Annotated in this window: 56 protein-coding genes and 1 pseudogene (2 of these 57 only partly in view); 24 read left to right on the forward strand and 33 right to left on the reverse strand. The window is 61.7% G+C overall.

What is annotated here, in order from left to right; all coding sequences use genetic code 11:
• The 8 genes from PCS43_RS22695 to PCS43_RS22730 all read right to left on the reverse strand — a co-directional run.
• Nucleotides 1-990 carry the 5' portion of an SEC-C domain-containing protein gene (locus PCS43_RS22695; RefSeq protein WP_125052050.1) on the reverse strand. Its footprint begins 903 nt before the window's first position, so 990 of the gene's 1,893 nt are visible here — the first part of the coding sequence; it begins with the start codon at nucleotides 988-990; its stop codon lies beyond the left edge, outside the window.
• 18 nt (nucleotides 991-1,008) lie between these two features.
• The gene (locus PCS43_RS22700) at nucleotides 1,009-1,686 is read right to left on the reverse strand and encodes a GAP family protein (RefSeq protein WP_054826843.1); all 678 of its coding nucleotides are present in this window, start codon (nucleotides 1,684-1,686) and stop codon (nucleotides 1,009-1,011) included.
• Nucleotides 1,687-1,735: 49 nt separating this feature from the next.
• Nucleotides 1,736-3,289, reverse strand: coding sequence for an acetolactate synthase large subunit (locus PCS43_RS22705; RefSeq protein ID WP_042448668.1), 1,554 nt, complete (start codon nucleotides 3,287-3,289; stop codon nucleotides 1,736-1,738).
• Nucleotides 3,290-3,439: 150 nt separating this feature from the next.
• Complete coding sequence (locus PCS43_RS22710; RefSeq protein WP_047272094.1) at nucleotides 3,440-5,014, reverse strand: polyamine aminopropyltransferase; 1,575 nt, start codon at nucleotides 5,012-5,014, stop codon at nucleotides 3,440-3,442.
• The gene (locus tag PCS43_RS22715) at nucleotides 5,014-5,517 is read right to left on the reverse strand and encodes a DUF350 domain-containing protein (protein ID WP_042448576.1); all 504 of its coding nucleotides are present in this window, start codon (nucleotides 5,515-5,517) and stop codon (nucleotides 5,014-5,016) included. Before PCS43_RS22715 ends, PCS43_RS22710 begins: the two co-directional genes overlap by 1 nt.
• Nucleotides 5,514-5,891 (reverse strand): DUF4247 domain-containing protein, encoded by a 378-nt coding sequence (locus PCS43_RS22720; protein WP_042448578.1) that lies wholly within the window; start codon nucleotides 5,889-5,891, stop codon nucleotides 5,514-5,516. The genes PCS43_RS22715 and PCS43_RS22720 overlap by 4 nt, the downstream gene beginning before the upstream one ends.
• A gap of 26 nt (nucleotides 5,892-5,917) precedes the next feature.
• A complete protein-coding gene (locus PCS43_RS22725) occupies nucleotides 5,918-6,418 on the reverse strand; it encodes a DUF2617 family protein (protein WP_042448582.1) in 501 nt (166 codons plus the stop codon).
• Nucleotides 6,415-7,047, reverse strand: a complete 633-nt coding sequence (locus PCS43_RS22730; protein WP_042448586.1) for a DUF4178 domain-containing protein — start codon at nucleotides 7,045-7,047, stop codon at nucleotides 6,415-6,417. Before PCS43_RS22730 ends, PCS43_RS22725 begins: the two co-directional genes overlap by 4 nt.
• 171 nt (nucleotides 7,048-7,218) lie before the next feature.
• Here PCS43_RS22730 and PCS43_RS22735 point away from each other — a divergent pair.
• Nucleotides 7,219-8,531 (forward strand): annotated as a pseudogene (locus PCS43_RS22735) (YhgE/Pip domain-containing protein).
• 99 nt (nucleotides 8,532-8,630) lie between these two features.
• Entirely contained in the window at nucleotides 8,631-10,007 is a 1,377-nt protein-coding gene (locus tag PCS43_RS22740) for an NAD-dependent succinate-semialdehyde dehydrogenase (protein WP_030537211.1), read from the forward strand.
• A 118-nt stretch (nucleotides 10,008-10,125) separates the two neighbouring features.
• Here PCS43_RS22740 and PCS43_RS22745 read toward each other — a convergent pair whose 3' ends face one another.
• Nucleotides 10,126-10,404: a hypothetical protein gene (locus PCS43_RS22745; RefSeq protein WP_003939940.1), complete on the reverse strand. Its 279-nt coding sequence runs from the start codon at nucleotides 10,402-10,404 to the stop codon at nucleotides 10,126-10,128.
• Between the two features lie 49 nt (nucleotides 10,405-10,453).
• Between PCS43_RS22745 and PCS43_RS22750 the strand changes: the two genes are divergently transcribed.
• Nucleotides 10,454-10,897: a hypothetical protein gene (locus PCS43_RS22750; protein ID WP_054825973.1), complete on the forward strand. Its 444-nt coding sequence runs from the start codon at nucleotides 10,454-10,456 to the stop codon at nucleotides 10,895-10,897.
• Here PCS43_RS22750 and PCS43_RS22755 read toward each other — a convergent pair.
• Entirely contained in the window at nucleotides 10,851-11,735 is an 885-nt protein-coding gene (locus PCS43_RS22755; protein WP_073513360.1) for an alpha/beta fold hydrolase, read from the reverse strand. The two genes, PCS43_RS22750 and PCS43_RS22755, sit on opposite strands and share 47 nt — an antisense overlap.
• A 74-nt stretch (nucleotides 11,736-11,809) precedes the next feature.
• Here PCS43_RS22755 and PCS43_RS22760 point away from each other — a divergent pair, with 74 nt between their 5' ends.
• The 5 genes from PCS43_RS22760 to PCS43_RS22780 all read left to right on the forward strand — a co-directional run bounded on the left by PCS43_RS22760 (nucleotide 11,810) and on the right by PCS43_RS22780 (nucleotide 17,703).
• The gene (locus PCS43_RS22760) at nucleotides 11,810-12,289 is read left to right on the forward strand and encodes a MarR family winged helix-turn-helix transcriptional regulator (RefSeq protein ID WP_064687758.1); all 480 of its coding nucleotides are present in this window, start codon (nucleotides 11,810-11,812) and stop codon (nucleotides 12,287-12,289) included.
• The gene (locus PCS43_RS22765; protein WP_209447985.1) at nucleotides 12,286-12,918 is read left to right on the forward strand and encodes a 5-oxoprolinase subunit B family protein; all 633 of its coding nucleotides are present in this window, start codon (nucleotides 12,286-12,288) and stop codon (nucleotides 12,916-12,918) included. The genes PCS43_RS22760 and PCS43_RS22765 overlap by 4 nt, the downstream gene beginning before the upstream one ends.
• Nucleotides 12,915-13,778, forward strand: coding sequence for a biotin-dependent carboxyltransferase family protein (locus PCS43_RS22770; protein ID WP_007729591.1), 864 nt, complete (start codon nucleotides 12,915-12,917; stop codon nucleotides 13,776-13,778). The genes PCS43_RS22765 and PCS43_RS22770 overlap by 4 nt, the downstream gene beginning before the upstream one ends.
• Before the next feature lie 46 nt (nucleotides 13,779-13,824).
• Complete coding sequence (locus PCS43_RS22775; RefSeq protein WP_209909944.1) at nucleotides 13,825-15,375, forward strand: bifunctional 3'-5' exonuclease/DNA polymerase; 1,551 nt, start codon at nucleotides 13,825-13,827, stop codon at nucleotides 15,373-15,375.
• A 102-nt stretch (nucleotides 15,376-15,477) separates the two neighbouring features.
• A complete protein-coding gene (locus PCS43_RS22780; protein ID WP_209909947.1) occupies nucleotides 15,478-17,703 on the forward strand; it encodes an MMPL family transporter in 2,226 nt (741 codons plus the stop codon).
• Nucleotides 17,704-17,707: 4 nt separating this feature from the next.
• Here the strand turns inward: PCS43_RS22780 and PCS43_RS22785 are convergent, their stop codons facing one another.
• Genes PCS43_RS22785 through PCS43_RS22800 form a run of 4 tightly spaced genes read right to left on the reverse strand, consistent with a single transcriptional unit; the run spans nucleotide 17,708 to nucleotide 20,187 of the window.
• Nucleotides 17,708-18,553: a DNA-3-methyladenine glycosylase family protein gene (locus PCS43_RS22785; protein ID WP_073513363.1), complete on the reverse strand. Its 846-nt coding sequence runs from the start codon at nucleotides 18,551-18,553 to the stop codon at nucleotides 17,708-17,710.
• Entirely contained in the window at nucleotides 18,550-19,149 is a 600-nt protein-coding gene (locus PCS43_RS22790; protein WP_007729599.1) for a methylated-DNA--[protein]-cysteine S-methyltransferase, read from the reverse strand. Before PCS43_RS22790 ends, PCS43_RS22785 begins: the two co-directional genes overlap by 4 nt.
• Nucleotides 19,146-19,700, reverse strand: coding sequence for an RNA polymerase sigma factor (locus PCS43_RS22795; protein ID WP_080961251.1), 555 nt, complete (start codon nucleotides 19,698-19,700; stop codon nucleotides 19,146-19,148). Before PCS43_RS22795 ends, PCS43_RS22790 begins: the two co-directional genes overlap by 4 nt.
• Nucleotides 19,687-20,187, reverse strand: a complete 501-nt coding sequence (locus tag PCS43_RS22800) for a methylated-DNA--[protein]-cysteine S-methyltransferase (protein ID WP_030537222.1) — start codon at nucleotides 20,185-20,187, stop codon at nucleotides 19,687-19,689. Before PCS43_RS22800 ends, PCS43_RS22795 begins: the two co-directional genes overlap by 14 nt.
• A gap of 144 nt (nucleotides 20,188-20,331) precedes the next feature.
• On the opposite strand from PCS43_RS22800, the gene PCS43_RS22805 reads away from it, so the two are divergent.
• Nucleotides 20,332-20,877: a hypothetical protein gene (locus PCS43_RS22805; RefSeq protein ID WP_007729604.1), complete on the forward strand. Its 546-nt coding sequence runs from the start codon at nucleotides 20,332-20,334 to the stop codon at nucleotides 20,875-20,877.
• 4 nt (nucleotides 20,878-20,881) lie between these two features.
• Here the strand turns inward: PCS43_RS22805 and PCS43_RS22810 are convergent, their stop codons facing one another.
• The 4 genes from PCS43_RS22810 to PCS43_RS22825 form a co-directional block, all read right to left on the reverse strand.
• On the reverse strand, nucleotides 20,882-21,619 hold the full coding sequence (locus tag PCS43_RS22810) for an SDR family NAD(P)-dependent oxidoreductase (RefSeq protein WP_209909950.1): 738 nt from the start codon (nucleotides 21,617-21,619) through the stop codon (nucleotides 20,882-20,884).
• The gene (locus PCS43_RS22815) at nucleotides 21,616-22,641 is read right to left on the reverse strand and encodes a phosphotransferase family protein (RefSeq protein ID WP_007729609.1); all 1,026 of its coding nucleotides are present in this window, start codon (nucleotides 22,639-22,641) and stop codon (nucleotides 21,616-21,618) included. The genes PCS43_RS22810 and PCS43_RS22815 overlap by 4 nt, the downstream gene beginning before the upstream one ends.
• Nucleotides 22,638-23,849, reverse strand: coding sequence for an acyl-CoA dehydrogenase family protein (locus PCS43_RS22820; RefSeq protein WP_058226677.1), 1,212 nt, complete (start codon nucleotides 23,847-23,849; stop codon nucleotides 22,638-22,640). The genes PCS43_RS22815 and PCS43_RS22820 overlap by 4 nt, the downstream gene beginning before the upstream one ends.
• Nucleotides 23,850-23,924: 75 nt before the next feature.
• Nucleotides 23,925-25,703, reverse strand: a complete 1,779-nt coding sequence (locus PCS43_RS22825) for an ABC transporter ATP-binding protein (RefSeq protein ID WP_058226602.1) — start codon at nucleotides 25,701-25,703, stop codon at nucleotides 23,925-23,927.
• A gap of 95 nt (nucleotides 25,704-25,798) precedes the next feature.
• On the opposite strand from PCS43_RS22825, the gene PCS43_RS22830 reads away from it, so the two are divergent.
• Nucleotides 25,799-26,386 (forward strand): TetR/AcrR family transcriptional regulator, encoded by a 588-nt coding sequence (locus PCS43_RS22830; protein ID WP_030537226.1) that lies wholly within the window; start codon nucleotides 25,799-25,801, stop codon nucleotides 26,384-26,386.
• Here PCS43_RS22830 and PCS43_RS22835 read toward each other — a convergent pair.
• On the reverse strand, nucleotides 26,321-27,856 hold the full coding sequence (locus PCS43_RS22835; RefSeq protein WP_058226603.1) for a helix-turn-helix transcriptional regulator: 1,536 nt from the start codon (nucleotides 27,854-27,856) through the stop codon (nucleotides 26,321-26,323). The two genes, PCS43_RS22830 and PCS43_RS22835, sit on opposite strands and share 66 nt — an antisense overlap.
• Nucleotides 27,857-28,027: 171 nt before the next feature.
• On the opposite strand from PCS43_RS22835, the gene PCS43_RS22840 reads away from it, so the two are divergent.
• The 6 genes from PCS43_RS22840 (at nucleotide 28,028) to PCS43_RS22865 (ending at nucleotide 31,490) form a co-directional block, all read left to right on the forward strand.
• On the forward strand, nucleotides 28,028-28,402 hold the full coding sequence (locus PCS43_RS22840) for a PLDc N-terminal domain-containing protein (RefSeq protein ID WP_030537228.1): 375 nt from the start codon (nucleotides 28,028-28,030) through the stop codon (nucleotides 28,400-28,402).
• Nucleotides 28,399-28,836: a DUF6325 family protein gene (locus PCS43_RS22845; protein ID WP_007729624.1), complete on the forward strand. Its 438-nt coding sequence runs from the start codon at nucleotides 28,399-28,401 to the stop codon at nucleotides 28,834-28,836. The genes PCS43_RS22840 and PCS43_RS22845 overlap by 4 nt, the downstream gene beginning before the upstream one ends.
• Before the next feature lies 1 nt (nucleotide 28,837).
• Nucleotides 28,838-29,146 carry an SHOCT domain-containing protein gene (locus PCS43_RS22850; protein WP_007729626.1) on the forward strand — a complete coding sequence of 103 codons (309 nt, stop codon included), beginning with the start codon at nucleotides 28,838-28,840 and terminating at the stop codon, nucleotides 29,144-29,146.
• Nucleotides 29,147-29,211: 65 nt separating this feature from the next.
• Nucleotides 29,212-30,189, forward strand: a complete 978-nt coding sequence (locus PCS43_RS22855) for a DUF1214 domain-containing protein (protein WP_003940299.1) — start codon at nucleotides 29,212-29,214, stop codon at nucleotides 30,187-30,189.
• Between the two features lie 27 nt (nucleotides 30,190-30,216).
• Nucleotides 30,217-30,630: a phage holin family protein gene (locus PCS43_RS22860; protein ID WP_020970904.1), complete on the forward strand. Its 414-nt coding sequence runs from the start codon at nucleotides 30,217-30,219 to the stop codon at nucleotides 30,628-30,630.
• Between the two features lie 38 nt (nucleotides 30,631-30,668).
• Complete coding sequence (locus PCS43_RS22865; protein ID WP_042448676.1) at nucleotides 30,669-31,490, forward strand: tyrosine-protein phosphatase; 822 nt, start codon at nucleotides 30,669-30,671, stop codon at nucleotides 31,488-31,490.
• Here PCS43_RS22865 and PCS43_RS22870 read toward each other — a convergent pair.
• A complete protein-coding gene (locus PCS43_RS22870; protein ID WP_058226604.1) occupies nucleotides 31,477-32,406 on the reverse strand; it encodes a DMT family transporter in 930 nt (309 codons plus the stop codon). The genes PCS43_RS22865 and PCS43_RS22870 overlap by 14 nt on opposite strands.
• Nucleotides 32,407-32,488: 82 nt before the next feature.
• Here PCS43_RS22870 and PCS43_RS22875 point away from each other — a divergent pair, with 82 nt between their 5' ends.
• Nucleotides 32,489-33,067, forward strand: coding sequence for a TetR/AcrR family transcriptional regulator (locus PCS43_RS22875; protein WP_042923936.1), 579 nt, complete (start codon nucleotides 32,489-32,491; stop codon nucleotides 33,065-33,067).
• Nucleotides 33,068-33,194: 127 nt separating this feature from the next.
• Here the strand turns inward: PCS43_RS22875 and PCS43_RS22880 are convergent, their stop codons facing one another.
• The gene (locus PCS43_RS22880) at nucleotides 33,195-34,088 is read right to left on the reverse strand and encodes a LysR family transcriptional regulator (RefSeq protein WP_042924016.1); all 894 of its coding nucleotides are present in this window, start codon (nucleotides 34,086-34,088) and stop codon (nucleotides 33,195-33,197) included.
• A gap of 114 nt (nucleotides 34,089-34,202) precedes the next feature.
• Between PCS43_RS22880 and PCS43_RS22885 the strand changes: the two genes are divergently transcribed.
• Nucleotides 34,203-35,693 (forward strand): CoA-acylating methylmalonate-semialdehyde dehydrogenase, encoded by a 1,491-nt coding sequence (locus PCS43_RS22885; RefSeq protein ID WP_054188408.1) that lies wholly within the window; start codon nucleotides 34,203-34,205, stop codon nucleotides 35,691-35,693.
• A gap of 63 nt (nucleotides 35,694-35,756) precedes the next feature.
• On the forward strand, nucleotides 35,757-36,920 hold the full coding sequence (locus PCS43_RS22890) for an iron-containing alcohol dehydrogenase (RefSeq protein ID WP_042923934.1): 1,164 nt from the start codon (nucleotides 35,757-35,759) through the stop codon (nucleotides 36,918-36,920).
• A 29-nt stretch (nucleotides 36,921-36,949) separates the two neighbouring features.
• Here the strand turns inward: PCS43_RS22890 and PCS43_RS22895 are convergent, their stop codons facing one another.
• Together PCS43_RS22895 and PCS43_RS22900 are read right to left on the reverse strand one after the other, a co-directional pair.
• Complete coding sequence (locus PCS43_RS22895; protein WP_081377525.1) at nucleotides 36,950-37,996, reverse strand: LacI family DNA-binding transcriptional regulator; 1,047 nt, start codon at nucleotides 37,994-37,996, stop codon at nucleotides 36,950-36,952.
• Between the two features lie 924 nt (nucleotides 37,997-38,920).
• Nucleotides 38,921-40,462 carry a PucR family transcriptional regulator gene (locus tag PCS43_RS22900; protein ID WP_042923930.1) on the reverse strand — a complete coding sequence of 514 codons (1,542 nt, stop codon included), beginning with the start codon at nucleotides 40,460-40,462 and terminating at the stop codon, nucleotides 38,921-38,923.
• A 346-nt stretch (nucleotides 40,463-40,808) separates the two neighbouring features.
• Here PCS43_RS22900 and PCS43_RS22905 point away from each other — a divergent pair, with 346 nt between their 5' ends.
• The 3 genes from PCS43_RS22905 to PCS43_RS22915 are packed head-to-tail and all read left to right on the forward strand — an operon-like array spanning nucleotide 40,809 to nucleotide 43,718.
• Complete coding sequence (locus PCS43_RS22905) at nucleotides 40,809-41,888, forward strand: ABC transporter permease (protein ID WP_021331893.1); 1,080 nt, start codon at nucleotides 40,809-40,811, stop codon at nucleotides 41,886-41,888.
• A 48-nt stretch (nucleotides 41,889-41,936) separates the two neighbouring features.
• Nucleotides 41,937-42,905: a sugar ABC transporter substrate-binding protein gene (locus PCS43_RS22910; protein ID WP_054188412.1), complete on the forward strand. Its 969-nt coding sequence runs from the start codon at nucleotides 41,937-41,939 to the stop codon at nucleotides 42,903-42,905.
• A gap of 33 nt (nucleotides 42,906-42,938) precedes the next feature.
• Complete coding sequence (locus PCS43_RS22915) at nucleotides 42,939-43,718, forward strand: ATP-binding cassette domain-containing protein (protein ID WP_019745466.1); 780 nt, start codon at nucleotides 42,939-42,941, stop codon at nucleotides 43,716-43,718.
• On the opposite strand, the gene PCS43_RS22920 is transcribed toward PCS43_RS22915, so the two are convergent.
• The 7 genes from PCS43_RS22920 to hisD form a co-directional block, all read right to left on the reverse strand.
• The gene (locus tag PCS43_RS22920) at nucleotides 43,711-43,863 is read right to left on the reverse strand and encodes a hypothetical protein (RefSeq protein ID WP_209909953.1); all 153 of its coding nucleotides are present in this window, start codon (nucleotides 43,861-43,863) and stop codon (nucleotides 43,711-43,713) included. The two genes, PCS43_RS22915 and PCS43_RS22920, sit on opposite strands and share 8 nt — an antisense overlap.
• A gap of 125 nt (nucleotides 43,864-43,988) precedes the next feature.
• Nucleotides 43,989-44,129: a hypothetical protein gene (locus PCS43_RS22925; protein WP_158170434.1), complete on the reverse strand. Its 141-nt coding sequence runs from the start codon at nucleotides 44,127-44,129 to the stop codon at nucleotides 43,989-43,991.
• 50 nt (nucleotides 44,130-44,179) lie between these two features.
• The gene (locus PCS43_RS22930) at nucleotides 44,180-45,016 is read right to left on the reverse strand and encodes a sugar phosphate isomerase/epimerase family protein (protein ID WP_054188413.1); all 837 of its coding nucleotides are present in this window, start codon (nucleotides 45,014-45,016) and stop codon (nucleotides 44,180-44,182) included.
• A gap of 31 nt (nucleotides 45,017-45,047) precedes the next feature.
• Nucleotides 45,048-46,847 carry a thiamine pyrophosphate-binding protein gene (locus tag PCS43_RS22935; protein ID WP_031330783.1) on the reverse strand — a complete coding sequence of 600 codons (1,800 nt, stop codon included), beginning with the start codon at nucleotides 46,845-46,847 and terminating at the stop codon, nucleotides 45,048-45,050.
• 41 nt (nucleotides 46,848-46,888) lie between these two features.
• A complete protein-coding gene (locus PCS43_RS22940; protein WP_230359115.1) occupies nucleotides 46,889-48,475 on the reverse strand; it encodes a GMC family oxidoreductase in 1,587 nt (528 codons plus the stop codon).
• Between the two features lie 153 nt (nucleotides 48,476-48,628).
• On the reverse strand, nucleotides 48,629-50,062 hold the full coding sequence (locus PCS43_RS22945; RefSeq protein WP_042923920.1) for an aspartate ammonia-lyase: 1,434 nt from the start codon (nucleotides 50,060-50,062) through the stop codon (nucleotides 48,629-48,631).
• Complete coding sequence (gene hisD, locus PCS43_RS22950; RefSeq protein WP_042923916.1) at nucleotides 50,059-51,381, reverse strand: histidinol dehydrogenase; 1,323 nt, start codon at nucleotides 51,379-51,381, stop codon at nucleotides 50,059-50,061. Before hisD ends, PCS43_RS22945 begins: the two co-directional genes overlap by 4 nt.
• Before the next feature lie 361 nt (nucleotides 51,382-51,742).
• On the opposite strand from hisD, the gene PCS43_RS22955 reads away from it, so the two are divergent.
• Together PCS43_RS22955 and PCS43_RS22960 are read left to right on the forward strand one after the other, a co-directional pair.
• Nucleotides 51,743-52,762: a Gfo/Idh/MocA family protein gene (locus PCS43_RS22955; RefSeq protein WP_042923914.1), complete on the forward strand. Its 1,020-nt coding sequence runs from the start codon at nucleotides 51,743-51,745 to the stop codon at nucleotides 52,760-52,762.
• Nucleotides 52,763-52,999: 237 nt separating this feature from the next.
• On the forward strand, nucleotides 53,000-53,419 hold the full coding sequence (locus PCS43_RS22960; protein ID WP_125052065.1) for a hypothetical protein: 420 nt from the start codon (nucleotides 53,000-53,002) through the stop codon (nucleotides 53,417-53,419).
• A 175-nt stretch (nucleotides 53,420-53,594) separates the two neighbouring features.
• Here PCS43_RS22960 and PCS43_RS22965 read toward each other — a convergent pair whose 3' ends face one another.
• The 3 genes from PCS43_RS22965 to PCS43_RS22975 form a co-directional block, all read right to left on the reverse strand.
• Nucleotides 53,595-54,098, reverse strand: a complete 504-nt coding sequence (locus PCS43_RS22965; RefSeq protein ID WP_054825966.1) for an NUDIX domain-containing protein — start codon at nucleotides 54,096-54,098, stop codon at nucleotides 53,595-53,597.
• Between the two features lie 104 nt (nucleotides 54,099-54,202).
• Complete coding sequence (locus PCS43_RS22970) at nucleotides 54,203-55,495, reverse strand: MFS transporter (RefSeq protein WP_021331879.1); 1,293 nt, start codon at nucleotides 55,493-55,495, stop codon at nucleotides 54,203-54,205.
• Between the two features lie 754 nt (nucleotides 55,496-56,249).
• A protein-coding gene (locus PCS43_RS22975) for a TetR/AcrR family transcriptional regulator (protein WP_030536574.1) crosses the window boundary here: on the reverse strand, nucleotides 56,250-56,704 show its 3' portion. 172 nt of this gene lie beyond the right edge of the window; the window shows 455 of its 627 coding nt (coding positions 173-627); its start codon lies beyond the right edge, outside the window; it ends in the stop codon at nucleotides 56,250-56,252.

Genomic DNA, 56,704 nt, shown 5'->3' on the forward strand with positions numbered 1-56,704 from the left:
CTCGGCCAGTTCGGAGGCAAGCGCTTCGAGGATTGCGTCGGTCACCGGGTCCTGATTCCGAAATCCGAGATCGAACACGGCCACTGCAGCACCCGGATCTGCCAGTGAGACAAAAGAGTCCGGAGCAGCGCTCACATGACGGTGGGCCCAGTCCGCGATATCGAAGTCGGCGATGACCGCGTCGGTGTATCCGCGGTCCGCCAGATCGACAAACGCAACGGCAGAGACTGCCTCGTCGTGGGTCAGGTCGTAGGTACTGGCCACCAAGGCTGTCCGAATCTGCAGGTCGTAGGCGTCGAAGTCGAATCCCCGCCGAGCCAGTAGCTCACGCTCGTGCTCGTAACCTGCCACCTCGAAGATCTCACCCAGCGGCGCAACAGGAACCGTGAAGAGTGACGGATCCTCGATCAGGAGTTGCCAGCACACAGAATCCAGGGCCTCGACTCCGTCCTCCTCGAAGAGTTCGCCGAGCGCCGGAGCAAGATCGGGTTCGTCCTCGATCTCGACCAGACGAAACGCAAGTGTTCCGTCTTCGACAGCCAAGCCGACGAGATCACCGTCGGCGCACTCGCCGAGGGTTCCGGCCGGAAGTACCACAACTCGTCGACTCCGGAAGGGAGCAGCTCCGCGTTCGGAGGCTGCTTCTTCCGCCAGGGCCACCCGGATCGCCCCGTCGTCGTCGCCGAATGCCAAGATCGGTTCCAGGTCGGGGCTCGCGTCAAGGATGTCCGACGCAATTTCGACTTCGCTGAGCCGGTGAGTGAACACGAGCCCTTCGAGGACCGTGTCGAGAGCGACGTACTTTCCGTTGGGCAGGTACCCGAGCATCGGTTCGGACAGGTACTCGAGTACATCGGCCAACTCGGTCGCAGTTCCGTACTCCTCGAGATGGGTCGCCCACTCTTCGAGACTCAGCGGGCCTTGCTCGCGCAGAACAGCCAAAGCAGCGGAGGCAATGGAACCGGCAGCGTCGTCGTCGAAATCAGTCACCCGCCAATGGTAGGCGACCTATTGCAGCCCACTGAGCCCCTCGCCCAGCACGGTCGCACCGAGGATCGTCAGGATGACCGTCATCATCACCGCGTTGTTGGCGGTCATCCATGCCTTCGCGGACGCGAGGATCTCGTCGGCACGCTTGCCGGAGAACACCTTCACCAGGATCGGCGACGCGATGCCGACGCTCGCGATGACCGTGAAGATCACCGCGGCAACAATCTGTTGGGCAACGACATTCGTGGCGACCGCGATAGTGGCCGCACCGGATACCGCCAGCGCTGCATTCTTGGGATTGACCGCCGCGGACAAGAACGCCAACCCGAACGCCTTCCGCGGAGTCAACCCGTCGACGCTCTTCATCCACTTCGGAACTGTCGGCTCACTCCCGTTTCGCGGACGCGCGCGCCACTGCTTGTATGCCAAGCCGAACAGGACAAGACCCAACACGATTCGTACGACACTCGACCACACCGAAGTCTGCGACGACTGCGACTCCGCGAACGAGTAGTCCGCGATCACGATGGTCGCTGCAACGACTGCCGAGATTCCGAGGACCCACCCGAGTAGAAAAGATGCCGCCCCTCGATGTGCTCCAGCGGTGATCATGACGAGCACGATCACCGCCATGGGCATCGAGACGAAAAGCAGGCCGAGGGCAATCGGAAGAGACAAACCGATCGCAGCTAGCACCGAAAACCTCCAGTTGAATGCACGATCGACGATCGATTCGAGGTCGAAATCACGACGTCGGAGGCAGCATGACCTCGATGAGATGCGGGCCGGGTTCCGCCAGCGCTGCGGCAAACTGTTCGGCCAACTCCTCCGCTGTGTTCGCCCGCGACGCGGGCACTCCCAACCCCTCGGAGATCTTGACGTAGTCCATGTTCGGAGATGACAGATCCAGCATCGACTGTGCGACGACGCCGCCACCTTCTGCGCCGACTCGTTGCAGTTCGCCACGCAGGATGGCGTATGCGCGATTGTTGAGCAGAATCGTCGTGACGTTCAACATCTCTCGCGCCTGCGTCCACAACGCCGTGATGGTGTACATCGCGCTTCCGTCGGCTTCGAGATTGATCACCGGTCGCTCCGGCGCTGCCACAGCGGCGCCCGTCGCCACCGGGATGCCCTGGCCGATGGCACCTCCGGTGAGCGTGAGCACGTCGTGGCGCGGCGCTCCGGCAAGGGCAATCGGGATCGCCCAACCGGAAGTCGCCGCCTCGTCGGAGATGATGGCGTCGCCTGGCAGCAGGGCGCCGATCACGTCGGCCCAATTTCGAACGTCCAGAGGCCCGCTCGGCAGCGCCGGCCGATTCGCTTCCTGCAAAACAGGTTCGACTCCCGGTGCCACGAGTTCGGCCACTGCCTCCAGTGCACCGGCAACATCGTCGCCGACGCTTGCCAGCGTTGTCACCGCAGCACCCTCCGGTGCCAGATCGCTCGGTTTTCCGGGATACGCAAAGAACGAGACCGGCGAAACCGCTCCGGCCAGAACCAGCTGAGTTGTTCCGCGAAGTTGTTCGGTGGCGTGCTCGGCGAAGTATCCCAAGCGCTCGAATGACGGTAGCCCCGCACCTCGTTGAAGCCTGGCTGGAAAAGTCTCGATCAGAATCTGTGCACCGGTCGCGACCGCAATTCGGGAAGCGGCGCGCAGCCCAGCTTCGGAACAGGCTGCGCCGCCCAGCAGTAGCGTGGCGCGACCCTCGGCATTGAGCGCGCCCACCACCGAGTCGATCTGTGTTGCAGAAACTTCCGCCCGCCCCGGTATGTCCCGAGGACCCGCAAGAACTCCACCTTCGCCCCACGAGACGTCGGCAGGGAGGACAAGTGTGGCAATGCGTCCGGGCGGATTCATCGAGGCGGCAACGGCGTCGGCCGCGTCGCTACCGACGGTCGCGGTGGATTCGGAACGTCGACTCCACCCCTCCAACCATTCGGTCAGCGCATCGATGTTCGATTCGAGAGGAGCGTCGAAACCGTGGTGGTAGGTCGCGTGGTCCCCGACGATGTTCACGATCGGTGTGTGGGCGCGGCGCGCGTTGTGAAGGTTCGCCAGTCCGTTCGCCATACCGGGGCCCAGATGGAGCAGCGTCGCGGCAGGCTTTCCGGCGATCCGTGCGTAGCCGTCCGCGGCACCGGTCACGGCGCCCTCGAACAAGCCGAGTACCGCCCGCATCTGCGGAACGGAATCGAGTGCGGCGACAAAATGCATCTCGGACGTTCCTGGATTGCCGAAGCACACCTCGACGCCCGAGTCGACCAGGCTTTGGATGAGCGACTGTGCACCGTTCATTTCGATCACCTCTTCTTCATGAAAAGCTGCGAATGCTTCCTGCGCTTCATCGTGAGCAACCGAACTCCCGGTGCGTGCTCCTCGATCCGAACAGTCATCCGTACCTCCGTCGTGGCCGAGAGTCTCGATTCAAGCTACTCGGTCGGGAGTTCAGCGTTCGTAGCCCTTGCGCATATCGTCGACGATGCGTGGCCGGTCGAGCGTCGAGGGTTCCAACTCCCGCCTCGGGCGATCGCGAGGAAACACCGAGGCCGACGCCAGCGTCGGCTCGTCGAGGAACCGCAGGTTCGGCACATCAGCGGGCAGACGAAGCTCGGGTGGAGTGGAACCTCTTTGCGCGAGCACATATCCCCAGTCACCGAAGCTCGGCACGAAAACGTGATAGGGCGAGACACTCAGTCCGACAGCCGATACCGTCGACACCGTTCGCCAGTACGCATCCGGCGTCGAGTACGGGCTGCCGGACTGGACGACCATCAGCCCGCCCGGATTCATCGCGGCAGCGGCAAGTCCGTAGAACTCCATCGAATACAAGCGGCCAAGTGCGGGGGTGTCGGGATCTGGGAGGTCGACGATCACCGCATCGAAACCCGGTTCCGGACGCTCTCGCAGCCACCGAAACGCATCGTCGAGTACGACGTCCACCCGTGGATCCTCGAGCGCTCCCTCGTTCAGATCACGAAGACGCGTGTTGGCCAACTCGATGACTGCCGGATCGAGTTCCACTTGAACGATCTGCTCGACGCTGTTCATTCGCAGCACTTCCCGTGCAGCGAGGCCGTCACCGCCGCCCAGAATCAGCACGCGCCGGGGGTCGTTCACCAGGGCCGGATACACCAGCGACTCCGTGTACCGATGCTCGTCGACACTGGAGAACTGCAGGTCTCCGTCGAGGAACAGGCGCACGTCGTTCCCCCGCTCGGTGACGACGATTTCCTGGTACACCGATCGCTCGGCGGCCACCACGGGATCGGTGTAGAGCCGCTGCCTCGACGTGGTCTCGATGTCCGACGCTGCGATCAGCAACCATCCGATCAAACTTGCTGCCAACAGCATTGCGACGACGGCGATCGATCGTGCGCGCAGGCTGAGCTGCCACCGAAGGAGTATCAGCGCGACCACTGCCGCAGCCACGAGATTGATCATGCCGGTGAGTGCGGCACCGCGAATCATTCCCGCCCACGGCAACAGTACGAACGGCCACAGCAGACCACCGATCAATGCGCCGAGGTAGTCGGCGGCATTGAGGTTGGCCAGTACCTTTCCGGTGCTCTGTGCGTCGTTGTCGCTGCGACCGGACTGCAAGAGCGTCATCAGCAGAGGCACTTCGGCACCGACGAGGATGCCGATCAGCGCGGTCGCCGCCACCAGAACTGCTGCGCTGGAACCGAAGAACGTGAAGGTCACGTACAGCGTGACGGCACTGAATCCGCCGATCAGCCCGAGCAGTATCTCGACCGTCACGAACGAAACGGCAGCGTGTCCCAGCAGAGGTTTGGCGGCCAGCGCTCCGATACCCAGAGCCGCAACAAATCCCGCGACGATCAACGACGTCTGGGTGATGCCGCCGCCGGTCAGACTCACGCTGAGTGTCAACAGGGCCAGCTCGTAGATCAGGCCACACGCAGCGCACGCCGCAACAGCCGCAAGGAGAAGGACGCGTGCGCGCGGGCCGAGCATCGTCGAACGCTCGTCAACTGTCACATCGGGATCAGCGGCAACCATCAGGTGAGCGCTGCGGCGTTCACCAAACCGATGGACAGCAAGCTCACACCCACAGCCCACGCGGCGCCACACATCTTCGGATCCTGCACCAGCGCAACCAACTTGCCGGGAAGGAATGCGTTCATCAATCGCAGCGCGATCGCTTGCAACACGATCGCGAACAGTCCGTACACCGCGGAGTCGGCGAGTCCCTGAGCAAAGCCGTCCGAACTGGTCAGGATTGCCGTCACCACGATGATCGCCAGCGCAAGATGATTGGAGGCCAACAGAATCGCAGCGTTCGGGTTCTTGTCGACGTAAACCTGGTGGCGGAGATTTCCGGGTGTCATGAGGTCGAGGACCAGGAATCCCGTCGCCAGAACCGCTGCACCGACGACGAAGTAGGCGAGGGTGCCGAGAACGCCCCCGACGAGCAATGCCGGATCCACCGTTCCGATCTCGACGGAAGTGGATGCAAAGATGTTCGTCACGCCGTTCTCCTTCTCATTGAGCATTACCGTCATTTGGCACTACCCGAGCCGCCGCTGCCACTGCTTCCACCCGCCGGGGATCCCGGGTTGAAGCCCGGTCCCAGGTACGCGTATCCGCCGCTGCGATACGTGCCGTCGATGTCCTCTACCTTGATGGTGCTGCCACCGCCCGAAGCCGAACTGACAGTGACGATGTCGTCGTCGTAGCGCAGGTATTCGTTGCCGCCGTCAGCACTTCGCGCCGCTGGTTCGTCCGCGTCGACAATCCGTGAGACGGTCGTGCCCACTGGATCTTTCGACGAGTACAACACGACGTCGCCATCCTGGGACGTCTTGGAATAGTTGTCCGCGATGAAGTCTTTGGCTCCACCACCGCACGCCGACAACATAATTGCGGCCGCCAGCATCACCGGAGCAAACCACGTCCGCCCCCTCACGGGCGCCACCTACTGCGCGTCTTCACGATCACTCCTGTCCCCTCCCCCGGGTACAAATGCCAACTCTGCCAACTCCACCCCTGGCGGTCTCGCACGCCACACAACGCGGTCAACGCTGTGTCGTCGCCGGGAAAGGATCCGCAGATCCAACCGTCCTGGCCGGCGGACTCTCTCAACGATGCAGCTTCCGAATCGAATTCGACTCGGTCCAGGATCAGCGAGGAAGACTCGAACCGGTAGTTTTCCGTGGACTCCACTGCCGGCAAGGGTTCACCGCCGGCGGCAAGAGCATCGCACGAAACCTGCTCGGTCAGTTCCTTTCCCGACGCCCAGGCCGTCACCACGTGCGAAGCCCCGAGCACTCCGAGTGTCAGCGTCGCGTCGGAAGTTCCGATCACCAACTCGGCGAGGGTCGGTGGCGCAGGAGCTCCCAGTACCAACCCCAGTGCCGAGGCATCCACGTCGGTCGGCTCCACGTCGAGTAGATACAGGCTCATTCCGGGGGGCCCGAGTGGATGACAGTGAGTTCGCTGCGAGTGACCGCCCGTCCCGTGGAAACCTCCCACGACTGTCCGCGCGCCCACTTCTCGAATGCAATCAGGCCGGTCTTGTCTGCGGTCGCATAGTCCGCGTATTCCATCGAGCCGGAAGGGGCCGTACCCGTCGTACCCTCGGCCGTGAACTTCGCCGTTCCACTTTCGATCTTGCGGTGAACCTTGTCGTCGAGAATGACGTCGCCGTTCGGGACCAGGTTGGTTCCTTCTCGACGCATCCAGAGAGTCATCTCCAATTCGCCCTCGTCGTCCTCGACCGTCAACCAACGACGACCGGTCGAACCGTCGAGAAGGTGCTCACGCCAGATGTACCCCTCTTCGTCGAGCGTGATGGTCCCTCGAACAACATGGTCGATACCCGCGTACGTGATGATGTCGCCGACCCCGATCTTGTGGGGGTCGTACACCTCGGGATAGTCGGCGAGCGGGTCGACGCGAGCACTCGGCTTACCCTGGCGTCCACGCAGGACCACAAACACGACGGCAGCGATCACTACGAGTATCAGGACAACTATCAGCACGTTGGTCAACGGTTTCTCCGAAATCGTCTCGGCAGGGTTGCCGCGGGCCATACCCTACCGATCCGTTCTCAGCCTTTTCGGATGAGACTGCCGGCAATCCGGCCTGTCGCCGACCGGACAGGTCTCCAGCGCCGCGGGCAGATCGAAAGACTGCCCCGGCGCACCTTTGCGTTTACGCTCAGCCCGAGGAACTCCGCGCGAACGAAAGCCGGTCGACTGACGATGAGCAAGAACACGGAGCCGTCTGCCCGCACCGTCATGCACACACCACGATTCTGGTTGACACCATTGATAGTGGTCACCCTCTTGATGTCTGCGCTGGCAGCGTTGTACATGGGCGGAATACTCGACCCCAAGAAACACCTGGACCAGTTCCCGATCGCCCTGGTCAACCAGGACGAGGGCGACACCCTCCCCGGTGGCGACCCCGCCGACCGCAAGAACTTCGGAAACGACATCGTCGCCGGCCTCGAAAGCGGAATCGACCACCAGAAGATCGACCTGCAGCAGATCGGTATCGCCGAAGCCCAATCGCGGTTGAACTCCGGCACGCTGTACGGCGCGATCGTGATTCCCAGTGATTTCACGAAGAGGACGATCATCCTGGCGGAGGCCAGCGTCGTCGCCGGTGACGTAGAGCAACCGATCATCACGATCTACACCAATCCTCGCGCCGGTTCCGTCTCGGCATCGCTGGTCCAGTCGATCGGAACCACAGCCCTCGCCTCGGTCAACAAGAACATGGGCGAGCAACTCACCGCCCTTGTCACCGCGCAGTTGGAAGCGGGAGGCACCGGAACCCAGATCTCCGGAGCGAGCCGCCTGCTGCTCGAAAACCCGGTGAACGTACTCACGGTTGCCCACGATCCGCTTCCCGACGGAACCGGATTCGGTTTGGTGGCATTCTATTTCGCGCTGCTGTTGGTCCTTGCGGGATTCACCGGAGCAACCGTGGTCAATTCCTTGGTGGACGGCATGCTCGGATACGCGCCTACCGAATTCGGTCCACTCTTCGTTCAGAACGACGTTGTGGGTATCAACAGGTTTCGAACGCTGCTCGTCAAATGGGCATTCATGATCGTGTTGTCCGGCATAGTCTCCGCGTTGTTCCAGTGGATCAGTCGCGCCCTCGGAATGCCGGTCACTCACGGGCTTGCATTGTGGGAGTACGGCGCGCTGGTCATCACAGCGGTGGGCATCACGGCGATGTCGGTGATGGCCGCGTTCGGCTCGTTGGGCATGTTGATCAACCTGTTCGTGTTCGTCATTCTCGCGCTGCCCTCGTCCGGTGGCACCATCCCCCTCGAAGCCAGCCCCAGGTTGTATGCCTGGCTGGCGCAATTCGAGCCGATGCACCAGATCTACATGGGCACGCGATCGATCCTGTTCTTCGGCGCACACGTGAGGCAGGCCTGCTGCATGCCGTCTGGATGACGTTGGTGGGTCTACTGATCGGCGTCGTACTCGGCATCGTGACCACCCGTTTCTACGACCGCAAGGGCTACGAGCGCACCCATCGCCGCAAGGTGGCGTGACATGGTACCCAGCCGGGATTTGATCGAAACCTGTTGAGCCGATTCAATGTGATTGCGCGTTTCGGGAATCTTCGAGCCCCTTCCGCACGTTGTACAACTATGGCTAATTACAAAACAGTCAATCCCGCGACAGGTGAAACCGTCAGGGAATTCGATACTTTGGATGACGCCGGAGTTGAAGCCGCACTTGCGAACACGCATCGCGGCTACTTGACCTGGCGCAACAGTGCGCCACAGCAGCGTGCGGCAGTCCTGAGCAAGACCGCCGAACTGTACACAGAGCGCGCAGACGAACTGGCCCGAATGATCTCCTTGGAGATGGGTAAGCCGGTCCGCGAGGCCAAGGGCGAAGTACAACTCTCGGCCGCGATCTATCAGTGGTATGCAGACCACGGTCCGGCACTGCTCGAGGAAGAACGACTCGACGTTCCCGGGGCCGAGGAGTCGGTTGTGTACCGGCGACCGATCGGCGCTCTCATCGGCGTCATGCCGTGGAACTTCCCGTACTACCAAGTCGCCCGCTTCGCGGCACCGAATCTGATGCTCGGTAACACGATCATTCTCAAGCACGCATCGAACTGTCCGCAGTCGGCGCTGCTGATGGAAGAGATTCTGCGACAAGCCGGATTGCCGGACGACGCCTACGTCAACGTCTTCGCGACCAACGAGCAGATCGCGGACATGATCGCCGATCCCCGAGTTCAAGGTGTGTCACTGACCGGCAGCGAACGCGCCGGAACCAGCGTCGCCGAAACTGCCGGACGCAATCTCAAGAAGGTCGTCCTCGAACTCGGCGGATCAGACGTGTTCATCGTCCTCGATTCCGACGACATGGATGCCACCGTCAAGTCCGCAACCAAGGCACGTCTGTCCAATGCCGGCCAGGCCTGCAACGCGGCCAAGCGTTTCATCGTCACCGAAGATTTCTACGACGACTTCACCGACAAGTTGGCGACGTCCTTCGAATCCGTCACTGCCGGTGACCCGTTGGACGAATCCACAGTCTTAGGTCCGCTCTCTTCGCAGAGCGCGGCAGATACTCTGATCGAGCAGATCGACGACGCTGTGTCCAAGGGTGCCACGCTGCTGACCGGTGGAAAGAAGATCGACGGCCCGGGCGCCTACGTTCAACCGACATTGCTCGCAGACGTGACACCGGACATGCGGGCCTACAGCGAAGAACTGTTCGGACCTGCCGGAGTCGTCTACAAGGTCAAGTCGGCCAGCGAGGCTGTGGAACTTGCCAATTCGTCGGTCTACGGTCTGAGCGGATCCGTCTGGAGCAGCGATCTCGATTCCGCCCGGTCGGTCGCTGCAGATCTGGACGTGGGAATGGCGTTCGTCAACGAGCACGGAACGACGTTGCCCGGTCTGCCCTTCGGCGGAGTCAAGCGCTCCGGAGTCGGCCGCGAGCTGGGTCCGTGGGGAATGGACGAGTTCGTCAACAAGAAACTGCTCCGCGTCTCCAAGAAGTAGTTCGACACAGAAGTAGCTCGACACAGAAGTAGCTCGGCGCAAAGGAAGGCCCTGACCTCGATGGAGGTCGGGGCCTTTCCTCATAACCCACGGACCAGCAAGCGGGTCCGCTGCCTGGTCACTCGCTTGCCGGCGTGGCACCCCCACGAGTGAGGCTCCACCCGAACCTCGTCGCGATGACAGCTGACACCCAGCCCAACAGTGCACCCACCAGTGGAGCAGCGACGGCGGTGTAGATCGCCTCGTTGGAAACACCAACCGACACGGCGGAGTCACCGACGAAGGCGAAATCGGTTCGGGAGGCGAAGGACGCCCACTCGATCAGGCCGGAGACAACAATAATCAGGAACCCCAGCAGGAAGCCGAAGCCGGCCAGCAGAACGTGAAGTGCGCGCATCCGGTCAGTCTGCCTGTAACACCCACCCAGATAAAACCGACCTGCTGGTATGACACTTTCACGTATCGCTCGCACTTCCGTGATCGCCGCCGCCCTCTGCGCGGGCGCAGCCATCTGTTCCGCGACGTCAGCTTCCGCGGACGTAGTCGACGTCACGATCCTTCCGGGTCTCAGCAGCGGACCGACGACGCCGTACGGAGCGGGCTGCACATATCTGGTGGTTGCCAGGACAGCAGCGTTGAACGAGCCGAACGTCTCGATTGTCGACATGAACCGGGCGTCGACCATGTTCCCGCAGGAATTGATCTGGGACACCGTCAATCCTTACTTCACCTTGCCGGTGGTGCTCGGCCACGCAGTCACGCTGTGGACTCCGACCGCACCCGGTGAGCACTCCCTGATGGCCTACCAGACGTCCGCGGGCGGGCCGGTCGCAACGGTCATGGTCAATCCGGCCACCCCGATGGGTCCGGGGTGCGTCGTCGCACCCTGATCCGCTCGCCCTCCAAGAAGTCGACGAGCACCCGGTTGACTTCATCGGCGGGAACCATCGGAATGCTGTGATGTGAAGCATCTTTCAGCACCTCGACGCGTGCTGCGGGTACCCTCTGCCGCACTGACTTCGACACGGTTTCCGCATCATGCACCCGTCCGTCTTGTGCGAGGACCACCAGCAACTCGACATCCAGTGCGCTCAAGGCCTCCTTCGAAGGACGTCGAGGCACTACGAGATCGGGTCGCGGTAGATCCGAAGTGCCCACTTCCACAAGAGACAGCCAGTCGGAGTCGATACTCAACTCGCCTGTCTCCCATTCCAACAGTCGCCGTCGGCGTGCTCGCGACGGGGAGAGCAACAGCGGAAGCGCACGCAGAAGGTAGCCCGCCTTCATGCCGGAGAAACTCGAATTAGGATCGAGCAGAACAAGTTTCCCGACACGATTCGGTCGATGCAGCGCAAAGGCCAACGCAATCATCGCGCCATAGGAATGTCCGATCACATCAACGGTGCCGGCCCCGGTGCAATCGACTATCGAGTCCATCCACTCGATCAGATCGTCGACGGACTTCATCGGATCACCATTCGGAACGCTCCGCCCGGCATCACCCATGGTGTCGACAGCAAAGACACGCCGGGATTTCGACAGCGTCGCAACATTGTCGAACCACACCGTCGAAGTGGCACCTCCCCCGGACAGAAGGATCAACGGCCGCGAGTCTGCATGCCCACAGACGTTCACATGCGTGTTACCGAACCGCCCCGCGAGATCCACACCCAGCGGTTTCTGCGGCCATTTGGTCAGTACAGCGTCGTATGCGCGATTGAAGTCCATCCCCCACCCCCATTTCTCTCGATTATCGAGATAGTAGACAATCAAGAGACAACACACCAGGGCTGGAGGCATCCTTGAGCGTCGGCGATGCAGAAGACGAAGCGATGGCGATCGTCCACTCGCTTCGCGCACTTACCGTCGACTTGAACGTGGCGGTTTCCGGCTTTGCGAACAAGTACAAAATGCACTCCACCGACGTGCGCGCGTTGATCTGCCTTCTCGATGCCGAGCGCTCGGACACACCGGCGACACCAGGCTGGCTCGGCGCACAGCTGGGTATCAACTCGGCGTCGGTGACCGCGCTCGTCGACCGGATGGTCAAAGCGGGCCACGTAGCTCGGGAGCGAGACTCAGCAGACCGCAGGCGGGTGCTCTTGCAGGTCACACCATCGGCGGTCACTCTGGGCGAGAGTTACTTCGGCCCACTCATTTCACGGGCGGTGAGCACCCTCGGCAATTTTACCGCCACAGAGCGAGCCACCATCGCGAGTTTCATCGCCGCGATGCGAGCGGACGTGGAGCGGACTCGAGTCGATAGGGAGCCCTCCCGGTGACTCGCATACTTCCCGCGGGAGAACGCGCATTGCTCGTGGACTTCGATTCCGAAGCTGGCGTTCTAGCGTTCACCGAAGCACTGACGCGTAACACCCCGGTCGGGGTCGAAGACTTCCTCCCCGCAGCTCGCACGGTCCTGGTCACGTGCACCCCGGCGGCAGATCTCACGTACGTCCGGAAGCGCTTGAACGATCTCGAGCAGACCGATTCTGCCGCGACCACAGACGAGCATTTCGAGACGGATGCACTCACCATCGCCGTCAGGTACGACGGGCCCGACCTCGACGACGTCGCACAGTCACTTGGTATGAGCCGATGCGAGGTGGTTGCGGCCCACACCGGGGCAATGTGGCGTTGCGCCTTCATCGGATTCGCACCCGGCTTCGCCTACCTGACTTCAGGCGACACTCGGCTCGACGTTCCGCGTCGAACGCAATCACGAACCGCTGTGCCTGCCGGTTCCGTCGCCCTGGCCGCTGGATACAGCGCGGTCTACCCGCGGGCATCGCCGGGTGGCTGGCAGATCATCGGGAGCACCGATGCCGTGATGTGGGATCTGAACGCCACACCACCGGCCACCGTTCAGCCCGGCAGACGCGTGCGCTTCGTGAACGAGGAACAACGATGAACAGTCTGGAGATACTCGACACCGGGCCGCTGAGCCTGATCCAGGACCTCGGACGGATAGGTCATCTTCGCTCGGGTGTCGGGGTTTCCGGTGCGGCGGACAGGCGATCTCTCAGGCTTGGCAATCGGCTCGTCGGCAACAACGAGGGCGCAGCCGGTGTCGAGGTCCTCCTGGGTGGGCTGAGTCTTCGGGCGCAGCAACCGACAACGATCGCGTTCACCGGTGCGCCGGCACAGGCCTACCGCGACGGCATTCCGGTCGGGCATTCGAGCGTGATCGATCTGCGGGCTGGTCAGACCGTCCGCCTGGACTACGCACCGAGCGGACTGCGGACGTATTTGACCGTCCGAGGCGGCATTGTGGTTCCCGAGATCCTGGGATCGCGCAGCACCGACACGATGTCCGGGATCGGTCCGGCGCCTCTCGAGCCTGGTGTTTTTCTCCCGATCGGGCCATCGCCGACCACGTTCTCAGCCGTCGACCTCGCACCGGTGCCGCCGATGGCAAACGAGACTCTCGCCATTCGAGTGGTGTTCGGTCCTCGCGCAGATCGATTCACCAACCCCGAAACACTCCTCCATGGCCGATGGGCGATCTCGACCGACTCGGACCGAATCGGCGCACGCGTCGATCGCGTCGGCGCCGACGAACTACTTCGAAGAACAGACGACACCGAACTGCCCACCGAAGGCGTAGCACTCGGATCGATCCAGGTCCCACCCAGCGGCCAACCTGTCGTGTTCCTCGCCGATCACCCCATCACCGGCGGCTATCCGGTGGTGGGAGTGGTCGCGGACGCAGATATCGACCGACTCGGCCAAGCCCGCCCGGGTCAACACATCCGGTTCGTCAGGGCCTGAGCACGCCGAGCGATGGCGTGTCGGACCCAGCCGTCACACTGATGTCGTGCGAGTTGTCCTGGTCCCCGGTAGTACGACGTCCACGGGAGCTGTGACGGCAACTGTCCTACGGACCGATCCCGCTGGAACGCCGCTCGCCGATCCCGTCGAATACCCCGACCTGATCGCAGCGGTACGCACCATCGAGGAAGCCGAGCACCCGCGGTGGGTGTGGCCGAGTACGGCGACCGTGTACCCACCTCTACTGCGGGCAGGCGTACGGGTTCAACGGTGCCACGACATCTCCCTGACCCGCGCGATACTCGGAATGCGCGCCGGCAAACCGTCACCGCCCGCCGACGAGTTCGACGACGATCGACTCGGACTCTTCGACACTGCACCCGTTCTCGATCCCCTCGCCGTCGTCACCGAATTCGCCGAGCAGCGCGCAACCATCGGCGCGGACGCTCGACTGGACTTGTTGATCGCAGCAGAATCGGCCGGCGCTCTCAGCGCCGCCGAGATGACGCACACGGGCCTTCCGTTCTCGACGCAGAAGCATCGCGAACTCCTCGAAGAACGGCTGGGGCCGCGGCCGACGGGATACGACCTCCCCGCACGCATGCAGGAACTTGCCGCCCAGATCAGCGAGGTCTTCGGGCGCACCGTCAATCCTTCGTCTTCGGTGGAGATCACCGAGGCGTTCGGACGTCAGGGCATCGAACTACCGTCGACGCGCAAGTGGTTTCTGCAGGAAATCGATCATCCGGCTGTGCCGCTGCTCCTACGTCACCGCGAACTCGCCAAGCTGTACAGCACCAACGGTTGGCAGTGGATGGACAGTTGGGTGCGGGGCGATCGATTCCGCCCGATCTACGTTCCCGGTGGTGTCGTGTCCGGCAGGTGGGCGAGCCGGGGCGGCGGGGCCCTCCAGATTCCTAAGACCATGCGCTCGAGCGTCGTCGCAGATCCGGGCCACGTGTTCGTCGTCGCCGACGCCGGTCAGCTCGAACCCCGAATTCTGGCCGCCATGTCCGGCGACCGCCGCATGATGGCTGCCGCCGGCGACGACGATCTGTACGCACTTGTCGGTGCAGAAGCCTTCGGCGGGGATCGCGCAAAAGCCAAGGTCGCAATCCTCGGAGTCCTGTACGGGGCGACGGCGGGTGAAGCCAAAGCACTGCTCATCTTGTTGCGGAAGCGATTCCCGGTCGCCGTCGAGTACGTCGAGCAAGCTGCCAAGGCAGGTGAGCGCGGCGAGGTGGTGAAGTCACTGCTCGGCCGGGCCTGTCCCCCACCGTCTCCCGACTTCTACTCCCACGGCGACGCTCACGCCCGCGGTCGTTTCACGCGCAACTTCGTCGTGCAGGCGACTGCGTCCGAGTGGGCGCTGTGCCTCCTGGCCGACCTCAGGCGCCGCCTCGCCGAAGATCCGGACGGCAAGTTGGTCTTCTTCCAGCACGACGAGGTAGTCGTGCATACCCGCAACCCCGAAACCGGTACCGCGCACGTGCTGGCCGCAGCTGCTTCGGCAACTCGATTGTTGTTCGGCGACACAGTCGTCCGTTTTCCCATGGACGTCGCAGCCCGCGAGACATACGGCAAAGGCACTTCGTAGCGTCGTCAATTCCACGCCTAGTGGTTCCACCGCGCCCGTATTGCGTGTTCTACTGGAAAACGTTGCTTTGTTGGTGCTGGTCGACTGCGTTCGAGGAGAACCATGACCAAGCTGGACACAACTGACGCAGAACGGAACGACAGCGGAGCCGTGAAGCGCCTTCGCGTGCCGATCTTCACCGTGATCGCCCTTGCGATCTTCGCCTTCGTCGCAGGCGGATTCGGCGGTTCTTTCCAGGGCAAACTCGCCGAGGTTCAAAAGAACGACAACGCCTCGTACCTCCCGAGTTCCGCCGAATCGACAATCGTCAGCAACCAATCCGCGAACTTCCTCGCAGTCGAGACGATCCCTGGATTTGTTCTGTTCCATCGAGATTCGGCCCTCACCGAGGCGGACAAATCTGCAATCAACTCGGCCTACGGCGCCATTGCCGGCATCTCCGGAGTAGACGCCGACGGTATGCAGCCCACTCAGTACTCCGCCGACGGCACAACTGCGTCGATCTTCGTGCCACTCGTGGCCAAAGACGGTGACACCGCCGTGGCAGGTGATGTCCTGGCGACCACCGAGCAGAACGTCATCGACGCCGCAAAACAAGCAGCCGGTGATGTCGAGGTACTCCCAGCCGGGCCAGGTGGGCTACTCGTTGCGTTCATCGACGCCTTTGCCGGTCTGGACGGAGCGCTCCTTGGCGCGGCACTCCTGGTCGTGATCCTCATCCTGCTTGTCGTGTACCGATCGCCGGTGTTGTGGTTCTTCCCGCTGTTCTCCGCGCTCCTCGCCATCGGCTTGTCGTCGATGGTGATCTACTTCCTCGCGAAAGCCGAACTACTGACGCTGACCGGGCAATCTCAAGGCATCCTTTTCGTATTGGTAATCGGTGCCGGTACCGACTACGCCCTACTCTTGATTTCTCGCTACCGCGAAGAACTGCACACGTATCCCAACCGCTTCGACGCGATGATCAAGGCCTGGCGCGAGTCTGCGCCGGCCATCACCGCTTCGGCTGTCACCGTGATTCTCGGTCTGCTTTGCCTGACGTTCTCTCAACTCAACTCCAACAAGAGCCTCGGACCCGTCGCCGCCATCGGGATCGCCTGCACCTACCTGGTGATGATGACGTTCATGCCGGTCGCTCTGGCCGCCACCGGACGGTGGGTCTTCTGGCCGCGCAAGCCCAAGGTCGATCACGCCGCAGATCTTACGGCGCACGGGATGTGGGGCAAGATCGCCGAGGCCGTCGGTAGCAAGGACCGCCCACTGTGGATCGGCGCCACAGTGTTGTTGATCATCCTGTTCGCGGCCGGGATCGGCAGTCTCAAAACCGATGGCCTGACATCCACCGAAAGCTTCACCAATCGTCCCGACGCTGTTGTCGGACAAGAACTCTACGACTCGAAGTTCGATCCCGGAGCCGGCGCACCGGCCGTGATCACCGCAAACGCCGACCAGGCCGACGCCGTCATCAAAGCAGCCAGCGGCGTCGAAGGTATCTCGCAGGATCCCGGCGCCGTCTGCACCCAGGTGGACGTCGCGAAGGTCAGCGATTTGATCAAGACCAACCCCGCTGCCGTCGCACAAGCCGCCGCTGCGGGTTGCGCCCCTGCGGCTTTCACCGTTGCACCGATCGACGGCCGAACCATGATCAATGCAACCCTCGCCGACTCCTACGATTCGCCGCAGGCACTCGAAACTGTCAAGCGACTGCGGACTGCCGTCCACGACGTGCCCGGCGCCGACGCGCTCGTCGGCGGCAGCACGGCCACCACCCTTGATGTCCAGGCGGCCTCGGTCCGCGACAGAAACCTGATCATCCCGATCGTGCTGGTGGTGATCTTCCTGGTTCTGGCCGCTTTGCTCCGCGCTCTGCTGATCCCGGTGATTCTCATTGTCACCGTGGTGCTTTCATTCGCGGCGACCCTCGGTGTGAGCGGATTCTTCTTCACACACGTATTCGGGTTCGCCGGGGCGGATCAATCGTTCCCGCTGTTCGCCTTCGTCTTCCTCGTCGCGCTGGGTATCGACTACAACATCTTCCTGATGACCAGAGTCCGGGAGGAGACCGGAGAATTCGGCACCCGTGCAGGTGTACTGCGCGGTCTTGCGGTGACGGGCGGTGTGATCACGTCAGCCGGAATCGTCTTGGCCGCAACATTTGCCGTACTGGGCATCCTGCCACTGGTCTTCCTCGCCGAGATCGGATTTGCCGTGGCCTTCGGCGTGCTGCTCGATACGATCATCGTGCGCAGCGTCCTGGTGCCGGCACTCTCTCACGACATCGGGAAACGTATTTGGTGGCCGTCCGAACTGGCGCGCGCGAAAGACTGACCGACTACAGAAACGCTTCCTTGGTCCACAGATGAAAGAGCGCGTAGGCTCGCCAGGGTCGCCAGCGCTCGGACAACGCTGCGGCTTCTTTGGCCGTCGAGACCCCCAGCGCACGTTTCAACACCAGATCATCGGGTACGAATGCGTCGCGATCACCGAGAATCCGGACGGTGAGATAGTCAGCGGTCCACGGTCCGATTCCCGGTAGCGCCAACAACTCTTGTCGAAATTGGACAGGATCCGCATCCCAGGAGAGATCGAGACCGTTCGCTGCCGCAGTTGCCAGCGTGTGCACTGTTCTTGCGCGCATTGTGGTCAATCCGACGGCTCTCTGTATGTCCTCCGGCGATTGCGCTGCAACCGCGTCCGGATCAGGGAAGGCAAGAAACTCCCCTTCCACCGGCGCTCCGAATGCGCTGACAAAACGACTACCGAACGTCCTCGCTGCGGCGAGCGAAACCTGTTGCCCCAGAACGGTGAGCACTGCGGTCTCGAAACCGTCCACCGAGCCGAGCACCCGCAATCCTGGACGGGCGGCAACGAGTGGGGCCAACAACTCATCGCTACCGAACGCTGCTTCGACAGCAGTGTGATCGGCGTCGAGGTCGAGCCAACGGCGCACGATCACCTCCAGCACTGCGGAATCCCCCGCTGGCACATCGGAATCCACGACGACACCGTCGTCTGTCCACGACACCGACACAACTACCGGGCCGGAAGGCAACGGTATGACTCTGGTGTGAACACCGTCGTCGTGACGCTCGAGGCCTGCGACGCAGTGAGCCCGCAAGGCACCGGTGAGCGGTTCGACTGCATAGGGCGCCTGAAAGCGCAGCGTCACTGCGCTCACCGGCCGGCTTCCAGATCCAGCAGAATCGCTTTCAGTTCGGGGCCGCCGGCGTACTGCCCGAGGCTGCCGTCGCTGCGCACCACGCGGTGACACGGGACCACCAACGGCAGCGGATTCTTTGCGCATGCGGTCCCGACGGCACGCACCGCACGCGGGCTTCCCGACGCTGCTGCGACCACCGAATAGCTTGCAGTGTGGCCGTATTCGATCTCGGGGAGATGACGCAACACTTCGCGTCGGAACCCCTTCGCGAGTTGGAAGTCCAAGCGCAGATCGAATTCTCGACGCGCACCGGCAAAGTACTCGTCCAACTCGCGAGCGACAGTGTCCAGCCTGCGCGGGTAATGAAGCACACGGGGGCTGACGGTGTCCGCCAAACGTTCCAGAACGAGGTCGTGCCCTTCGACGGCAAAGGCAACCCGCACCAGGCCGACATCGGTCGCCGCCAGGAGCAGCTTTCCGACCGGCGAATCGACGGTTCGATATGCCACGTCGATCAATTCAGCTTCGGACGCCTGAGCAGCCAGGCGCGCCCGTAGGCGGATCATGGCGTCAGCGTCAACGGCTGGAAGCGCCTCGAACACATCGTTACTCATGAGTGACTCCCTTCCGCAGCGGTAGCGGACAAGTAGGTTCTTCGTAGTGTGGCGATACCGTCGGCACCCGCGCGTCTGGCGGCCGCCGGGGTGTTGCCGAGGATGTCCGCGATCTCTGCGTACGGCAGCCCACCCAGAAAGTGATAGGCGACTGCCGCACGTTGTTTGAGCGGTAGCTGTTCGAGTGCGTCCCAGAGTTCGTGATCCCACGTTCCGGGTACGCCGATTCGCGTCGGCAACTCCGGAACGTCGTCTGTCGGCACGGCCACCCGGGCGCGCACTCGGGTGATGTCGATTGCCTTGCGGTGCGCGATGGTCACCAGCCAGGCTTCGATGTTCGCGTCCGGATTCAGATCCGGATATGCCCGCATCGCTGCGATGAACGTCTCGGACCACGCGTCCTCGGCGTCGACGGGCCCGACCACCGCGCGGCAGACACGGAGGACCACTGCACCGTATTCGGTCACGACGTCTTCGAACGGTTTGAGTGTCACGACCGGTAGACGTTCCCGATCACCGAATTGTGAGCCGAGCGCATCAGAAGAGGACATCCGATTCGCCGCCGTGCTCGCGGTCGAGCAGGAACCGCTTACGTTCGAGGCCGCCGGCGAAACCGGTCAGACTTCCGTCGCTACCGACCACACGATGGCAGGGAACGATGATGCTGATCGGATTCTTGCCGTTTGCCGCGGCGGCGGCACGGATCGCAAGCGGGTTACCCAAAGTTTGCGCGAGCTCCATGTATGTCCAGGTTTCGCCGTACGGGATCGTTCGCAAGGTATCCCACACCCGCTTCTGGAACTCGGTACCCACGGGCGCCAGCGGCACGGAGAACTCCGTGCGATCACCCTCGAAGTACTCGGTGAGCTGCGATTCGACTTCACCGAAGACCGCCGCGGAACGATCACCGAACGTGGACTCGTCCGGCTTGTGGCGATGCTCCGCCATGTACAGCCCGCAGAGGTCGTCACCTGCTGCTACCAGCGTCAACTCCCCGATCGGCGAGTCGATCACGGTGTGCGTACGGATAGCCGTCATGTCTCGATCCTTCCAGGTTGCGAGGTGCAGCAGGCAGCGGGTGAATTGATTGTCCGCGCCGGCACCGACACCTCGAAGACGCCGCTGGCCTCGTGAATGTGAGATTTACCTGTACTTTGACGTCACATCAGGCAGTATCGAGGGATGGCTCTAGTTTTGCCCGGCAGCTCCACCGTCGTCCGCTCCGTCGGCGACGTGGTGCACTGGTCCCTGTCCACGGTCGCTTTTGCGGTCACCCTGCCCACTCGACTCGAGGCGCTCCTCTTCTCGGTCGAGAGGTTGGTGGCACGCATCAACCAGATCGCCGACAACGCCGACCGCGTCGTCATCGGAGCCGCCGCCGTGACCGTTCGAGCTGAGACGCTGGTCGAGGCCGTCGAGCAGACCTCGGACATCGCGGGACAACTCCTCGAGATCTACGAGCCCATCGCCCTACAGCTCGCGCCGCTGGCTGCCAGGTTCGCCGACGACCTTTCCGAGGCAGAGGTCAGCGCCGCGATCAAGCTGATCGACCAACTACCGGAGCTCACCGACCGGGTGGCCGCGGTGCTGCCCATCCTCGGAACCCTCGACTCCGTCTCACCCGAGATCCACGAACTCCTCGGAGTGGTCAAGGACCTGCGGCAGGCGATCGTCGGAGTGCCCGGCTTTCACTTCTTTCGCAAGCGGGGCGAAGCCAAGCTGGATTGAAATTTCAGGCGGAGTAGCCGTTGGTCCCAGCACGCGTCATGACGACCTTCGGAACTACCGCTCGAGACGAGAGCTTGAGCAGACCGTCCACCAACTCCACGATGTCGTCGACCTTGATCATGGTGTCCGGTGTGATCCGATCGTGCGTCCACGCCGACATGTCGGTATCGACGTAACCGGGAGCGATGGCCGTCGCACTGACGCCGTTTCCGGATTCCTCGGCGTTGAGTGCTTCGACCATCGAAATCAGCGCAGCTTTGGTGGCTCCGTAGACGGCCAGGCCGCTCTCGGCATACACACCGGCCATCGAGGCGAGAGCGATCACCTTCGCTCCGCCGGCAAGGTCCGCGTCCGCCGCTGTACGCAGGAGCGGCAGCGACGCTTGCAATAGCGCGAACGGTGTCCGGAGATTGACGGCAACGGTCTTGTCGAAACGTCGCATCGGGTAATCCGCTACTCGCCCACTGGTTCCCACTCCGGCGTTGAGGACGAGAGCCCTCATGGAGCCGAATCGCTCACTGTGTGTGGCGACGAGTGCTGCGGCGAAGTTCTCGTCCGCCATGTCGCCGGCCGAGACGACGACGTCCGGCGATCCGGCGCGCGTAAGTTCTTCGGCGACAACGGCGAGCCGCTCGGCATCACGCGCCGTGATGGTCAGCCCGTACCCTTGCGAAGCCAAGCGTGTTGCGATGCCGAGCCCGATTCCCTTGGAGGCGCCGGTGACCAGTGCTGATCGAGTCATTCGAATTTCCCTTGCAGTGCGTTGAGTCCGGCCGAGATCAGTTCCGGCACAGAAGATCCAGCCTTGTCGAATCCCCCGCCGACGGTGGCTCCTGCTCGGAATCGGTGATCGATGCCCTGCGCCACGACGGCGAGTTTGAAGAACCCGAGCGCCATGTAGAAGTTCCAATGCGCCAGTTCACGACCCGACACGGACGAATACCGTTGCGCCAGATCGACAACGGACGGTAGCGACGGGCTCGTCCACGCAGCAGGCTCACCCAGAACCAGATCCAGCGCGGGATGCCGATAGACACACATCATCGCGATGTCCGCCAGCGGATCGCCCAGCGTCGACAGTTCCCAGTCCACCACTGCGGCAACCTTGGTGACGTCGTTCGCCGCGAGAATCGTGTTGTCGATCCGGTAGTCGCCGTGCACGATCGACGAGGCTGATTCCGCCGGAATCAATTCCGCGAGGCTCGACGCCAACCTGTCCACATCGGCCGAGTCCTCGGTCTTGACGCGTGACCATTGACCGGCCCACAACTTCACCTGACGGGCTACGTAACCGTCGGGTCTGCCGAGTTCGCCGAGACCCACTGCGGTGTAGTCGACGTCGTGCAGTGCAGCGAGAACACGCACCAACTCGTCGGTGCACTGCGTGACCTGCGCTGCCGGAACAGCTTCCAACTCGGTTTTGGTCCGGATCACTTGACCGGTGACGAACTCGACCACCGTGAACGACGCACCCATCACCGAGGCGTCCTCGCACAGCACGACGGTCGGCGCGACCGGCACGGCGGTGTTCTGCAACGCCGAGGTGATTCGGAACTCACGCGCAACGTCGTGCGCCGACGGCGTGAGGCCGGCCGTGGGTGGACGACGGAGAATCCACTTCGAGTTGTCGTCGAAGATTCCGTAGGTGAGATTGGATTTGCCGCCTGAAATCAGTTCGGCTCGCAACTCACCGCTCACCTCGACGCCTGCGGCTTGCAGATACTTGTGGAGCGCCGCGAGATCGAGTCCTGGAAAGTCCGTCACTTCGACTCCTCCCGAGCAGCGCGCTTCGCAGCTCCGACAACACGTTTCGCAATTGCCCAGCGATGAACCTCGGACGGGCCGTCGTAGACGCGGAAGGGACGCACTTCGCGGGACAAGCGTGCCAGCGGCAGATCGCCGGACACGCCCATTCCGCCACACATCTGAATGGAGCGGTCCACGATCCGGAAGATCGCCTCGGCAGCGTAGGTCTTGGCGATGGACGTCGCGTTGCTCGCGTGCCCGCCCTGATCGAGTTCGAAGCAGGCCTGCACCAGAAGTGCGCGGCTGGCTGCGATGTCGATCTCGTTGTCGGCGACCATCTTCTGGATCATTCCGAGATCACCGAGTTTCGAGCCGAAGCCTTCTCGTTCGACAACTCTGGCCACGGCGACGTCGTGGCCGCGGCGCGCTGCACCGAGCCAGCGCATCACGTGCGTCATGCGGGCGGGACCGAGGCGAACCTGCGCGTAGGCGAAACCTTGATCGACCTCACCGAGAACGGCCTCGTCGGGTACGAAGAGATCCTCGAACGTGACCTCGCAGTGCCCGCCGATCATGGCCTTGTCGAGGGTGTCGATGTGTCGACCCACTACCAGGCCGGGAGTATCCGTCGGCGCCAGGAACATGGTCGCTCCGCCGCGCTGCCCGGGCTCACCGGACGTGCGCGCCATGATGATGAAGAACCCGGCGCCGTCGGCGCCGGTGATGAACCATTTCTTACCGTTGATCTTCCAGCCACCGGGGACTTTCTCGGCGCGGGTGTTCAAAGCCGAAGGATCGGATCCCGCTCCCGGCGCGGGTTCGGTCATGGCGAATGCCGACCGCATGTCCCCGCTTGCGAGCGGCGCGAGGAACTGCTGCTTCTGTGCTTCGTTCGCCACGTGGGCCAGCATGTGAACGTTGCCCTCGTCCGGCGCCGCGATGTTGAGCGCCGTCGGCCCGAATAGCGAGTAGCCGGCTTCCTCGAAGACCGGCGCGCGATCACTCATGTTGAGTCCGAGGCCGCCGTACTCGATCGGTGCATGCGGGGCGAAGACACCGGCTTCTTTTGCTGCCGACTGCATCTCGATGCGGATGGCATCGCCACCCGCTACAGCGATGTCACCGGCGTGTTCGTCTTCGATGGGGAGCACTACGTTGCGCGTGAAGTCGCGCGTCTTCTCGATCAGCGCCACCACCTCGGGCGCGTACGTCAGATCGATTGCCACCAGCCACCTCCGAAAGAACATCCCGACCGAGCGATCGCTCGGTAACAGCACTCTCGCACATGCCGATGCGCCGGGTCAACAATCTTCGAGCATCGCCTCGCCCTGATCGAGCCGGCCGGCAACCACCATGTCGCGGTACAGATCGTCCTTGTCCATGAGCTCGTCATGGTTGCCGATGTTGCGGATCCGACCGTCTTCCATGACCACGATCCAGTCGGCGTCACGCACCGTCGAGAGCCGGTGAGCGATAGTCACCACGGCCCCGGTGCGCGCACGTTCGTTGATCGCGTCGACAATCGCGGCTTCGGTGAGCGTGTCGACCTGGGCAGTGGCTTCGTCGAGCAGAAGCAAAGCACTCGGCCGCAGAACTGCGCGCGCCATCGCGATCCGCTGACGTTGGCCGCCCGACAGCGAGGTGGCCGTCAGAGCGGTGTCGAGTCCGTTGGGCAGGGCCTCGATCGCGTCGTCGAGCCGGAGCAAGCGCAGAACGGCCTGGACTTCTTCGTCCGTCGCATCGGGATGGCTGAAGACGACGTTCTCCCGAATCGTTCCGGGCACCACCGGTGTCTCCTGCTCCACGTACGCGAGACTCTCGCGCACAGCGCGGTGATCGAGCGCGTCGTAACCGACTCCATGCAGGAGAACCTCACCCGATCGAGGTTCGACAAATCGCAGCACGGTCGAGAGCAAGGTCGTCTTTCCTGCACCCGACGGGCCGACGATGGCCATGTGCCCACGCGTCGGAATGACCAGCGAGACATCGCGCAACGCCGGCTGGTTCGATCCGTGGTAGCTCACGGTGACGTCGCGCAACTCGATCAGCGGCGCGGCAGCGTTTGTTTTCGCGACCACGTCCACGACCTCGTCGTACTGCTCGGTGGGCAACGACTGCATCTCGCGAATCCGGATAGCTGCCGCGATTCCCGACTGAACGGAGGTCACGTTCTGCGCAAGCTCCGACACCGGCCCCATCAGGGTGAAGGCGTAGAGCAGAAACGCGATGAGCGTCGAGACTGCCATTTCGCCGTCGGCGACTCGCCAGGCACCGAAGCCCAGGATGGCAATGATCGATCCTTGAATGGCGGTCCACGCGACAGTCCACGCGGTTGCCGACACTCGCACCGCCGTGATCGCATGCTTTTTCGCATCGGACGCATTGTTCGTCACCAGAGCCCCGACGCGATCCTCGGCGAGGGAAACCTTGACCGTCCGGATCGCACGCAAGCCACCCTCGAGAACGCCGCCGAGCTGACCGAGCGATTCCTGGGTTCGCGCTTCCGCTGCGGAAATCCGAGGCATCAGAACCGCAAAGAGTATGGAGGCGAACACGATTGCCACCATGGTGACGCCCAACAACGGCAGATCCAGTACGCCCATCAGAACAATCGTTCCGATGGTCAACGCGGCTGCGTTCAGAATATTCACCGCGGCCGACGACGCAGCCTCCCGCAGCAGCAAGGTGTCAGACGTGACCCGGGTGACCAATTCACCCACGGATCGCGATTGCAGCGCCGGCACCGTCGCCGCGAGGAATCGCTTCACCAGCGACGACCTGGCGTCGAAGACAACTTTCTCGGCGGCGGTTCCGAGAACGATCCACTGAGCACAACCGAGCACTGCACCGACGATCAGAAGGACGACGAGCGTGAGGATAGGTCCTTTCAGCGACGCACCGGTATCGAGGGTGTCGAGAACCCACTTGGTGACCATGGGCGTTGCCAGCGTCGCCGCGGAGCCGCACAGCGCCAGTACCAATCCGAGAAGGAGCGACGGCAGATGCGGTCGAGCGAACTCCGAGAGGACGCGGAGATTGCTCCATTTCGGTGCGGGCTGAGAAGCGTCGGATTCAAGCATGAATTTATGGAACACGAATGTTCCATAAAGGGCAAGAGAAATTCCGATTCGGAAACACTGGATACCGAAACCGGACACGGCTACGCTTCGGATTCGTGACAACGATCCACAGCGCACCAGAACAAAGCGCGACCCGCGAGCGCACACGGAAGGCCATCCTCGATGCTGCCGTTTCGGTGTTCGCATCCAAGCCTGCTGCGACCCTCAGCGAGATCGCTTCGGCCGCAAAGGTCGGCCGGACCACTTTGCACCGCTACTTTCCCGAACGGTCAGACCTGGTCGACGCAGTCGCGGCCGAGGCCACCCGCGCCGTCGGAGAGGCAGCAGCAGCAGCTCGACTCGGCGAGGGTACCGGAGCCGAAGCACTGGTTCGCCTGTGCCATGAATACTTCGAACTGGCCGACCTCTTGACGGTCCTGTTCTTCACTCCCGGTGTGTATCAAGAAGATTCGTTTGCCGAGTCCGCGTCGAACGACGACTCAGTCACCGATGCAATCGAGCGCGGACACTCCGACGGTTCCATCGACCCCGACATGGGTTCGGACTGGGTGCAGAACCTGCTGTGGTCACTGCTCTACACGTCGATGGACTACGTGAACCGCGGTTCCGGGACGCGACTACAAGCCTTGGATCTGACGGTTCGCAGCCTCCGCCGCGGAATCGCCCCCGATCCCGCGGTCTAGGTTGTCGGCTGCTTGAACAGCGGCACGCCGTTTGGTCACGCCTAGTTTGCGGTAGATCGAGCGAATGTGAGTCTTCACAGTGGGATAGGCGATGCCGAGGTGCGCAGCGATCTCGTCTGCAGTCATCGTAGTTCGCAGAAAAGTGAGGATCTCTTTCTCACGTTCCGTCAGGACTCCGGCGAGCTTGGCAGAGAGCTGGCCCCGTTTTTCCAGAATCGTGCGTAGGAGCTCCTGGTGTCTCGACCCCTGTGTTGCGTGCGCGTTCAACAGATCGACGATTACCGGATCGCCGCTCAGAAATGGGGCGAGAATCCGCTCGGGGATTGCTTCCGCCAGCGCACGATCCAACTGCTCGTGCGCCTGCGGTCCACGCCCGGCGACGGAGCTCAGGGCGGCAGACGTGACAAGGGTGCTCACCAGCGCATATCGCGGCAGCGCGGCCGAGGTTGCCAAGCGAAGCGCTTGAGCCGACGGTTCCGGATCCCCCATGACTCGGTAGAGCTCCGCGAGAAGCGCGTGAGCGACCGCAGCACCTGTTCTGGTCAGCGTGGGCATTGCGATGCGGCGAGCTTGCTCGTCCTGTCCTTGAGCGTGGGCGAGCCAGGCCGTGGTGACGCGCCGCAGCGTATCCCAAGGAATGCCGTGCTTGTCCGCAGTGCTCACGCCTCGCAGCAGACGAGCGGCGTTGTGGTACCGGTCTTCCCGGTTCAGAGCGATCAGGCTCATCACCAGGTACAGACGGGCGAGCGCCTCGAAGTTGGTTCCGGGACTGCCCTCCACGATGATCGAGTCGAACTGAGCGATCGCCTCCTCGAAGTCGCCACGCCAGTAAGCGATGCACCCCCGATTCGACTGTGGGAGACCACCTTCGAAGCGTTCCCAATCGGACGCCACATCTCGCGCAGGAAGGCCGTCGAGGATCTGTTCGGCTTCGGTGAATGCTCCCGCGTGGGTCAGCGCAAAGGCCAAGTTGGACTGTGCAAGACGCAATGTCTCCGTGCGCGACTGCAACTGCGCCTCGTCGCCGGCGGAGCGAAGTAGCGCGATGGCACGAGGAAGGTCACGACGAAGCCTGACCTCGGTCCATCCGAGGAGGAAAAGCGCGGACGGGTAATCGTCCTCGGGCTCGCACTGGGCGAGCGCGTGACGCGCGCGATCGGCGATGACGGCCTTGGTCGAGGTGTCCGGAGCGAGCAGCAGGTCGGTGAAGCAGACGACAAAATCGTCGGACGCCACCCGCAGACCCTGCCCGCGGAGAAACTCAGCGCCGTACGGATCACCGCTGAGATCGCGGCAGCACGCTCGTATCAGCAGGATGTGCGGATCGTGGGGATCGGGATGAGCAAGGCAGAGCTGCTCGAGTTCCCTGGTGTGAGATTCGAGAATCAAACGAAGCCAGTTTTTCCGCAGGACTCGTCGAGCCTGCTCCGCCTCACCAGAGGCGAGTGCGTCACGCACGGCTTCGATCATGTGTCGAAGATACTCGAGACGTTCGATGTCCGTGGAAATCCGGTCTCATCCGCTTCGGATTAGGCCGCGATCGAAGCCCGCCGATACCGGTGAGAATTGCCGGAATCAACCGAAATGCGTGAGTCAGCGGAATACCGTGTGCGCAGGCCTTACACGAAACGGATAAGACACATGAGCTTCTGGGAAAGCCTCGGCTGGATGCTGTGGGCGACCGTCTTCATCGGATATCTCTTCGCGCTGTTCGCGATCATCGCCGACCTGTTCCGCGACCACAAGCTCAGCGGTTGGTTGAAGGCCGTTTGGGTGTTCTTCCTGCTCTTCCTACCGATCCTGACCGCCCTCGTCTATCTCGTCGCCCGCGGCGAAGGGATGACGGAACGCAGCAACAAGGCCGCACGCGACGCCGAGAAGGCCGCCGAATCGTATATCCGCGAGGTCGCGGGGAAGAGCCCCAGCGAGGAGATCGCCGCAGCCGCAGCACTGCTCGAAGCCGGAGCGATCAGCGAGGACGAGTTCGCCGCACTCAAGCTGAAGGTCCTCTCGTGAGTGCCGCGCGTTTCGGCCCCGTCGACTTCTACCTTCTCGGCCTGCCTGGGCAGAGCCTCGACCCGGCCGCGCTCTCCGCACTGACCGACCTTACGGATACCGGCCTGGTGCGGCTGCTCGATCTGATCGTCATCTCCAAGTCCGAGGACGATGAACTCACCCTCATCGAAGTCGAGGAGTTGCCGAACGGCTTCGAGATCAACGTCGAGATGCTCGGCGCGTCCGGTCTGCTCGGGCATGAGGACATCACCGAACTCGCGGCAGCCATTCCCACCGGCGCTGCAGCGCTGCTGGTCGCGCTCGAGCTGGTCTATCAGCGCGAACTCGCCGCCCGCACCGCTGCGTCAGGCGCGGTGCTACTGGGTTACGAGCGGATACCCGCACCCGTCGTCAATGCCCTCATGGACACGATCATCCCGAAATTGGAGGTCTGACATGCCGTACATCCCGAGACGAGGCCGCCCCGGACTGCTGGGCCTCGCCGCCCGCACCGCGGTCGTCACCGGTACCGCGACCGCCGTCAGCGACGGTATGGCCACCCGCCGGCAAAGGAGAGCTCAGGCCGACTACGAGCAGGCGCAGTACGAATTCGCCCAGCAGCATGCCGCACTCCCGATGCCCACACCCGCACCCGCGGCCCCGGTCGATCTCGTCGCCGAGTTGCAGAAACTCGGCGACCTCAAATCACAAGGCCTGCTGAGTGACGCCGAGTTCCAAGCCGCGAAAGCACGACTGCTGGGCTGATTCACCCCGACGGGCCATGGATTACCGCGCCCGCTTCCGTACCCCGACACCGATTGGAACCCACTATGTCCACGATCGCCGTCAACGTCCTGAACTTCAATCGGGCAGAGTCCGATCTCATGTTCGCTCGCCTGGCCGCGGGCGTCGGCCTGGGCACGTGGAACCACACTCGTGATCTCGGGTCACTCGACAACCAGCCGATCATCCGCCAGAACCGCGACACTCTGTACAGCAGCGCGATCATCGACGTGCGCGAGAACGTCACCATCACGGTGCCCGATACCGGCGAGCGCTACATCTCCGTGTGGGTGGTCAGTCAAGATCACTTCGGTCCCGTCATCCTGCGCGACCCGGGAGAGCACCTGCTCACGCGTGAATTGGTCGGGACCGACTACGCCGCACTGATCGTGCGCATCCTCGTCGATCCGAACAGCCCCGAAGACGTCGCCGAGGTGAACCGGTTGCAAGACGCCCTCAACATCGACGGCGGCGGAACGGGAGAGTTCCCGTTGCCCGACTACGACGAGCAATCGCAGACCGAGACCCGCGACGCACTCCTTGCACTCGCGCGTGGCATCACCACGTACGACCATTCATTCGGTACCGCTGCGGAAGTCGATCCGATCAGGCACCTGCTCGGTACCGCATCCGGCTGGGGTGGCCTTCCCGAGTACGAGGCCACCTACGTCAACTTCGACGAACGTCTCCCGGTCGGGGAATACCGTCTCCGCCTGAACGATGTTCCCGTGGATGCGTTCTGGTCGGTCTCGCTGTACAACGCGGCCGGATACTTCGAAGAGAACGCTCTGGGCGTCAACAGCATCAACAGCCTCACGGCCACCCCAGACTCCGACGGCAGCACCACCATTCGCTTCGGGGTCCATCTCGACGGCGTCGCGAACGCACTGCCCATCATGCCCGGGTGGAACTACGTACTGCGCCTGTACCGCCCCCGTCCCTCCGTGCTCGACGGCACCTGGACGGCGCCTCGTCCCGAAGCCCTGCAGCAAAGCGTTCCCCACGCACACACCACTCTCGGGTGACTCGACCTGATCACGGAGGTACAAGCCATGCGTCTGTTATTTCAGCTCATTTCGCAATGTGTTCTCGGCGCGATAGCGCTGATCGTCGTGCATTTTGCTCTTCCCGGGGTCAGCCTGAGCGTGAACGGCTTCTTGGCCGCTATCGGTGTATTCACCCTCGCACACATGATCCTCGGCCCATTCGTGCTCAGCGTGGCACTGCACTACGCGGCTCCGCTCGCGGGTGGTGTCGGCTTGGTCGCCACACTGCTCGCGCTCTGGGTTGCGACCCTGGTCCCCGACGGTATCGAGATCAGCGGCGTCGGGTCCTGGATCCTCGCCCCGATCATCGTGTGGGTGATCACGGCATTGGGCGGGTGGATCTTCATGGCTCTCGTCATCGACAAGTGGATCAAGAGACGCAATGCCGAAAAGCTCGTGCGCAGTGTGCAGAAGGCATGAATGATCAGTTCGGAAACGGAACCCACAAGGAGTCAGCCATGCCAACTCACCCGCTCGATCGCCGCGTTCTCCTGAAGACCGCTCCGAACTTCCGGGACCTCGGTGGCATTCCTGTTGCAGACGGCACCGTCCGCGCGGGCGCGCTCTATCGTTCGGCGACTCTGGCGAAACTCGACGGCGACGACCTTGCCGCGGTCGCCGACTTGGACGTGCGGACGGTATACGACCTGAGGACCGCCGCCGAGCGCGACGGCGCACTCGACAATCTCCCTGACTCGACGCGCACAGTCTGGCTCGACGTACTTGCCGACAATGCCCAAAACGCCGCGGCCACTGGACTACTCATGACGGACCCGGTCGCATACGCCGAGACCATCAGCGACGGACGTGGGATCGCACAGATGGAGGAAGCCAACCGCAACTTCGTCAGCCTGCCGTCCGCTCTCGACGCCTATCGCACGTTCTACCTCGACCTCATCGACGAAAAACGCTCCGGGGCAGCACTTTTCCACTGCACCACCGGCAAGGATCGAACCGGGTGGGCCGCGACCTCTTTCCTACTCCTCCTCGGGGCCGACGAAGCCGATGTACGCGCCGACTACCTGGAGACGAACACCGATCTGGCTCCCATGACAGAACCGATCCTCGACTTCGCCGCGAGCAAAGGCGTTGACGCAGAAGTGCTACGACCCCTCCTCGGAGTCCGTGACAGCTATTTCGACGCAGCTCTCGACGAAATGCGCACGCACTTCGGCACCGTCGAGGACTACGCAATCAACGGACTGAAGCTCACCGCAGAGCAACTCACCGCGCTCCGCGAGCGGTTCACATCCAGGTCGGGAGTCATCAGCGCGAAGTGATCGGAGCCCTTACCGAACAGGCATTTTCGCCCTCTCCCCGCTTTTTCTGGTGATTGTCCGCCCGGGTGACCACGACGACGGCGAGGATCCCCACCGCCAAGCCGAGCGCGGTGAACGCAGTGAACGATTCTCCGAACATCAACGCGCCCCAGACCGCGGTGACGGGGGCGATCAAGAACATCAAGGTGTTGACGGACGTGATGCCGATGCGACGGAGCAGTAACCAGTACAGCCCGTAACCACCGAACGTGGACAGCACGACTAACCAGAGCAATGCGATCCAGAATGTGTTGACGCTTGGTGGTACGGCGACACCTGAGGCCACCGCCAGTGTCGTGAAAACTATTGCGCTGGTAGAGCAGTGGATGGCCAAAGCCTGCAGTGGCGGTGTAGACGTGGGAGCGCGTTGTTGGACGAAGGTGGATGCAACCAGGCTGAGCATCCCCAGGAACGGAATCGCGTACGCCCACCACGGCGCCGATGTACCGGCCCCGGCATCGGCTGCCGTGACCATCACGACGCCGCCCATTCCGATCGCCAACCCGACCCACTGCATACGCGGGACTGCGACACCGAGGACCGGACCGAGCAGCGCGGCAGCCACCAGCGGCTGAATACCGTCGATCAGCGCAGTTGTTCCGGTGTTCACGCCGAGATCGACTGCCCAGTACACCGACAACAGGTAGCCACTCTGGGAGAGCATCCCGATCACCACCTGCCTGCCGAGAGCCCGTGGTGTCGGCATCGTGTTCTGGCGCCGGGCGGAGAACCAGACAATCGGGAGCAGTACCACCGCGAGCGGGAGAAAACGCCACATCAGCAGCGTGGGGACCCCGGCACTGCCGGCGCCTAGTTTGGCTCCGATGAATCCCGAACTCCAGCACGCGACGAACAGGACCGACAAGGTAGCCGTCACGGCAGATCTCGAGGTCACGATCGGAGGTATACCGATCTGTTTACTCATGAGCCCGACTATACAGATCGGTATACTTTTGTCCATGGCAGAGGAATCCACACCCGAATTGACTCCGAAAGCGCGTCGCATTCTGGAGTCTGCGTCGAAGCTGTTCTACGAAAAGGGGATTCATGCCGTAGGCGTGGATACCGTCGCACTGGACGCCGGCGTCACGAAGAAGACTTTGTACGAACGGTTCGGCTCGAAAGACGGTCTCGTCGTTGAATACCTGAGGGCTCGAGATCGGCGGTGGCGAATCTTTCGCGACGAGAAGCTCGCATCAGCCGGAGCTAGCCGCGCCGAACAGTTGAGTGCGGTATTCGACGCTTCCGCCTCCTGGTCCAAGGCGAGCGGAGGCAAAGGGTGCAGCATGATCAACGCGCACGCCGAGTTCAGCGATCACTCACATCCGGTGTTCGCTGTCATCGCCGAACAAAAGCGGGAGATGTCAGACCTTTTCCGGCGCATTCTGGCGACGGACGGACTAGCCGACGAACGTCTCGTCGAGGCAATCATGCTGCTTCACGAAGGTGCCCTCGTCGCAGACGGGATCGGTATCGGCACCAACCCCTTCGGTGCCGGCCGGAACGCAGCCCTCGAATTGTTGAAGACCTCGGGGTAACCCACCCCTCTTCGCACAATCCACAAGACCCTTCGACAGCTTCCACACCTGACATCGCGATCATTCCTCAGGCGCTACAAACTGACCGTCAACCATCGCCCAACCCGGGGAATACAGGAAACGCACATCACCGCGCATGGAGGTCGGGATTCCTGTCGACAATCTCATGCAAGGCATCGCTTATCGCCCGTACGCGGGCCAATCTGATCAGCTCGCGCGGGACAACGAGCCAATACGACCTCCGAATTACGAACTCGTCACGCAGCACCGGCACGAGGTCATCGTCGGTCGCGCCGATGTATGTCGGCAAGGGCGCGATTCCCACACCGTGCCTGACCGCCTCGTAGTGACCAGCGATGTTATTGGTCTGGATCTGCGCCCGCCCGGTGGGCAGTATCCGGTCGAGGATACGCAGAGGTTCGACATCCAAGAACGCGTCCACATACCAGACGAGCGTGTGATGACGTAGGTCGTCCACCGACGAGATCGACTCGTGCGTCTCCAGATACCGACGCGAGGCGTAAAGCCGCAAGTTGTAGTCCGCAAGTTTGCTGACGACCACAGATCGGGGAGAGGGACGCTCCAACGTGACGGCGACGTCGAAGTCACGCCCGGTCAACACATCGTGGGTAGTCGAAGTCAGCACTTCGGTGTACAAATCCGGGTGCCGGACACGGACAGAGCGCAGGCCCGGAACCAAGACGAAGGCACCGAAGCCGTCTGGGGTCAGGATCCGGACCGTCCCGTTGAGGCTCGGCGACGCCGAGGCGGTCGTCTCACCGAGCGCAGAAAGTAGCGTCGACTCGATACTCTCCGCGTAGGGAACCAATCGCCTGCCCGCCTCGGTCAGCTGCCAGCCCGAGACGCCGCGATCGAAAAGCCTTGCTCCCATGTCTTTTTCAAGCCTAGAGATTCTCCTGGAGACAGTGGTCTGATCGACCCCCAGCCGCTTCGACGTATCCGAAATGCGCCCCGTGCGTGACAGTTCCAGCAGAAAGCGCAGGTTGTCAGAAGTAAACATCGCCATTCCCGTTCTTGGCTGCAATTTTGCATTGAGTACTGCGATCTTACTTGTTGACGACGGCAATTCTGCGGCACAGACTCGAATCAACCCCAGCCTCAGGAGTGAATAGTCATGACTGTCATCGCACATTGGATCGACAACACGATCGCCCCCGGTTCGAGCGGAAACTCCGCTCCGGTCACGAACCCTGCGACCGGCGCCGTCACTGGCAGTGTCGCGCTCGCCAGCGTGCAAGACGCACGCGCCGTTATCGACGCAGCTGCTGCTGCGTTTCCCGATTGGCGCGACAGTTCGCTCGCCAAGCGAACCGCAATCCTCTTCGCGTTCCGCGAACTGCTCAATGCCCGCAAGCACGAACTCGCCGAGATAATCACCGCCGAGCACGGCAAAGTCCTCTCCGACGCACTCGGCGAGGTGTCAAGAGGCCAGGAAGTCGTCGAATTCGCTTGTGGCATCGCGCACCTGCTCAAGGGCGGTATGACCGAGAATGCCTCGACGAACGTCGACGTCACCTCGATCCGTCAACCACTCGGCCCGGTCGCGATAATCTCGCCGTTCAATTTCCCCGCGATGGTCCCGATGTGGTTCTTCCCCATCGCGATCGCCACCGGAAACACGGTAGTACTCAAGCCGTCCGAAAAAGTTCCATCTGCTTCGCTGTGGATCGCGGCACTCTGGGCCGAGGCAGGACTTCCAGCAGGCGTGTTCAACGTCCTGCAAGGCGACAAGACAGCTGTCGACGAACTTCTGACCAACCCTGCGATCAAGGCCGTTTCGTTTGTCGGTTCAACCCCCATCGCCCAGTACGTGTACAGCACCGGCACCAGCCATGGAAAGCGCGTTCAGGCTCTCGGAGGAGCGAAGAACCACGCGATCGTCTTGCCTGACGCAGACCTCGATCTGGCCGCCGACGCAATGGTCAACGCCGGATTCGGCTCGGCCGGCGAGCGCTGCATGGCGATCTCGGCACTGGTCGTCGTCGGCGACATCGCCGACGAACTCGTCGGCAAGATCGCCGAGCGGACCCGCACCCTGAAAACCGGTGACGGCACGAAGAACTCAGACATGGGCCCTCTGGTGACCAAGGCCCACCGCGACAAGGTCGCCTCCTACGTCGACGCCGGTGAGGCCGCCGGCGCGACACTCGTCGTCGATGGCAGGCAAGTGCAGGCGAACGGTGGTGAGGGCGGATTCTGGCTCGGCCCGACCCTGATCGACCACGTCACCACCGACATGAGCATCTACACAGACGAAATCTTCGGCCCTGTGCTCTCGGTCGTGCGGGTGAACTCCTACGACGAAGCACTCGACCTGGTGAATTCGAGTGCATTCGGGAATGGCACCGCGATCTTCACCAATGACGGTGGCGCAGCACGTCGCTTCCAGAACGAGATCGAGGTTGGTATGGTCGGGATCAACGTCCCTATTCCAGTCCCCATGGCCTACTACAGCTTCGGTGGTTGGAAGAACAGCCTGTTCGGCGACACGCACGCTCACGGTACCGAGGGTGTCCACTTCTTCACCCGCGGGAAGGTCGTCACTACCCGCTGGCTCGATCCCAGCCACGGCGGCATCAACCTCGGCTTCCCCGAAAACAACTGAGTCCCTATCCCGTCCGAATACCACGGGCTGGGAAATACATTCACAACATTCGAAGGGATCGGCATGGTTGCCAACATTTCATTTCCCCGGTTCTTGAAACTTGGTCCTGGGTCCGTCGAGAGTCTCGGCGAAGTGCTGACGGATCTGAACATCGAGCGTCCGCTTCTCGTCACCGACGCATTCATGGTCAGCAATGGTTCAGCCGATCGATTGCTGAAGATCGTTGCAGCAGCAGGAAAGAAGGCCGCACTCTTCTCCGAGACGGTTCCCGACCCCACTACCGATTCTCTACAGGCTGGTCTCGACGCTCTGACCGCCCACGATGCCGACTCGATCATCGGCTTCGGCGGTGGCAGCCCGATGGACACGGCAAAAGCACTTGCCGTCTTGTTCAAGCAGGGCGGCGTCATGCGCGATTTCAAAGCCCCTCGGGTGTACGCGGGGCCGGCGCTTCCGATCATCGCCATCCCGACGACGGCAGGAAGTGGCTCGGAAGCAACACAATTCACGATCATCACGGATGTCACCACCGACGAGAAGATGCTGTGCCCTGGACTTTCATTTCTTCCGATCGCCTCAATCGTCGATTCCGACCTCACGATGTCGATGCCGCCGAGACTGACGGCCGACACAGGTGTCGACGCACTTACACACGCGATCGAGGCCTACGTCAGTAAGAAGGCAAACCCCATCTCGGACGGGCTCGCACTGTCTGCGATGAAGACAATCGGGGAGTACCTCCTGCGCGCGTACCGTGACGGCTCAGATCGGGAGGCGCGCGAACAGATGATGCATGCTTCCACTCAGGCGGGTATGGCGTTCTCCAATGCGAGCGTGTGCCTGGTACATGGGATGAGTCGTCCGATCGGCGCACATTTCCATGTGGCGCATGGACTTTCCAATGCAATGCTGCTTCCGGCGATCACCGCGTTCTCCATACCCGGGGCGCGTGATCGATACGCCGATTGCGCCAGGCAGCTGGGCGCGGCAGATCGCGGCGACTCAGACGAGGCGGCCTCGCACAAGCTGGTCGACTTCATCGATACTTTGTGCGTCGACGTAGAGGTACCCAGTCCGCGCACATTCGGCATCGACGAGACTCGCTGGGAGGAGCTCATTCCACTGATGGCGGACCAGGCGTTGGCGTCGGGTTCTCCGTCGAACAACCCGGTGGTGCCCAGCGCACAGGAAATCGCCGAACTGTACCGGAAAGTCTATCGATCCTGACCACTCCGGCCCGGTCAGCATGGTCTCGTTCAGACTGTGCTGACCGGGCCTGTCGAGTTTCGGACGATCAGCTTGGTTTTGAAGATCTTCTGCCTTCGCTTCGCGCCGTCGATATTGTCGAGCAGCATGGAGGCTGCGGCGCGGCCCTTCTCCACCAGCGGTTGACGCACAGTGGTCAGATCCATGAGTTCGGCGATGGGGGCATCGTCGAATCCGACAACCGAAACAACCTCAGGTACTGGGATATTCATGCTACGAAGCACGCTCAAGGCAGCGACGGCAAAGACATCTGACGTCGTGGCTATTGCGGTCGGATTCAGTTTCTCGACCATCGAGCGGACAGCACGGACGCCGCTGTCACGATCGATACCTGAAGCCTCGTAAACCTCGATCGAGACACCGGCATCTCCCCGCGCAGTTGCAGCATCGAAGTACCCGAGGATCCGATCTCGCTGGACCCGCTCGGAAGAATGTTCGACAACTGTCTTGGAGATCGACCCGTCGGTGCCACCGATGTTCAAACGTTCGCAGACCACACCGATTCTTCGGTGCCCGAGATCCAAGAGATGGGCCATCTGCTTGAATCCTGCAGCGCGATCATCGATTCCGATGAACGGCAAGCCGCAGTCCGCGGGTGAATCGATCGCAACTGCCGGCGTTCCGGAGTGAATCAGGGCCGCAATGATCGGGTGGGTAGGAGTCACATTGTGCAGGACGACTCCGTCGACCAAACCTCTGACCGCGGGAGAATTGAATCCTTCTTCCCTACTGGAGACCAACGGCAACAAAGTCAGGGCAACGTCGGCGAGTTCGTTGACTTCGACTACCCCCTTCATCAACAGCATGGTCGACGGGTCTTCCAGTGCGTGCCCCAACGACTCCATCACCATGATGCCAACCGCTCCGACTCGGCCGGAGCGCAGGCTACTGCCGACGATGTTCGGCCCGGCGTAGGACAAAGACTGAGCGACTGCGTAGATGTGATCACGCTGCGATGCAGAAACTTTCGGAGAGTTACTGAACGCGTATGAGACAGCGGCTTGGGAGACGCCTGCTGCCCGCGCCACGTCCTTCATCGTAACCACTGAAGCGACTCCCCTTGCTCCGGACGAATCATCCGCCGTAACCCTTGACGATCTCACGAATTCTATCGTGGTCTCGTTTCAACCGAGTGTTGGCTTCGGTTGACCTGTCGTCACAGTAGATGGTGTTCACACATTCGCCCACACCGGACTGCATGCGTCCAAGCTCTACGAAAGCCCCCGAAGAGCTCGACACGGTATGGCACATCGTCTTTCCGCCCCGACATCGCCGTGTCGATCTCGCCACAGAGGTTGCATCGAGCTCGCACGGCCAGCGGCACAGACGGCTTGGGCATAGGCAACGACGAACCGATATGGCGACACGTGACACAGACGTACCCCACTTCTTCCTCCATACGGTGACCAGCCATGTTCGTCGCCCCACTCCTGCCGTAGCTCGGTAGCCTGAAAGATGTTTCTGCACTGAAGGTCCCGCATATGTACACACGACGACGTCCGTGAGACGTACTGTCGACAGCGGCGATTGCCCCGACTGGACACTTCGGGAGAAGGTAGGCGCGACACCGCGGTTTGCGATACTTTCGCCTGTCGCGCCACATCTCAACCTTCACCTTGTTTTACCACCACCGACATGAGTGAATCGTATCACCTAGTGATACGATTCACTCATCTCTTCTATGAAGGGAATCAACGAAATGCTCTAGCCGAAGTCGCCGTTCGTGCTCGACCGCACGAAATGGGCATTGCTTGTCATCTTTCGCACTTCACGGAGCTTGCCAAGCCTCTTGGGCGACAGGGACACCCGACGTCAAGAATGCACTCGAGCTCACCACCAGCGGATTCGGTTTCGTCATCTTGGGACTGCCCGGTGGTTCCCTGTGCGGATTGCCGGCAACAGGCCGTCTCACTGCCGCGCGCGCAGCCCGCACCGCCGTCCCCCTCATCGAAGTCGGAATGCTAGTTCCTTCCGGAACGTCGCGACGAACTGATCGCCGACCCCTCCAGCAGCTCGAGACCTTTGACTGCCAACAGCAAGCGCTGCCGCGTTTCCGGGGCATCAAGGGATTTCCCGAGAATCGTCGAGATCCGCTCCAACCTGTTGTACAGAGTTCTGCGCTGCACGTAGAGCTTGTCCGCCGCTTCAGTCTTGCGACCGTCGACGCTGAGAAATGCGCGCAGTGTCGGCAGTAGCGGACTGGCCGAGTGCGCATCCTTCGTCAACAACGGACCCAATTCGTCTTCGACGAAGCTCGCCAGTTCCGGGCCCTGCGCCAGGGTCACCAAAATCCGCTCGACCCCCAGTTCGTCGAAGTGAAGGACACCACCAGAAGCTCGGGCGACCGCGGCAGCACTGCGCGCTTGAGTGAGCGCGACAGCAACCATGTCACGTGAAATAGCGCGGCTCACACCGACACCCGCACCGACGAAACCGACAAGATCCTCGATCTCCGGCGGACGGCCACCCACTTCCGGCGCCACCGTGACGATGTAATCACCCATGTCGGCACTGATCGCATTGGGACTGCTCCTGCGCTTGGGCCGGATTCCAGCAGAATCGTCACGAGTATTCTTGTTGGCCACGAACACTCGCATCAGGCCAGATCCGAGCCGATACCCCAGACGACTGGCCTGCTTCACGAACTCATCGCCGGAAATTTCTCCCAGCAGCAAGTGTGTCATCAAAGCGGTACTGCGCTGATCGTCACGCGCCTCGCGGCTACGATCGGTGAGAAGCGAGATCGCGATCGCTGCTGCTGCCCGCTCCGCCGCGAATTCAGCCGAGAACGGCGCGGTCGGCGATTGTCCTTGGAGCACGTGGATCCACCCCCACGGTTGACCACGCATGACGACGGGCCTTCGGACACAATCAGTTTCATTGTCGTGCGATACTCTGGCGTGACGATTCCACTCGTCGTCGTCGAATTCGACACCGTCCACTGAGAAATAGACCGTCACCCGGTGAGCGATGTTTTCCAGAACCACCGTGCTGTCGGTGAGCGCCGCCAGAGTCTCCACTATTCCGAGATGGTCTGCGCCGTCGAGCAGCAATCCCGAGAATGTTGCTTCGACCTCACGTTCACGAGTCAGGCTCCGAAGTCGCATTTCGGTCAGAATTTCGTGCACCTGGGCGGAGACTCCGGCGAACGACACTTCGTGGGTCAGCGCGATCACCGGAAGCAGCATTTGTTGGGCTTCCTGCACAACAGCTTGAGGAACTCGATCGAACATGCGACCGGATTCTTCGATCACCAGAGCTGCCGCACCGGCTCGAGAAACCGCCTTCACGTAAGCACGCTGCTCGGCTTCTGTTTCCCCTATACCGAGGCCCGCCGTCAGCAACAATTCGCCGCCGCTGAGAAATCGTGCGATATCGGGGATCTCGGACGAGTGAACCCATCGGACTTCGCGTTGATCCAGATCCGTTCCGCTGGTGAGTACGTGAGGACCGGCCGCGCGGATCAGTGAGAGTTCCAGAGCGTCCGCAACCGTGAAAGACATGTCAAAGACACTACACAAAACGTGTCGTCCAGCCGAGACATCTTTCCCGGCTTGCGTCTAGCTGTGAATGCAGTCACAGGACAGTATTTCTACAACCCCAGGGCTTCGCCGGGGGTCGCCAAACAGAGTTGAGACACATGGCGAACCCGCTTCCTACCTGTCCGAAGATTTGTTTCAGCGCCCCTGTACTGCCGGCCCACCGTCCGAGTAATCGCTACCGATTCTCGAACCGAACGCGAACTGCAGGGCACCGATCCGAATCTCGACACGCACAACGCCGTGCGACCGGGTGACCTGATTTCGCTCTTTCGACCGAACACCGAAACACCCTTTCGAGGAGTCCTCAATGCCCCTGACCGAAGACCAGCAGAAACGGCCGCCAAGCGCGGGAATCTCTGTCGATGACGTCGGCCGTTCCACTCGTTCCGCGGCACCTCAGCCGCCCCACGCATCCTCGCAGGAATGGCTACCGGCTCTGCTCAAACGCATTCTGCCGAGCACACCTTCGCAGGTCGTTCAGCGGGTGATGCTGACTGTACTGGTCGCATCGGTGGTGATTCTGTGCATCGCCAACCCGATCTTCCGGCAGTCGGACAACCTGCTCAACGTGCTGCAACAGGCGGCGATGGTCGGAATCATTGCCGGCGGTATGCAGCTGATGATTATCTCGGGTGGCTTCGATCTCTCGGTCGGAATCGTGGCAGCGGCAGCCGGATGCGCTGCTGCGTACGTCAGTCTCCAGCACGGTATAGCCATCGGAATTCTCGTCGGATTGGTCGCCGGTCTACTCGCCGGCTTCGTGAACGGCATCCTCGTAGCCAAGATCGGCATCAACCCATTCGTGGCCACGTTCGGTACACAAGCCGTCGTCACCGGACTGCTGTACGCCGCAACCGGCGCCACCCCGATCGCTCCTCTTCCTTCCGGATGGACCGATCTGGGCTTGAAGAACATCGCCGGAATCTCCTTTGCCAGTCTTACATTCGTCGTGGTCATCCTGATTCTGCTGTTCGTCTTACGATGCACGCTCTTCGGCCAGCACATCTACGCCGTCGGGAGCAACAAGGAAGGGTCGCGCCGCGCCGGAATCCATGTCGATCGGGTTCTGATTGCCGTCTATGCCATCGGCGGGCTGTGCGCCGCCATCGCAGGAATTCTTCTTGTCTCGATCTCCGGAATCGGGAGTCCGGCAACAGGTACACAGTGGGCACTTCTCGCCATCGCCGCCGTCATCATCGGCGGCACACCACTCACCGGCGGAGTCGGCGGCATCAGCTCCGCGGTGATCGGCATCCTGTCGCTCACCGTCCTGACAAACGCGTTGAACCTGTACAGCGTGTCCGCTTACTGGCAGCCGGCGCTGACGGGTACGGCCGTTCTGCTCGCAGTCGGCTTCGAAGCGTTCCGCAGCGCCCGCAAACGCTGATACATCCGATTCCCCTCGCAGCCAACCACATTCCAGGAGTGAAAACACATGACCGTAAGAAGAACTTCTCGAACGATCCAAACCGCATTTGCCCTTTGCCTGGCTGCGTTCGTCGCCGTCGCACTCACGGCCTGCGGAACCGCACCTTCCTCGGGTGCGAACAAGACATTGGGCTTCGTGGTGTACGACGTCGGCGTCGACCCATGGATGAACGTAGCCATCTCGACTGTGCAAGAAGAAGCTGAAGCTGCGGGATACAAGCTCAGTGTTGTCAACGGGCACAACGACATCGCTCAGATGAGTAGCGGAATGGACCAGCTGGTCACGCAGAAGGTCGACGCCATTCTCCTCGCCCCCAGCGACCAGGACAGCATGACTCCGTCTATCAAACGAGCCGAAGCAGCAGGAATCCCGGTCATCGCATTCTCCCTGGCGCTGTCCGAAGACGCCCCGGTCTCCTCGTTCGTAGGGACCGACGACGTTCAGGTCGGACGCGAGCAGGCGAAGATGGTCGCAGGAGCAATAGGCAATCGGGGCAACGTCGCCTTGATGACCGGCATCCTCGGCAGTGGGCCGCAGATCGGTCGGTCGGAAGGATTCCGTGCCGAACTGCAGGAGAACTTCCCCGACGTCAAGCTCGTAGAAGAGCAGCCGAACAACTGGGCGAACGACAAGACCATCAGCCTGACCCAGGACTGGCTCGCGAAGTATCCGGCGGGGCAGATCAACGCCGTTGTCGCACAAGGACCTGAATTGGCTGCGGGCGCCCGCCTGGCCAAGTCTATGGGCCGAAGCGAAATCGTCTTCGTCGGCAACGACTATCCGGAAGAGATGCGCGAGAGCATCCTCGCGGGAGACACGTACGGAACCATCAACGGTGATCCCAAGGAGATGGCGCGAGAAGCTGTCGCCGCCATGCTGACCCTGCTGGACGGTGGCACGGTGCAACCCAAGATCTTCGTCCCGATCCCGCCCGTAACATCCGCCAATGTCGCCGACTCTCCCGCAGCGTACTGATTCGAGACGACCCCCCAGATCGGAACCACCTCAATGAGTACTATCACCAACACCACCGAGCCTCTTCTCCAGACTACGAACCTCTCCAAGTTCTACGGCGGCGTCAAAGCTTTGCAAGGCGCCTCCATCAGCGTCGGACACGGTGAGCACATCGCCATCATGGGCGACAACGGCGCAGGCAAGTCCACCTTCGTCAAGATCCTTTCCGGCGCGCAACCGTCGAGTGATGGCACCATCCGATTCGACGGTGCGGACTGTGAGTTCCAAAGCCCGATCGATGCACGCGAAGCCGGGATCGAAACCGTCTATCAGGATCTTTCACTCGCAGACGACCTCGACGTCCTGACCAACCTGTTCCTCGGGCGTGAAGAGAAGCTGATCAACTTGGGCGGCTTGAGCGTGCTCAACAGACGCAAGATGGCCAAGCGTGCAACCGAATTGCTCACGGAGATCGGAGTGAACGTGCCCGAGGTACACCGGACCGTTCGGGGTCTTTCCGGTGGCCAGCGCCAGGGTATCGCCATCGCCCGCGCATCCGGTTGGGGATCGAAGCTCATCATCATGGACGAACCCACAGCGGCACTGGGCCTGCAGGAGACCGCCCACGTCCACGACATCATCAAACGCCTCAAACAACGCGGAGTCGCGGTCATCATCGTCAGCCACAACATGCAACAGGTGCTGGAACTGACCGACCGGGTGTACGTTTTCCGGCGAGGCCAGGTCGTCGGGTGCCGAAACACCAAGGAAACCACCGCCGACGAGATCGTCTCGATGATCACCGGCGCTCGACCTGCAGAGGCCGTCACGTAAGCAGCTGTAGCTGCAGGCAGATCGACGTACAGGCCCGTCTGAAGTCACCACGACTTTCGACGGGCCTGTTCGTGTCGCGGATCCGATACTCACCGTCACCGTCGGCGTCGGCGTCGGCGTCGGCGTCGGCGTCGGCGTCGGACATCCGAGACCCTTTCCGTCACCCCTCTGGCCCCCACCGCCCCAGACGAGGCAGAACTACAGCCGCCGAGACGAAAAGTGCTCGGGCCCAACCTGATGAGGTTGGGCCCGAGCACTTTCGGTGTTCGGTTAGTTGATCTGTACTCGGCCATCGACGGCTTCGATCCGCGGGATCGGCAGTGCGCGTAAGGCAGGCGGGACTGTCACGAACTCCTCGACGGTCGGTACTTCACCGTTCGGAATCCTCTGCTTCATCACGGACGGGTTCATGATCACGACTGTATTCATGTTTCCCGGATGCGTCTCCAAACCGAACACGGCTACTGACCGACTGCTTCGATCAATGCGCTGAGGTGGGTGTAGCTCTTCTTCGCGGCGTCGAGCGTGCCGCACTCCACCGACAAGACGACGTCGTGGTCGGCCGCGGCGAGCGTGTCGACGATGCGCTTCCAGTCGATGACACCTTCACCGCAGGCGCATCCCAGCATGCCTCTCACTTTTCCGCGTAGACGTTTCGCGTCGTCCACCGCAATGTCCTTGGCGTGCAAGTGCGTGACCTGACCGATGATGGCTTCGAGCCACTCGTGCGGATCGTTCTCACTCAGGTAGCTGTTTCCGGTATCGAGGTTGATCGTCAGGGCAGGACTGTCGACCAAATTCATGATCTTGTCGAGGCGCTCCGGAGTCGCGGTGTACGGCCCGTGGGTCTCGATTGCGATCTTGATACCCCGGGGCTCCGCGACCAGCGCTGCCTCCTTCAGGGTGTACCGCATGAGCGTGTAGTTCTCTTCCTCCGTGGTCCAGGACGGGGTGGGTCCATCGTCGACCATGATCATCGGAGAACCCACCTCCGCGGCGTAGCGGATGGCCTGGCGGAAGTACTCCACTGCCACCTCCGGCTTGGCGAGTGGCGCGTGGCTCGACAGCGACGAGATGCTGAGACCGCGATCTTCGGCCGCATTCCGCAGGATCAACGGATCGTCGAGCATGGAACGGCTGTGGAAATATCCTGCTGCACTGAGCAGTTCACGACCCCAGTGCACCATCGGCTCGACGTACTTGTAGCCGATCTCGGCAGCTTGGTCCATGGCCCAATCGAAAGAGCCGTTCTCGTATCGCGCGAACTCCAGATTAAGTCCGAGTTTGATGTTGCCCATGACTTACAACTACTTTCCGGTGAGGGGTGGGTCAGAAGCCGCGCTGGTTCACGTAGTCGTCTCGAACTTCGCCGTGGTAGGCCGGCACGGTGATATCCCACCAACCCATTGCATGCATCTCGGTCCAGGGAAGCTCGCGAGCACTGATCGCCTCGATGACTACGGGGCCCTCGGTCTCGAATGCGCGCTGAACAGCGGCGCCGAGCTTTGCGGGATCCTCGACTCGCTCGGACTTGCATCCGAGAGACTGCGCGAACGCAGTGATATCGGCGAAGTACGGGGATCCATCCGGCAACTTCCAGCCTGAGATGATTTCCCGTTCCGCGCCGAAGAGATTGATCTGGAGGTCCTTGATTGCTTCCCAGCCACCGTTGTTCAGAACGACGAAGACGACATTGACGCCGCTCATGGCGGCAGCTGCGATCTCCGTGCCGGTCTGTAGGAACGCGCCATCGCCGACGAGCGCGAGAACCGGCTTGTCCGGTGCGCCGATCGCGGCGCCGATCGCGGCAGGTACACCGAATCCGATTCCGGAGAATCCGCCGGCAACGATGTTGCTCTTCGGCTCGTAGATCGGGAATTCGTTGAACGCCTGATTTGCCGGGTTGCTGGAATCGGTGACCAGAATTCCGTTACGCGGAAGGACCTTTCGGATCTCGACCATTGCCCGCGAGTTGGTCATCGGCAAGTAGTCGGTCTCACGCATAGGGCGCAGGTGCTCGTCCCACTGTGCCTTCAAGTCCTGAAGTTCGGCGTAGTAGTCGGTTGCCCGGAAGTCGTAATCCGCTGCCGGTGCGCCGAGTTCGTCGATCAGAGACGAGAGCGAGGTCTTGGCGTCGCCGACGATCCCGACCTCGACCGGGTAGTTGCGGCCGATCTCGAATCCGTCGATGTCTATGTGAACGAGTTTCGTGTTAGGGATGTCGAATGTGACTCCGGGGCGGTACGAGGACGTGATGCGATCGCTGAATCGGCAACCCACTGCAAGAATGACGTCGGCGGTCTTGGTGACTCCGTTACCCGGAATCGATCCCATGTCGCCGCACGGCCACGCGTACAGATCGTGGTCTGCAGGGAATGCGCCTTTGCCCTGGAAGGAGTGCGTCACGGGAGCGCCGAGACGTTCCGCCAGTGTGAGGAGTTCCGCACCGGCCTCGGCTGCGATGACGCCTCCGCCAGCGAGGATCACGGGACGCTTAGCACCCGCCAGTAGCTTGGCTGCCTCGGCAATGGCGACGGGATCACCAGTCGCCCGGGTCTGAGCTCGGCGCGAGTACAACTCTGGAACATAGTCGCCGTACTCAGCTTGCAGGTCCTGCGGGATATCCACCAGGACAGGCCCTCTGCGACCTTCGAGCATCGTGTTGAACGCCTGAGCCATCGCGGAAGGTAGCTGCTCGAGTCGACCGGGCTGCCACCAGCGCTTGACGACCGGCTCGACCATCCGTGGGAAATTGTTCCCGTGCGGCCGATCGATCTCCTGGAGGACGCCGCGGTTCTCCATATACGTGTGAACGGCGCCGGTGATCAGAATCATCGGCTGCGAGTCCGCGAACGCAGTCGCGATTCCGGTTACGGTGTTTGTCGCTCCCGGTCCGATGGAAGTACAGACGGCCGCGATCTTGCCCGATGCGCGGTAGTAGCCGTCGGCCATGTGTGCGGCGCCCTGCTCGTGGATGGCGGGAACCAACTCGATTTCGTCGGCCCGGTCGACGAACGCATCAAGTAACGCCGTATTGCCGTGTCCCGGAATAGCGAATACCTTTTCAACTCCTTCACGGATCAGTATGTCGACCACCATCTGGCCACCGGTGAGCTTTTGCACAGTCATGTTCTTCACTTTCGAATCGAAAAGAATTGGGGGTGAGCAATTTATGCAGAGATCGACGAGCCGTGCGATGCACCCGCCGTGGAGTCGCCGCTTCGAGCGATGATCGAATCTGCAACACGCAACGCGTTCGCCGCGATCGACAGCGCCGGATTCATCACCGGGAGCGACGGAAAGAAGGAGGAGTCGACGACATACAGGTTGTCGACATCGTGTGCCTGGCAACTCGGATCGAGGACCGATGTAGCCGGGTCGGTACCGAGCCGAACGGTTCCGGCCTGATGCGAGTTGACCTCTATCCCTGTTCCTTCACTGATGACCACCGGAAATCCGATCTTGCGAAGCATTTTTCGCGTCTCGCGAACCAGAACCTCGTGTGCCCGGACGTTATTCGGTTTCCATGCGATCTGGATACGCCCTCCGGGAGTCAGCGTGACACGATTTTCAGGGTTGGGCAGATCCTCCGTGAACAGCCACCAATCGGTACTACGGTTCGTGGCAAGGCTCAACGCCCATTTGGGGATGTGGGGCCGTTGCCCCTTGATCATCTCCGCTTGGAGCTTCCCGATCAGTTGCACATGGCCTAGCGGATACGGATGATCGTCAGTGCCACGCAGGTAGAAGTCGTTGAAGTACAACGTCTTTTGAAATTCGGACTTGTTCTTCTTGAGTGGGTCGATGGCCACCATGATCGAGTTCATGTGCACCATGTAGTTACGACCGACCATTCCGGAGGAATTTGCGAGCCCGTCAGGATGGACAGATGTGGCCGAACGTAGCAGCAGCGCTGCAGAATTGACCGCACCACAGGAGATTACGACCGTATCCGCACGTACTGTGGAGGTGACGCCGCGATGGGTCACTTCGACGCCTGATGCTCGACGTCCGGAATCGTCGGTCAACACCTTCTCCACGTACCCGTTCGTGACGATTTCGACGTTGCCCGAATCGAGTGCGGGTCGCACGCAACAGACGTCGGCATCCGATTTCGCCAAGGTACGGCAGGGGAACCCGTCGCATGTCTTGCATCGAATACATGACCCACCCTGCCGAAGGTCGACCCCGAGAGGGAGATTGGAAGGGGTGAAACCCGCCTTACGCATGTCGTCGGCGACCTGCTGTATCGCTGGCTCGTGCCCTACGGGAGGGTACGGAAATGGTTGGTCGCGTGGCAACGTCGGGTCGTCGGTGTGGTCGCCGTGAACCTTGTACACCTGCTCGGCACGTGCGTAGTAGGGTTCGAGATCGTCATACGAGAACGGCCATGCCGGCGATTCACCGTCGTGATGCCGTGAGGAATGAAAATCCTCTCTCCTGAACCTGACCAACGAGCCACCGTAGAATTTGGTGTTTCCGCCGACGTAATAGTAGGTGCCGGGGGCGAACTCCCGCCCTTCGGTGTCGACCCATTTTTCGGCGTTCTTGTACCGATCTTTCTCGAACACCGCTCGGGGGTCCCAATTCTGACGTTCCTGTGGAAGGAAGTCTCCCCTCTCGATCAAGAGCACATCGAGGCCGGAATCCTTGAGAGCGTATGCCATCGTTCCACCCCCCATTCCGCTTCCCACGACGATGACGTCGTAGTTGCTCTTACAGGGGGGATGACTGTCCATTCGTGTCTTTTCGAACATGGTTTCCGTCTCCTGGCTGGCTTGGCGCGGTACGTCCTTGAACCGTGCCGACTCAGCTTCTGTCAATCCTGACACAACAGGACTGCAAGTAGTTATACGTATCACTAAACGATACCGCCCACATGTGCGGTGTCAACCGCCCTGAAGACCTGGTCAGGTCGACGGGACGAGTGGATCGAAATCGGGAGCCGACACGATCGCAGTTCGTGCCAAATTCGCAGGCTCCATGATCGCGTCCAAATCCTCCTTGCCCAACAACCCGCGTTCGAGCACCAACTCCACGACGGTACGACCGGAAGCAAGCGCGTCCGCCGCCAATTCCGTCGCGGCTGTGTAGCCGATGTAGGGATTGAGCGCGGTCACGACACCGATCGAAGCCGCGACCGTTCGTTCGAGATGCTCGACGTTGGCGGTAATGCCGATCACGCATCGCTCGCGCAACACAGTGCAGCCCCGCGTGAGGAGTTCTGCAGTCTCGAACAAGCTGTGTGCAATGACCGGTTCGAATGCGTTGAGCTGCAGTTGACCCGCCTCGGCAGCCATGGTGATGGTCAGATCGTTTCCCACCACCCGGTAGGCAATCTGATTGACCACTTCCGGAATGACCGGATTGACCTTTCCGGGCATGATCGACGAACCTGCCTGCACCGCAGGTAAATTGATCTCACCCAGACCTGCTCGTGGGCCTGAGGACAGCAATCTCAGATCGTTGCAGATCTTGGACAGTTTGACCGCGGTACGCTTGAGCACTCCCGACAGCTGAACGAAGGCCCCGACGTCCTGGGTTGCTTCGATGAGATCCGATGCCGTCGAGATGTCGAGACCGGTGATCGACACCAGATGCTCACGCACACGTCTGGCGTACTCCGGGTGCGCATTGAGACCGGTACCTATCGCCGTCCCTCCCAGGTTGATCTCCGAGATCAACCGAGCGGCCTCTTCCAGTCTCTGAGAGTCCTCCTTGATCATCACGGCGAACGTGACAATCTCTTGACCGAGAGTCATCGGGACCGCGTCTTGCAACTGAGTCCGCCCGACCTTGAGCACGTGGGAGAACTCGGCTGCTTTCTCCGCGAATGCGCCTGCAAGTTCGTCCATCGCACCTCGAAGCCTGGTGACGGCACCTTGCAAGCCGATTTTGATCGCGGTGGGGTAGACGTCGTTGGTGCTCTGACTCATGTTGACGTGTTCGAGCGGATGGAGGAATTGGTACTGCCCCCGTTCGCCGCCGAGAATTTCGAGCGCGCGGTTCGCGACCACTTCGTTGGCGTTCATGTTCGATGACGTGCCGGCACCACCCTGAATGACGTCGACGACGAACTGGTCGGTGAACCTGCCCGCACGAATCTCCTTGCAAGCTTGCTCGATCGCCGCTGCATGCTCGGGCGAGAGGATTCCGAGGTCGGCGTTCGCCCGAGCAGCGGCCTGCTTGACCGCAGCCAACGCCGATACCATGTCCGGGTGGACCGAGAGAGGAATACCGGTGATCGGGAAGTTCTCCAGTGCTCTCAGCGTGTGGATGCCGTAGTAGGCCTCCGCAGGCACTTCGCGATCACCGAGCAGGTCGTGCTCGATGCGCATCGTCATTTGAGGTTTGCCGCCACCGGGATCTCGCCCCACGGTAGTTCGGCTCCACCGAACTTCGCCGCACGCAGGTCACCTGAACGGGCGTGGCCTTCGAAGCGTTCCAGTCGGGACAGTCGCGCAGCGATCTCGCCGATCCTGGCGCTCGCCGCCGGATCGCGCACCTCCTGGAAAGTGAGGGTTTTGAGGAACTTCCCTACCCAGAGCCCTCCGGTGTAGCGCGCAGCGCCAAGAGTAGGAAGTACGTGGTTGGTCCCGATCACTTTGTCGCCGTATGGAACACACGTTCCTTCCCCCAGAAAAAGGGCACCGTAGTTGCTCATGCTGTCGAGCGCTTCACGCGGATTCTGCGTCAGGATCTGTACGTGCTCGGAGGCAAACTTGTCCGCGAGTTCATATGCTTCGGAGAGAGTCTCGACAACGTGGATCTGTCCGTGGTCGCGCCAAGCGGGCCCGGCGATCGCGTTCGTCTCCAGACCGGGTAGCAATGCGTCGATGTGTTTGATCACCTCGTTGCCCACAGCCTCGGACGTCGTGATCAACACACACGGTGAATCCGGACCGTGTTCAGCCTGGCTGAGTAGATCCACTGCGATGGTGAACGGGTCGGCGCACTCGTCGGCAACGATCAGTGTTTCGGTGGGACCTGCAAAGAGATCGATTCCGACCTCACCGAAGAGTTGACGCTTTGCCTCTGCCACGTATGCGTTGCCCGGCCCCGTGAGGATCGAGACAGGATCGATCGTCTCGGTACCGAGAGCCAGCGCTGCAATCGCCTGTACGCCACCGAGCACGAAAATCTCGTCGGCCCCGGCGAGATGCATTGCGGTGATGCTGATCTGGGGCGGAAGCCCGTCATTCGGGGGCGTCGTAGCCGCGACGCGTTCGACGCCTGCGACCTTCGCGGTCAGCACCGTCATGTGCGCCGACGCTGTCAGCGGGTACCTGCCACCCGGAACGTAAGCTGCAGCCGCGTCGATCGGAATGTTCCGGTGCCCCAAGAACACGCCGGGCAGAGTCTCGACCTCGAGGTCTGTGATGGTGTCGCGCTGCGCCTGGGCGAAGTCGCGAATCTGACGCTGCGCGAACTGCAGGTCCTCGAGGACCGTTGTCGGGACGGACTTGACGATCTCGCGGATCTGATCTTCGTCGAGCCGGAACGAATCCGGTGACCACCGGTCGAAACGGTCAGAGTACTTGCGGACCGCGTCGTCACCGTTGGCACGAATGTCTGCGATCACACCCGCGACAGTGTCGACCACCGCCGGATTGCTGGCACGCTGCGCTGGTTCGCCGACTGCGGCTTTGAGAACGAACGACATTGGCGGGTTGCTCCTTCGAGGTGAGGCATGAAATCAAACTGATAGCCCTAGCTTTCCTGCGAAGTGATCCAGCGGACAGACACATAGGGGGAACCACTTCTGCCAAATTCTGCCCAATCCGTGCATGATATGCCGGTCGTTCGAAAGCTCACGGTCAGAGCAGGTGCAGCGCTCGCGCCTGCTCACAGTGGTCGATCAGCGGCTCACGCTTGCACGTTTTGGCGCTGTCGATATCTATCGCCACTTCGTAGGGTTGGCCTACCAGATTTCGTCCGCGCCGAACTCCTGACGTCGAGTCGGCCGATACCCGGAGCCGTCGCTGTCTATTCGACATCGTCGATGCCCGAGAAGGAATACTTCGATGAGCGAACAACCGCATCTCGTCTGGGGAATCGTCGGTGCGAGTGATATCGCCGAAACGAGAATGATTCCCGCACTGCGAAGGACCGGCCACCACATCAGTTCCGTGTACAGCGGAAATGCGGACCATGCCGAGCAGTACGCACGTCGGAACGAGATATCGAACGGAACGAACAAGCTGAACGATCTGCTCAGCGATCCCCTCATCGATGCGGTCTACATCTCCAGTGCAAATGATCGCCACCTCGAGCAGGTGTGCGCGGCGGCAGCAGCCGGAAAACACGTTCTCTGTGAGAAGCCGCTGTCGACGAGCATCGACAATGCGCGGAAGATGACCGCCGCTTGCGAATCCGCCGGCGTAGTCCTAGGCGTCAACCACCACCTGCCCGCAGCAGGTACGCACCAGGCCATTCGACGCACAGTGGCGCGCGGCGACATAGGCCGGATTCTGTCGGTCAGTGTTCGCCACACGTCGCTCCTACCCGAACGTTTGCGAGGGTGGCGACTCGGTAGCACGCCGGGATCAGGCGCCGTCATGGATCTTTCCTGCCACAACGCCTCCGTCGTGAATCCGCTACTCGGCACAAGAGCACTGACGGCGAGCGCGATCACTGTGGCCCAAGGAGATTGGGTGACCGAAGCCGAAGATGCAGCCTCCTCGTCGATTCTCTACGAGAACAACGTCCTTGTACGATTCCACGACACTTTCACTACGCCATTCGCACCCACGTATGTGGAGGTGCACGGGACAGCCGGCAGCCTTCATGCAGCCGACGTCATGACTCCGGAACCCATCGGGTCGGTCGTTCTGCACGATCGCCGGGGATCGCACGAGATCGATGTCGAAGACCGCCGGCACACGTACGACATCACGCTGGAACACTTCACCCGTGCCACGCGCGGTGACGGCCGACCAGTCGTCGACGGACTCGACGCGACCAACGCACTGGCAGTGAGCATCTCGATACTCGAGTCGGCCAGGACGGGTAACCGGGTCCCAGTCGACTTCTGTGGACAGTAGCCGTTCACAATTCACACTCGGAGCTGGTTCGATCCAAGGTAGAGGTTCATGAAACGTCCCACTGAGCGTGACGAAAATACGGATTGGAATAGATTCGCGATCCCACAATTCGTGGAACTTCTGCGGGCCGGTTCAGTTGGGCGCGGCCCGGCAATCGTAGGGATCGATGGGAGGGGTGGTTCCGGCAAGTCGACGCTGGCCGCACTGTTATCGGCAAACTGTACAGGGACGGTCATCGTGCACACAGATGACATCGCGTGCAGTCGAACATTTTTTGGCTGGGATACCTTGCTCGCCAAGGAATTACTGGAACCTATCCGGCGAAATGGGCTTCCATTCACCTTCCAGCCGAACCACGACAAGCCTCGCGATATCGCTGTCCCTGACCAGACGACGTTGCTTCTCGTGGAAGGTGCCGGGTCGATCCGCCGTTCATTGCGGATGTTGTACGACGCGACAGTGTGGGTCGACACCGCACCGGAGACAGCGCGACAACGATTGGTCGAGCTCGGCGAGGATCCACAGGGCTATCACGACGACAGGATGATCGAAGAGAATTCGTTGCTGAACGCGGACCGCCCTTGGGCGCACGCAATGTTTCACGTGTCTGGAACCAACTCTGCGACCAACGGCACAGTCCTGGTGCGCCGAACATAACCCCGTCGACCTCGAACGGCATTGGCATCACGAGTCGTCCACGGGGTTGTCTACGACGGGTCGCTGCCCAGTTGCGGCATATTCTCCTGTACAGAGCGTCGGTGTCTTGTCATGTACGTGGCGTCGGTGTCGCCAGCGATCGCGCGGACCGATTCTGTACGAGTAGCAACCTGGATCAATCCGAGCCGAAACACACTACCGGGCACGGCGAGCCGCGACGAAGGGTGAGATCGAGTCTCTCGGCGATATCGTGAGGCGCGAAAAGGGCCGAACCCGAATAGTTCTCGATCTCTTCCAGACTCCACCATCTGAAACCGTGTAGGTGCTCATCGCGCAATTCTGCGTCGGTCAGTGCCCCTCGTGGTTCGAATTCATGAACTCGAACCAGGAAATAGAAGTTGTCGACGCCGCTGAATCCGGGAAAGTGCTCTGGATCGATGATCGTTTGGCGCCAGACGAGCGGCTGCGTCGTGCGTAGTTCGAGCCCTACCTCTTCTCGAAGCTCTCGCTCGAGTGTGCCGCGTGGGGTCTCACGTTCCTCACAACGGCCACCGGGCGTGATCCAATAGGTTTCATCGGATCTAGATCGAAACTCGCACAACAGTATTCGATACGAATGATCCACGATCAGCGCTCGCGCAGAACGTCTGATCGACTCCGAAGGTCCGCCGGTGCTCATGTTTCTTCCTCAAATCCCGAACAGAATTTCCTTCCGTTCGGTGACACCAGTGCGAGTACACCGGATTTCGATGTACTCGCACGTGGGCCACTGCTTGTTCGACCTCAGTGGGAGACCGTGTGATGCTCCGGCTTCGGAGCATTTCCCGTACGTTCAGTTTCCGAGTATCGCGGAACGGTTTTCATCAATACAGGACCGCCGACGGCGATGAGCAGGAGCAAGATTGCCGGCAGCGCCGGCATCCAGCCGATTCCGAATCCGTCGACGATGAGCGTGATCGCAGCCGGCCCGGCGAGCATGCCGACGTAGCCGATCGCATTGACAATTCCGATGTTTCTTCCGGCGTTCTCGGGGTCACGACGGCCGGCAGCAGAGAGCATCAGCGGAGCCATGCATGCCAGCCCGAGCCCCAGGAGAACGAATCCCACCAGGGCGAACGGAGCTGACGCACCCCCGATCGCGAGCAAGGCACCGACGAATCCGATCACACCACTGACGGCCACGATGACGCGCGCACCGAAGTACTCGGCGAGCCGGTCGCCGAAGAGGCGCCCCACGAATTGTGCACCGGAGTAGAAGGTCACAGCTGTCGCAGCCATACCTGCGCTGGTATCGGCATGGCGCCGGACGAACTCCTGTCCCCAGTCCAGAATTGCGCCTTCGCTGAGCATCGATGCCAGCATCAAGAGGCCGAATCCGGCCATGATCAGCAAAGTCGTCGTCGACGCCGATCTCTCGGTTGTCGATTGCTTCTCGATCGCGACTGCGGCAGCCGGGGGAAGCAGCTCATCGCGAGTCAACAGCCAGCGACCGAACACAGCTCCGAGAACCGACATCGTGACACCGATCGAGATGTAGGCCACGGCGGGGCTCTCGACATAGTGACGGGCGATTGCACTGGCCACCAGGCCGATGACGAATCCGCCTGCCGGATAGGCCGCGTGGAACGCAGACATGATGGGCCTGCCGTAGTAACGCTCCACCTGCACACCGTGTGTGTTGAAGGCGGTATCGAAGGCACCTCTCAACAGGCCGATCATCACGCCGAGGAACATTGCGCTGGCAATACCCTGCAAGAACGCGAACGGGATATACATCAACGGGTAGATGATCATCGTCGGCATACAGGTGGCTCGCGGACCGTACCTGTCGACGAACGGCCCGATGAGGAAGCAGCCGACTGCAGCGCCGACGCCGATCGCCAGTGCCACCAGCCCGAAATTCGAGTCTCCGCCCTCCCCCGACCACCCCAGGTGAGCACGGAGCGCAGTGGTGTTCGTCGACCACGTGAGCATGACCGCTCCCAATTGCGCGAATCCGAAGAATGTCGCAACCCGGGCGAGCCGAATTCGCTGGAGGCTCAGCGCCGGCCGGTCTTCCGAAATGTTCGTAGTCATTGTGAGTCCTCAATCTGCACACGCGTGCCCCTCAATAGGGTTGCGAGGCACGTCATGTACTGCAATCAGCGTTGTCCAAATCACGTTACGGAGTCGCCATCACAACAACGATGCGCAGTGCGAGAACTAATTCACCATAAATATGCACATATCGCGCACATCCTAGGCCAAACAGTCCCCGCAGCCGCACGCCCGCCAGGTCGACACTGCGCACTGCATCATTGCGCGTAACGACACCGGGGGATAAAATTCACCATTCTCGTGCGGTTAAACGTATCACCGCACGTGGAAGAGTCAATAGGGCAAGAATCAGCGCACTGGTAATTGATCGACCGAGCCGTGTGCCCGAAGGTGAGCCTCGTGCCGGTGTAGAAGTAGCTACAGCGAGCCTGCACTGTTTTGCAACGACGCGTGGACGGTCACCCGCGAGACCGCACTCGCAAGCCTCCTGGCCGGCGCTGACCGCCTACTGATCCCCGGCGGCGATGAAGTCACCACTGTTGCAAAGTCGTTGGCCGCCGCGGCCGTCCGGAATCCGATAGCTGGAGAACGCCTTCGCAACGCAACAAACCGTGTCCGCGCGCTGGTCAATGCGACCGACCTACGCGATTTCCCAGGCAAACAAAAGCGAGGTTGAACGCGTCGTGGCCGACACCAAACGCTGGCGACCGCCTTCCGCGACACTGCACACAGCAGTTACTCCCCCACCCGCTTCGCCCCCACAGTCACTCCCCCACCCGCTTCGCCCCCACAGTCACTCCCCCACCCGCTTCGCCCCCACCATGCGCCTCGCTATCTCCAAATACCTCTCCACCAACTCGTCCGGAGACAACTCACCGTCCGGTCGGTACCAGACCGCGACGGCGACGCACATCGTCACCACGGCTCGGCTGGCGTCCTCGGGATGGTCGGCCTCGAACACTCCCGAAGCGACGCCGTCGAGGACGATCCGGTCCACCTGCTTCTGCTGTTCGTCGCGCTGGGCGATGTAACCAGCCCGGCTGTCGGGCTCCATGCTGCGGATCTCCGAGGAGGCGACGAACGACTGCTCGCGTCGAAACATGTGGAACCGCAACAGAGATTCGATCACCGCGTCGAAGCGATCGGAGGGATCGTCCCCGGCATCGAGTTCGGCGGCGCGGCTTCGCTCCAACAACTCCGTCATCACAACGGTCGCCAGACCGATCAGCAGAGCTTGCTTGGACGGGT

This window comes from Rhodococcus sp. C-2, assembly GCF_027854095.1.
Lineage (GTDB): Bacteria > Actinomycetota > Actinomycetes > Mycobacteriales > Mycobacteriaceae > Rhodococcus_F > Rhodococcus_F qingshengii.

Coding starts and splice junctions, on each gene's coding strand:
- PCS43_RS22705 (WP_042448668.1), bottom strand. CDS start 3,289: ATGAACGGTGCACAGTCGCTCATCCAAAGCCTGGTCGACTCGGGCGTC.
- PCS43_RS22710 (WP_047272094.1), bottom strand. CDS start 5,014: ATGGTTGCCGCTGATCCCGATGTGACAGTTGACGAGCGTTCGACGATG.
- PCS43_RS22715 (WP_042448576.1), bottom strand. CDS start 5,517: ATGACGGTAATGCTCAATGAGAAGGAGAACGGCGTGACGAACATCTTT.
- PCS43_RS22720 (WP_042448578.1), bottom strand. CDS start 5,891: ATGCTGGCGGCCGCAATTATGTTGTCGGCGTGCGGTGGTGGAGCCAAA.
- PCS43_RS22725 (WP_042448582.1), bottom strand. CDS start 6,418: ATGAGCCTGTATCTACTCGACGTGGAGCCGACCGACGTGGATGCCTCG.
- PCS43_RS22730 (WP_042448586.1), bottom strand. CDS start 7,047: ATGGCCCGCGGCAACCCTGCCGAGACGATTTCGGAGAAACCGTTGACC.
- PCS43_RS22740 (WP_030537211.1), top strand. CDS start 8,631: ATGGCTAATTACAAAACAGTCAATCCCGCGACAGGTGAAACCGTCAGG.
- PCS43_RS22745 (WP_003939940.1), bottom strand. CDS start 10,404: ATGCGCGCACTTCACGTTCTGCTGGCCGGCTTCGGCTTCCTGCTGGGG.
- PCS43_RS22750 (WP_054825973.1), top strand. CDS start 10,454: ATGACACTTTCACGTATCGCTCGCACTTCCGTGATCGCCGCCGCCCTC.
- PCS43_RS22755 (WP_073513360.1), bottom strand. CDS start 11,735: ATGGACTTCAATCGCGCATACGACGCTGTACTGACCAAATGGCCGCAG.
- PCS43_RS22770 (WP_007729591.1), top strand. CDS start 12,915: ATGAACAGTCTGGAGATACTCGACACCGGGCCGCTGAGCCTGATCCAG.
- PCS43_RS22780 (WP_209909947.1), top strand. CDS start 15,478: ATGACCAAGCTGGACACAACTGACGCAGAACGGAACGACAGCGGAGCC.
- PCS43_RS22790 (WP_007729599.1), bottom strand. CDS start 19,149: ATGAGTAACGATGTGTTCGAGGCGCTTCCAGCCGTTGACGCTGACGCC.
- PCS43_RS22795 (WP_080961251.1), bottom strand. CDS start 19,700: ATGTCCTCTTCTGATGCGCTCGGCTCACAATTCGGTGATCGGGAACGT.
- PCS43_RS22800 (WP_030537222.1), bottom strand. CDS start 20,187: ATGACGGCTATCCGTACGCACACCGTGATCGACTCGCCGATCGGGGAG.
- PCS43_RS22805 (WP_007729604.1), top strand. CDS start 20,332: ATGGCTCTAGTTTTGCCCGGCAGCTCCACCGTCGTCCGCTCCGTCGGC.
- PCS43_RS22810 (WP_209909950.1), bottom strand. CDS start 21,619: ATGACTCGATCAGCACTGGTCACCGGCGCCTCCAAGGGAATCGGGCTC.
- PCS43_RS22825 (WP_058226602.1), bottom strand. CDS start 25,703: ATGCTTGAATCCGACGCTTCTCAGCCCGCACCGAAATGGAGCAATCTC.
- PCS43_RS22835 (WP_058226603.1), bottom strand. CDS start 27,856: ATGATCGAAGCCGTGCGTGACGCACTCGCCTCTGGTGAGGCGGAGCAG.
- PCS43_RS22840 (WP_030537228.1), top strand. CDS start 28,028: ATGAGCTTCTGGGAAAGCCTCGGCTGGATGCTGTGGGCGACCGTCTTC.
- PCS43_RS22850 (WP_007729626.1), top strand. CDS start 28,838: ATGCCGTACATCCCGAGACGAGGCCGCCCCGGACTGCTGGGCCTCGCC.
- PCS43_RS22855 (WP_003940299.1), top strand. CDS start 29,212: ATGTCCACGATCGCCGTCAACGTCCTGAACTTCAATCGGGCAGAGTCC.
- PCS43_RS22860 (WP_020970904.1), top strand. CDS start 30,217: ATGCGTCTGTTATTTCAGCTCATTTCGCAATGTGTTCTCGGCGCGATA.
- PCS43_RS22865 (WP_042448676.1), top strand. CDS start 30,669: ATGCCAACTCACCCGCTCGATCGCCGCGTTCTCCTGAAGACCGCTCCG.
- PCS43_RS22875 (WP_042923936.1), top strand. CDS start 32,489: ATGGCAGAGGAATCCACACCCGAATTGACTCCGAAAGCGCGTCGCATT.
- PCS43_RS22880 (WP_042924016.1), bottom strand. CDS start 34,088: ATGTTTACTTCTGACAACCTGCGCTTTCTGCTGGAACTGTCACGCACG.
- PCS43_RS22885 (WP_054188408.1), top strand. CDS start 34,203: ATGACTGTCATCGCACATTGGATCGACAACACGATCGCCCCCGGTTCG.
- PCS43_RS22890 (WP_042923934.1), top strand. CDS start 35,757: ATGGTTGCCAACATTTCATTTCCCCGGTTCTTGAAACTTGGTCCTGGG.
- PCS43_RS22895 (WP_081377525.1), bottom strand. CDS start 37,996: ATGAAGGACGTGGCGCGGGCAGCAGGCGTCTCCCAAGCCGCTGTCTCA.
- PCS43_RS22900 (WP_042923930.1), bottom strand. CDS start 40,462: ATGTCTTTCACGGTTGCGGACGCTCTGGAACTCTCACTGATCCGCGCG.
- PCS43_RS22905 (WP_021331893.1), top strand. CDS start 40,809: ATGCCCCTGACCGAAGACCAGCAGAAACGGCCGCCAAGCGCGGGAATC.
- PCS43_RS22910 (WP_054188412.1), top strand. CDS start 41,937: ATGACCGTAAGAAGAACTTCTCGAACGATCCAAACCGCATTTGCCCTT.
- PCS43_RS22915 (WP_019745466.1), top strand. CDS start 42,939: ATGAGTACTATCACCAACACCACCGAGCCTCTTCTCCAGACTACGAAC.
- PCS43_RS22920 (WP_209909953.1), bottom strand. CDS start 43,863: ATGTCCGACGCCGACGCCGACGCCGACGCCGACGCCGACGCCGACGGT.
- PCS43_RS22925 (WP_158170434.1), bottom strand. CDS start 44,129: ATGAACCCGTCCGTGATGAAGCAGAGGATTCCGAACGGTGAAGTACCG.
- PCS43_RS22930 (WP_054188413.1), bottom strand. CDS start 45,016: ATGGGCAACATCAAACTCGGACTTAATCTGGAGTTCGCGCGATACGAG.
- PCS43_RS22935 (WP_031330783.1), bottom strand. CDS start 46,847: ATGACTGTGCAAAAGCTCACCGGTGGCCAGATGGTGGTCGACATACTG.
- PCS43_RS22940 (WP_230359115.1), bottom strand. CDS start 48,475: ATGTTCGAAAAGACACGAATGGACAGTCATCCCCCCTGTAAGAGCAAC.
- PCS43_RS22945 (WP_042923920.1), bottom strand. CDS start 50,062: ATGACGATGCGCATCGAGCACGACCTGCTCGGTGATCGCGAAGTGCCT.
- hisD (WP_042923916.1), bottom strand. CDS start 51,381: ATGTCGTTCGTTCTCAAAGCCGCAGTCGGCGAACCAGCGCAGCGTGCC.
- PCS43_RS22955 (WP_042923914.1), top strand. CDS start 51,743: ATGAGCGAACAACCGCATCTCGTCTGGGGAATCGTCGGTGCGAGTGAT.
- PCS43_RS22965 (WP_054825966.1), bottom strand. CDS start 54,098: ATGAGCACCGGCGGACCTTCGGAGTCGATCAGACGTTCTGCGCGAGCG.
- PCS43_RS22970 (WP_021331879.1), bottom strand. CDS start 55,495: ATGACTACGAACATTTCGGAAGACCGGCCGGCGCTGAGCCTCCAGCGA.